Below are 57,671 nucleotides of genomic sequence, written 5' to 3' on the forward strand. Positions count from 1 at the left end.
AAAATTTTCTGCAATTATGCAAGGTTGGATACTCTTTAGAAATGTGTCTAGACGGTAGCGCCTAAAACGTGGTTTTTGTTTTATAACAGTTTTTAACACTCTATAACCACTGGCAAATTATACCCCCCATAATTGCTAAAGTAACAATCCAATAACCAGTATTAATAGCAACATATTTAACAGATTTTTTTTCAAACATTGCAATAATAGAAAGTATTGGCAGTACAAAAAATAATCCAGACATTACTCCATGTAAAACACCGTGCTGAAAAGTTCTAAAACGATCTCCGTATTTTGCTACAAAATCTTGAAAGTAAGTAAAAGTTTCGCCTGTTTGTTCATTAAAACCAGGCTCGTTAATTAACGTTTGAAAAATTCCCATTTGATGAATAACAATAAATTGTAAAAAGAATGCTACTAAAAGACTAAATATGTAACAAAGTATAAATATTTTTGCCATATTTTGTCCTTCTAAAGATTCTTTAGTAAAGTTCATTTCTTTCATCCAAGCATTACCAAAAATTGGTCCATACCAGATAAACCCCATTAATAATGGGATTATTGCTGCAATAAATAAAACGTAGAAATTCATTTCCATGATAAAAAGTTTTTATGGTTGAATTCCAAATATAAGAAATAAGTTTTTGATTATGAATTACATAAAAAAACTGGAAGCAAAAACTTCTAGTCTAAATATCTAAATTTTGAAATTATTTATTTAATTTTCATCGATTTTGCAATGGCTTCTAATTCGAACAAAAAAGCTCTTTTGTTTACAGACGGCGCATAAGTAAAGCCTTCAAAAACAATTAATCTGTTGTTCTTTTTATCAACAACAGTATAGTTTAAAAATGGCCCTGCCATAAAATCGTTTTTAACTTCCCATTTACCACGAGTTTCATAAGCTTTTTTACCATCTATAACTGCATCAAAAGTAAAAGGAGTATAGGCTTTTTCTGTAATCATATACATACCCTCTTTAGAACCAGGAATGTACTTTTTACCTATTCTATTTCTTACAGAAACAATACTATCTGCAACTGTTTCTTCATTTTCTAAAGGAACAGCATATACTAAAATATTATTACTACCGGTTTTTGCAATTCCGCTTGTTAAATGATGACGTAACCATAAAAAATCTCCTGTATCATCTACTGTATTAAATTTATCATGAATGGTTAGTGTTATCCCTAAATTTTGCAATGTTTTAAACTTAGCGTTATCTAATTGTATTTTTTTAAAAAGATTTTGAGTCATCTTAATGTCTGAATCTGTAAAAATATCTATAATTTCTTTTTCGTGTTTTTTAAACATTTTTACAACAGCTTCATCGTCTTTTGCATACACGTAAACAATAGTCTGTGGCTGTGCGTATACATTTTTTTTCACAAAGAATTTTTCTTTATCAGCAACACCAATAATTAAGATATTTCTACCAACTTTCATCATACTTCCAAATCCGTTAGGAGCCACTTGCGAAACCGATAGAATTGGTTCTGGTTGTGGCAAACCTACCATTAACTTGCCAAAAGAATTTCTTATTTCTTTACCAATATCTCCATTCCAATCACTTGCTTTGGTAACTACCATTACCTTATTTACTTTACCAATAGAATTACGCAAAACAAATTTATCGCTACCAGTACAAGAAGCCAATAAAATTACAATTGTTAGTAGAGTGTATATTTTTTTCATAAGATTAGCTTTTATATATTTTAAGTTTAGTTCCAGGTTTTAAACCTTTAGCACCCCAAATATTGTTCCATTTTTTAATTTTTTCGATAGAAACATTCTTAAATTTTTTAGAAATGCTCCAAAGTGAATCTCCTTTTTTAACAATATACACTTGAAAACTTCCTTTTTTAATAGCAGATTTAGAAAGTTCTTTGTTTTTATTTTTTGATGATTTTACTTGTAAAAATGCTATTTTTTTTGGATAAACATATAGTCTTTGTCCTATTCTTAATCTACTTGTTTTTAAACCGTTCCAACGTTTTATTTGGCTTACACGAACTCCAAATTTATTGGCAATTTTTCCTAAATAATCTCCGCTTTTAACTCTGTAACGGATGCGTTTATCCATTTCAAAGTATTTAGGCAAAGGTTTTTCTCTTTTAGCATCATCATCATCCGCTAAAGCATAAATTTCTTTTTCTTTATCTAAAAATTCTACAATTTTATTGCTTGGCAATCTTACAGCATAATTTCTATTTTTTACAAACGGAATAATATCTAATTTATAAGAAGGATTTAAGTCTGCTAAAGTTTCTTCATCTACATTAATTTTTTCTGAAATTTGATCGAAACTAATGGTTCTTTTTACACGAATTGTATCTGTTTGAAAGTTAAAAAACTTAGGGATTTCAGAATAAATTCTGTGTTCATTGGCATATTCAAAAATGTACATTGTAGCATAAAATGCAGGTACATAACCTGCTGTTTCTCTTGGTAAATAGGGTCTAATGTTCCAATAATTTTTATATCCTCCAGAACGTTTTATTGCTTTTCTAACATTTCCTGGTCCAGAATTATAGGCTGCTAAAGCCAAATCCCAATCGCCAAAAATGGTAAATAATTGACTTAAATATTTGCAGGCAGCAATAGTTGCTTTTACAGGATTATACCTTTCATCTACATAAGAACTTACTTTTAAACCAAACTGTTTTCCTGTTCCGTACATAAATTGCCACAAACCAGAAGCACCCACTCTAGATCTGGCTCTTGGTTTTAAAGCAGATTCTACAATGGCTAAATATTTCATTTCTAGCGGAATATCATATTGATCTAGATATTGCTCAAACATTGGAAAATAATATTTTGCCTTTGCCATTAAAGCTGGATAATATTTTTTTCTATATAACAAATAGCTATTAATCACTTTTTCTAAAGATGGATTATAAGCTAAATTAAAAGGAGTTTTATGGTTTAAATTAGACAAACGAACTTTTAATAAATCTGTAGTAACTGCTGTTTTTACATTTCCTGTAATATCTTTATCATTAATAACATACACAAGTGTATCAATTAAAGCTGAATTAAATTTTTCTTCAACCAATAAACTATCCATCATTTTTAAATCTTCATCAGAAAATAACGTTGGTTTTTTAGGTTCTTTTAAAGAATCTTTGGCAATAAAAATAGTGTCTTTTTTAAGTTCTAAAATACTATCTTTTTTCTTTTGAGAAAAAATGGTGCTAGTTAATAGAAGGATTATAAGTAGTTTTTTCATCTTTTCTTTTAGGTTTCGACTGCGCTCAACCTGACATTTTAAATATTATAAATCTAACTCGACAGCAATTGGGCAGTGATCAGAATGTTTTGCTTCTGGCAAAATATAAGCTCTAGAAATTTTTTCTTTTAAAGGCTCTGAAACCATTGCGTAATCTAAACGCCAACCTTTGTTATTGGCTCTGGCATTTGCTCTATAACTCCACCAAGAATATTGTTGTTTATCTGGGTTTAAATAACGAAAACTATCTGTAAATCCGCTATTGATAAATTTACTTAACCACTCTCGTTCTTCAGGTAAAAACCCAGAAACGCCTTTCATTTTTGGGTTGTGAATGTCTATTGCTTCATGACAAATATTGTAATCTCCGCAGATAACTAAATTTGGGATTGTTTTTCTTAATTCTGATGTATATGCTAGAATTTCATCCATATAATTGAATTTAAAATCTAAACGTGCGTCATTAGTACCTGATGGTAAATACATACTCATTATAGAAACCTCATCAAAATCTACGCGTAAATTTCTACCTTCAAAATCCATCGTTTCTATACCTGTTCCGTATTCTATATGATTTGGCTTTTCTTTACAAAAAACAGCCACAGAAGAATATCCTTTTTTTTGAGCAGAAAACCAATAATGATAAGGATAACCTGCGTTTTCGAACTCGGTTACATCTAATTGTTCTTTATGTGCTTTGGTTTCTTGTATGCAAATTACATCTGGATTTGCAGCTTGCAACCAATCTATAAATCCCTTTTTTAATGCAGCTCTAATTCCGTTTACGTTGTATGATATTATTTTCATTTTCTCCTTTTAATTTCCCCAAAGGGGAAAAAACTCATTCTCTAAATTAGTTTCTTAAAAAATGATTTTATTATTTATTTTCATTTGAGTAAGCAAAGTTCTTTCCTTATGAAAGGATTTAGGATAGGCTCATCTCTGGAATTTCTCCATTTACAACTAAAGTACCCTCAGTGGCATTTTGAATTTCTTCTACGGAAACCCCAGGAGCTCTTTCTAACAAATGAAATTGATTGTTTTTTACTTCTAAAACGGCTAAATTAGTAACTACTTTTGTTACACAGCCAACTCCAGTGAGAGGCAAAGAACATTTCTTTAATAGTTTAGATTCGCCACGTTTATTGGTGTGCATCATTGCTACAATAATATTATCTGCAGAGGCAACTAAATCCATTGCACCACCCATTCCTTTTACCATTTTACCTGGAATTTTCCAATTGGCAATATCTCCATTTTCGGCAACTTCCATAGCTCCTAAAATTGTTAAGTGAACGTGTTTACCACGAATCATAGCAAAACTTGTAGCAGAATCAAAAAAACTTGCTCCTGGCATTGTAGTTATGGTTTGTTTACCTGCATTTATAATGTCTGCATCTTCTTCACCTTCAAACGGAAAAGGTCCCATTCCTAAAACACCGTTTTCAGATTGAAATTCAACTTCAATATCATCTCTTACATAATTAGCCACTAAAGTTGGAATACCAATTCCTAAGTTTACATAAAATCCGTCTTGAACTTCTTGTGCGATTCTTTTTGCGATTCCGTTTTTGTCTAACATATTAATGTATCAATTAAATAATTAATAAATGTATTAATTCTGTTTGCGAGATTTAATACTTGTACTTAATATTTTATATAAAATCAGTCCTAATTCATTTACTTTTTTTCTCAAATCAAAATGAGTTGGGTAGGTTTCTGATTTTTCACATAAAATTAACCAATATTTGGTTTCTTCTAATTCTTTAGTAGCAATTTTCATTTTATGAATAAAGTCTGCTTTACTTTCAGAATTTTGAGCTTCATGAATATTTGCGCCTATACTTGTGCCCGATTTTAACAATTGACGAGATATTACATATTTTCTCTCTGCCTGTAAAATTTCACAATAATTAATTACCATTAATGCAACTTCAATTGATTTATCAACAGCAGGATTTTTCATTTTTACATTAAACAATTGTTACATTATTTAACACGAACTGTGCGTTGTTCAATTCTTTTTTCGTAATTTTTTCCTTCAAAAATACGTTGTACAAATATTCCTGGAATGTGAATATTATTAGGGTCTAACTCGCCAACAGGAACCAATTCTTCTACTTCTGCCACTGTAATTGTTGCTGCTCCGCACATATTTGGATTAAAATTTCTTGAAGTTCCTTTAAAAACTAAATTGCCTGCAGCATCACCTTTCCAAGCTTTTACAAAAGCAAAATCGGCTTTAAAAGCGGGTTCTAAAACGTACATTTTACCATCAAATTCTCTGGTTTCTTTTCCTTTTGCAACCTCTGTTCCGTAACCAGCAGGTGTATAAAATGCAGGAAAACCTGCTTGAGCTGCTCTACATTTTTCGGCTAAAGTACCTTGTGGTGTAAGCTCTACTTCTAATTCTCCTGACAACATTTGTCGTTCAAATTCATCATTTTCACCAACGTAAGAAGAAATCATTTTTTTAATTTGCTTACCTTGTAATAATAATCCTAAGCCAAAATCGTCTACACCAGCATTGTTAGAAATACAAGTAACCTCTCTAACATTTAATTTTACCAATTCTAATATTGAATTTTCTGGGATGCCACACAAACCAAAACCCCCAAACATTAGTGTCATTCCGCTTTTTACTCCTTGTAAAGCTTCTTGTACATTGTTTACTTTTTTGTTTATCATATTTAAATGTATTTTAATATTCTGAAATAAGTTCAGGATTAAAAATCTGTATCTTCTTCAGGAATTATTTCTTTCTTTTCATCTCCTTTTTCATCTTTTTTATCAACACAATTAATGTTGATAGTAAGATTTTCTGGTTTTTCAAAATCTTCTTTACTGATGTTTAAGGTTTTATCTGCATAACATTTTTTCATAAATAATGCCCAAGAAGGCAAAGACATTGTGGCTCCCTGACCTTTTGTAATTCCGGCAAAATGAGTTGCTCTATCTTCGCCACCAGTCCAAACTCCTGTTGCTAAATTTGGTACAATTCCCATAAACCAACCATCAGATTGATTTTGTGTGGTACCTGTTTTACCCGCAATAGGATTGTCAAATTTATAAGGATGCCCAGTAACATAAGCTGGTTTTTTCCAGGGCAAACGTAAACGAACACCAGAACCAGACATTGTTACACCTTTTAATAAATCTAAAACTACATAAGCAGATTCTTCACTTAAAACCTCTTTAGTTTCTGGGGTAAATTCTTGTAATACTGTTCCGTTTTTGTCTTCAATTCTTGTTAAAATCATTGGAGAAACTCGTAAACCTTTGTTTGCAAAAGTTGCATAAGCACTTACCATTTCTATTAAAGACAAATCTACTGCACCTAATGCAATAGAAGGATTTGCTTGAATTTCACTTTCTATACCTGCAGACTTTGCTAAACGCGCCACATTTTCTGGTGAAACCATATCTATTAATCTTGCAGACATTGTATTTACAGAACCCGCTAAACCGTCTTTTAAACTTATCATTCCACCATACTTATCATCAGAATTTTTTGGCGTCCATTCTTCTGGAATTCCATATTTTCCTTTTGGAATTGTATAGGGTGTATTTGGATATTCGTCGCAAGGAGATAACTTTAATTGATTAATTGCTGTTGCATACACAAATGGTTTAAACGTAGAACCCACTTGTCTTTTTTGTTGGGCAACTGCATCGTATTTAAAATGTTTGTTGTCTATACCACCCACCCAAGCTTTTATATGACCAGATTGTGGTTCTATGGATAACAACCCAGAACGTAAAAAATATTTGTAATACTTTATAGAATCGTTTGGAGACATAATGGTGTCTATATCTCCTTTCCAAGAAAAGACACTCATTTTTGTTTTTGTATTAAAAATTTTATCGATTTCTTTTTCTGATTTTCCTGCTATTTTTAATCTCTTATATCTATCAGAATTTTTCTTTGCTCTTGTGTATATTCCTTTTATTTGGTCTTTTTCTAAATCGTAAAAAGGTGCCGTTTTATTTCGTTTTTGTTCTTTAAAAAAGTACGATTGTAAGTTAGATATATGCTCTTTTACAGCTTCTTCTGCATATTTTTGCATTCTAGAGTCTAGGGTTACATAAATCTTTAATCCGTCTCTAAAAATATTGTATTGCTCTCCATTTGGTTTTGGATTTTCTTGCACCCACTTTCTTAAAACTTTTTGTAAATGCGATCTAAAATACGTTGCTGTTCCATCTGAATGACCTTCTTTATGAATGTCTAAACCTAAATCTAATTGTTGTAACGAATCTTTTTCTTCTAATGAAATATACTCATTACGATTCATCTGTTTTAAAACAACATTTCTACGTTGTTTTACTAATTTTGGTCTTCTTAAAGGATTAAAATAGGATGAGTTTTTTAACATTCCAACCAGCATTGCTGATTCTTCTAAATCTAACTCTTTTGGCTCTTTTCCGAAATAAATTCTTGCCGCAGAACGAATACCAACTGCCTGATTTAGAAAGTCGTACTTATTTAAATACATTGTTAATATTTCGTGCTTGGTATATTGTCTTTCTAATTTAGTGGCAACTACCCATTCTTTTACTTTTTGTCCTATTCTTAAAAAAATATTTCTTGATACTCTTCCTGTAAACAACATTTTTGCCAACTGTTGTGTAATGGTACTTGCACCTCCGCTTCCTGGTTTTAAAACCGCTCTTGCAGTACCTCTAAAATCGATACCAGAATGTTCGTAAAAACGCTCATCTTCTGTGGCAACTAAAGCTTTAACTATGTTTTGTGGTAAGTCTTTGTATTTTATAGGAGTCCTGTTCTCCATTGCATATTTCCCTAAGGTTTTTCCATCAGAAGAAATAACCTCTGTTGCTAAGTTATTTTCTGGATTCTCTAGTTCTTCAAAAGTGGGTAAAGCTCCCAAAAGCCCCCAAGAAGCAAATAAAAATAATAATATTAAAAGAGAAAATCCGCCAAGGATTATGCCCCAAAACCATTTTATGTATTTTTTAAAATTCGTTGTTTTCTTTTTTGTCATTTTTAAATTTAATTTTCTATGCTAAATCCTACTTCTTGAATTCCTTTTAAAAACTCCATAGGATTTACCTCGCCATTTTTTCTCATTGCGTGACGTACATTAAATGTATATTTTCCAGAAATTGGAAACGTCTTTTTTTCTTTATAAAATAATTTATTTTCTTTGATTTCTGTATAACCAGAGCCTAAAAACTTACCTGTTTTATCAGCCATTTCATATTGTAAAGTATCTACTATTTTGGTTCCGTTTGGAAAATCTAATTCTGTAATTAGATACAGATTACTAAACTCGTAATTGTTATTATTTCTAATATTAATAAACAGGTTTTTCTTAGCAACTGTATCTGTTACATCAAACTCAAAAAATACTTTTTCATTTGCTTTCCAACCATTAAGATTAATAGACTTATATTGATTAAAATCAGTTTTATCATCACAAGAAAACATCAAAAAAAGAAGTATTAAAACAATTGAAAAATTATTTCTTTTCAGCATTGCTACCATTATTTGGTTTGTTATTTTTACGATTTCTATTATTTTTTCTAGGTTTGTTATTCTTTTTTGCTTCAGTTTGTGATGAATTTTGATTCCTTTTTAGCTGTTGTTTTTGTTGCTGATTAGGCTGTTTCTTTGCCTGTGGTTTTCTTTTTTGATTTGGTTTTTGTTGTGTATTGTTTGCTACAGCTGCAACAGGTTTTTTCTTCCTTCTATTTCTATTTCTCCTGCTTTTCTTTGGAGCATCAAAACGCGTTAAACTATCTTGCCCCACTGCATCTTCGAAATCTACTGTTTCAGGAATAACCACATCAGATTCGTATTCTTCTAACGTAGCAGATTTCTCATTATTCTTATTGAGTTCAATTATTTCTAAAACCTGTTCTAAGGTTAATCTAAACCACTTAAAACGCTCTTCTTTGTAAGTATACCAGAGGTGTTTTTTAAAAATATCCATCTTTACAAAAACGGCATCCCCCTTTTCGGTTTTTAAAACCAAATCTTGTTTTGGAAATGGTTTTAAAGCATCTAAATAAGTGTCTAATTCAAAATTTAAACAGCATTTTAGTTTGCCACATTGTCCTGCTAATTTTAACGGATTTAGTGATAATTGCTGATAACGAGCTGCAGAGGTAGTTACTTTTCTGAAATCTGTTAACCAAGTAGAACAACATAATTCCCTACCACAAGAACCAACACCACCCAATCTTGCAGCTTCTTGTCTTGCACCAACTTGTTTCATTTCTACACGAATAGAAAATGCACTGGCTAAATCTCTAATTAATTGTCTAAAATCTACTCTTGCATCTGCTGTATAATAGAAAGTAGCTTTGTTTCCATCTCCTTGATATTCTACATCAGATAATTTCATTTGCAAACCTAAACGCCCTAAAATTTCTCTTCCTCTGCGTTGTGTTTCTTCTTCTTTAGCTCTAGCTGTTTGCCAAATATCTATATCTTTTTGACTAGCTTTTCTGTAGATTTTTTTTACATCTTCATGATCAGCACTAATTTTGCGCTTTTTCATTTGTACTTTTACCAATTCTCCAGATAATGAAACCACACCAACATCATGACCCGGATTTCCTTCTACAGCCACAATATCTCCCATTGTTAGGGGTAAATTATCAGGGTTTTTATAAAAATGTTTTCTTCCGTTTTTAAATCGGATTTCGAAAATATTAAATTTTTCTTCTCCACTTGGTAAAGTCATATTAGAAAGCCAATCAAAAACCGCTAGTTTACTTCCACTACCACAAGAGCTTCCTGTACCACAATTACCATTACTTTTACAACCTTTTGGTACTCCATTTTTGGTTGTACCACAACTTCCACATACCATTTAAGTATATATTATAGAAAAGCCCAAGGCTTTTTTCTGTTCATAATTTGATTATCAGACTGATACATAAACTCAATCTAATCTTCACTGATTCGTAAATATACGCATTCTCAAACAATGAAAAAACAGGTAAATGAAAGTTTCCTATCTGTTTTTTCTTTTATTATTCTCCAAATGTAGTTTTACTGTTTATTTAAAAATTAATCCATTTAGAATTTATAAGAATTGAATTATAATTCGTGAAAAAGTTTTTTTCTAAAGTTAAAAAAGACCTCAATTTTGAGGTCTTTTTTATAGAGTTTCATAAATTATTAAACCTGTTTTACTGCAATAATATTTACTGGACAGGCTTTTTTAGCCTCATTTGAACAGTCTAAAATAGAATCATCAAAAGATTTTAGAGTAAAAAAACCTTTTTTTTCTGTGGAATGTAACAAGACAGATTTACCGTCTTTTTTTGACATCTGAAACTGAGCTGGAGCCAACTCTACACAGTAATTACAGCCAATACATTTATTTCTTTGTAATGTTATTACTACCATTAATTTTTAGCAAATTCTGTTTTTACAATTTTATACAACTTGTCTGACCTTCTAATTTTAAAGTCTAATTTCATTGTAACTTCATCTCCTTTTATTGCTTTTTCTGACGGTTTATCATTTACAAACATTTGTTTGAGTTCCATTTCTTGTGCACCTGTTGTGGGTCCTGTAATTAAAATGGTGTCACCAACATTTACATCATAAGCATCAATTTTAAACTGACCAATTTTAGCTTTGTCAAAATAATGTTCTCCTTTACCTAAATACACTTTCTTTTGAGTTGCGTGAGAACCTGGTTCTTTACTCCATTCTCCTAATTTTTGTCCTAAATAATAACCGTTCCAAAAACCACGATTGTAAACTTTTTCTAACTCTTGCATCCAAGAAATTACTTTTTCTTTATCGTAAGTTTTATCAACTAAACTATCTATAGCTTCTCTGTAACATTTAATTACTTTTGCCACATATTCTGGTGCTCTGCCTCGTCCTTCAATCTTTAGAACTTTAATACCTGCATCTGCAATTTGATCTAAAAAATCGATGGTACACAAGTCTTTTGGAGACATAATATATTCATTATCCAACTCCATTTCGAAACCAGTTTCTTGGTCTATAACTGTATATTTTTTTCTGCAATTTTGTTTGCAAGCACCTCTATTTGCTGATGAATTATGAGAGTGTAAACTCATATAACATTTGCCAGAAACTGCCATACACAAAGCGCCATGACCAAAAATTTCGATTTCTATTAATTTTCCTGAAGGACCTTTAATTTGATCTTTTTCAATTTGTTCTGTAATCTTTTTTACTTGACGTAAACTCAATTCTCTACTCAACACAATTGTGTCTGCAAACAAACTGTAAAACTTAACCGTTTCTATGTTTGTAATATTGATTTGTGTAGAAATATGCACTTCCATTTGTTGCGCTCTAGCCATAGAAATTACGGCTTGATCCATAGCAATTACAGCCGTAATATTGGCATCTTTGGCTTTTTTTATCAATGTTTTTACTATTGATAAATCATGATCGTAAACAATGGTGTTTAATGTGAGATAGGTTCTCACATTTTTTTCTGAACATCTTTTAGATATTTCTTCTAAATCATCTAACGTAAAGTTAATAGAAGCTCTTGCACGCATATTTAATTGCTCTACACCAAAATAAATTGAATCACAACCATTGTCTAAAGCCGCTTGTAAACTTTCGAAGTTCCCTGCAGGTGCCATTAATTCGATTTTCTGCATATTTTTATTTTTTAAATTTTAGAACTTCTGAACGTCCTTTTTTAAATATTTTATTGCTATTGGCTTTTCCTTTTCTTAATTCTTTTTGTTCTTTAAAAGACAATTGAATGATTTCTTGACAATCTGTAGAACACGTATTCTCCATCTTTTCTGCACATTCATCACACTGAATAAATAATAAATGACAGGCTTCGTTTGCACAATTAGTATGCGTATCGCAAGGTTTTCCACATTGATGACAATTAGAAACTACATCATCTGTAATTTTTTCTGCTCTTCTATGATCGAATACAAAATTTTTGCCAATAAATTTATTTTCGATTCCTTCTTGTTTCACTTGACGCGTATATTCTATAATTCCGCCTTCCAACTGAAAAACGTTTTTAAATCCTTTGTGTTTATAATATGCTGATGCTTTTTCGCAACGGATTCCACCTGTACAATACATCAATAAATTCTTATCTTCTTTATGGTCTTTTAAATCTTCTTCTATAATATCTAAAGAATCTCTAAATGTATCTACATCTGGAGTTACAGCACCATCAAAATGACCAATTTCACTTTCGTAATGATTTCGCATATCTACACAAACCGTGTCAGGATTTGCCAACATTTTGTTGAATTCTTTAGCATTTAAATGCACACCTTTGTTGGTAACATCAAAAGTATCATCATTTAAACCGTCTGCAACAATTTTGTTTCTAACCTTTACTTTTAACTTTAAAAAAGATTTATTGTCTTGCTCTACAGCCACATTTAAACGAATGTCTTTTAAAAAAGAAATACGATCTAGTTGATTTTTTAACGCATAAAAATTCTCAGCAGGAACAGAAAGTTGAGCATTTATGCCTTCAAAAGAAACATAAATTCTTCCTAAAACATCTAACTTATTCCATTCTAAGAATAGTTTATCTCTAAATAATTGTGGATTTTCTATCTTATAATATTGATAGAAAGAAATGGTGATGCGGTCTTTACCAGCTTCATCAATTAATGCTGCGCGTTCTTTTGCGCTTAACTTATTGTACAGTTGCATGCTATACTTTTATAGGTTAAACTTAATATTTTTGCAAATGTAATTAATTATTTATACTTATAAGGCTAAAATTAAAACGATAACTAACTGATAAACAACAAACAACAACTACAACGTTTTCTTAAATAATTCGAAAAACCTAACTTTTATCATATTTTTGGGTTTATTTCGAAAGTAAATTTGCATAGTGAAATAAAATACATAAAAAAACTTAAATATTTAATAATGAAATTAGAAGAATTAACATTAGAAAAACCAGCAAAAGAAGAGTTTAAAAAAGGTTTCTGGAACACAGCAATAAACGTTAGAGACTTTGTTTTTAATAACATTACTCCTTATACAGGAGATGATTCATTTTTAGTTGGACCTACTCAAAAAACTCAAAAACTTTGGGATATTTGTAAAGAAGGTATGCAACAAGAAAGACAAAATAATGGTGTACATTCTGTAGATACAGAAACTATTTCTGGTGTTGCTAGCTTTGGTGCAGGTTATATTGATAAAGAAAATGAAGTAATTGTTGGTTTACAAACTGATGGTTTATTAAAAAGAGCTATGAAACCTTTTGGAGGTTATAAAGTAGTTCAAAAAGCTTTAGAAGAACATGGTTTAAAACCTAGTGAAGAAATTAACGAATTATTTTCTAAATATGTAAAAACGCATAATGATGGTGTTTTTGATGCCTATAATGCAGAAATTAGAAAATTCCGTTCTTTAGGATTTTTAACAGGTTTACCAGACAATTATGCACGTGGTAGAATTATTGGTGATTACAGACGTGTAGCTTTATATGGTATTGATAAATTAATCGAAGTTAAAAAAGAAGACCTTAACAATATAGAAGGCCCAATGACAGACGCTGTTATTCGTTTAAGAGAAGAAGTTTCTGAACAAATAAGAGCTTTAAAAGATATGATTACAATGGGTAATCATTATGGTTTAGAATTAAACAGACCAGCAGAAACAGCACAAGAAGCTGTACAATGGACATATATGGCTTACTTAGCTGCTGTAAAAGAGCAAGATGGAGCTGCAATGTCTTTAGGTAATGTTTCTACTTTCTTAGATATTTTTATCGAAAAAGATATTGAAAACGGTGTTATTACAGAAGATGAAGCACAAGAATACATAGACCAGTTTGTAATGAAACTCAGAATGGTGCGTCACTTAAGAATGGCTGCTTATGATGAAATTTTTGCTGGAGACCCAACTTGGGTAACAGAAGCAATTGGAGGTATGTTAAATGACGGTAGAACAAAAGTTACCAAAACCGCATTCCGTTTCTTAAACACTTTATACAACTTAGGCCCATCACCAGAACCAAATATTACTGTTCTTTGGTCTCCTACTTTACCACAAAACTTTAAAAATTTCTGTGCAAAAGTATCTATAGACACTTCATCTATTCAGTTCGAAAATGATGATTTAATGCGTAACCTAAGAGGTTCTGACGATTACGGAATTGCTTGTTGTGTTTCTTATCAAGAAATTGGTAAACAAATTCAATTCTTTGGTGCAAGAACTAACTTAGCTAAAACATTATTGTTAGCAATAAATGGAGGTAAGTGTGAAATTACAGGAACTCAAATGGTTGATGGAATTGAGCCTTGTAATTGTGAGTATTTAGACTTTGATAATGTTATGAAAAACTTTAAGGTTGCTATGACTAAAGTTGCCAAAGTTTATAATGATGCAATGAACATCATTCACTATATGCATGACAAATATTACTACGAAAAAGCACAAATGGCTTTAATAGATACTAACCCAGAAATTAATATTGCTTACGGTATTGCTGGTTTATCTATTGTAGCAGATTCTTTAGCAGCAATTAAATATGCAAAAGTAAAACCAATTAGAAACGAAGAAGGTTTAACGGTTGATTTTAAAATTAAAGGAGAATTCCCTAAGTATGGAAACGACGACAATAGAGTAGATATTTTTGCTCACAATGCTGTAGAAGACTTTAATAACGAATTAAAAAAATTAAAAGTTTATAAAGATGCAGAACCAACAATGTCTGTATTAACAATTACATCTAATGTTGTGTATGGTAAAAAAACCGGAGCTACACCAGATGGTAGAGCTTTAGGTGTGCCTTTTGCTCCTGGTGCTAACCCAATGCATGGGCGAGACACTAATGGTGCAATTGCTTCACTAAACTCTGTAGCAAAAATAGACTATAAAGATTCTCAAGACGGAATCTCTAATACATTCTCTATTGTTCCTAAATCGTTAGGTTCTACTAAAGAAGATAGAATAGACAATTTAGTAGCAGCTTTAAATGGATATTTCGAACACGGAGCGCAACATTTAAATGTAAATGTATTAGACAAAGAAACTTTATTAGATGCAATGGAGCATCCAGAAAATCACCCTCAATTAACAATTAGAGTTTCTGGATATGCTGTTAATTTTATTAGATTAACTAAAGAACAACAAATGGAAGTTATTTCGCGTTCTTTCCACGGTTCTATGTAGTACTTTTTATGTATTTCACAAGGGATTCAAAAAATAAAAAAATTACCTATTTTTTGAGTCCCTTTTTTTTCAACAAAAAACAAACACTATCAAAATAAAAGAAAACATATTAAACGTACATTCTATAGAGTCTTTTGGTACACATGATGGTCCTGGAATTAGAATGGTTATTTTTTTACAAGGATGTAAATTAAAATGCCAATATTGTCACAATCCAGACACCATAGATACGCACGGAGGAGAAGAACATCTTATTGAAGATTTGGTTAAAAAAGCTGTAAATATGAAATCCTATTTTGGCGATAATGGTGGTGTAACCGTTTCTGGTGGCGAGCCTTTGTTACAAGCTCACAACTTAATTCCGTTCTTTAAAAGATTAAAAGAAGAAGGAATTCATACCAACTTAGACACCAATGGAAGATTGCTAAATCATCCTGCAATAGAATTATTAGACAGCCATACAGATTTAGTAATGTTAGACATTAAGCATATGACTGAAGAAGGTTTTCAAAGAATTACTGGAAAACAAAACAAAGAAACTACCTTCAATTTTGCCAAACATAGAGAAGCCTCAGGTAAAAAAATGTGGTTGCGTTATGTGTTAATTCCAGAAATAACAAATACGCCAGAATTACTGCATCAATTAGGAGATTATTTTAAAGATTACAAAACAATAGAACAAATAGAATTACAACCTTATCATAAATTAGGTATCCATAAATGGGATACTTTAGGTTGGGAATATGAGTTAAAAGATGCAAGAGAAAATACGCAAGAAGAATTAGAAGAAGCATCAAAAATTTTAAGCAACTACTTTAAAAAAGTAAAAATTAATTAAAGAAAACAAAATGAGTTTACCAAAACTAAAAAACAGATGGTTAATTGCAGCTTCTGCAGTAGGAATCCATATTTCTATTGGTTCTGTATATGCATATTCTGTAATGACAAACCCTGTTAAAGATATATTTGATGTAGAAGGAAGTGTTATTAAATGGGCTTTTAAAATAGCCATTTTATTACTAGGTTTATCAGCAGCATTCTTAGGACGTTGGGTAGAAAAAGTAGGCCCTAAAATTAGCGGAACCACTGCTGGTATTTTTTACGGAATAGGAATTTTAGGTTCTGGTTTAGCCGTACAAATAGAATCGCTTTGGTTGTTCTATTTATGCTATGGTGTAATTGGTGGTATAGGTTTAGGTTTAGGCTATATTACCCCAGTAAGCACTTTGGTAAAATGGTTTCCAGACAGACGTGGTTTAGCAACAGGAATGGCAATTATGGGATTTGGTTTTGCTGCCCTAATTTTTGGTCCTGTAATGGCAAAATTATTTGAAACTGTTGGAGTAGCAAATGCATTTTATATTCTAGGAATTATTTATATGGTATTAATTCTATCATCTGCAAGTTATATAGAAAGACCTCCTGTGGGTTATGCTCCTGAAGGATATAAAGAAGGAGAAGGTAAAGTTATTAAAGAAGATTTAACCAATATTACTGCTAACGAATCTTTAAAATCTCCTCGTTTTTATTACATCTGGATTATGATGTTTATTAATATTTCATGTGGTATTGCTGTAATTTCTGCAGCCAGCCCAATGATGCAAGAAAAATTAAGTTACACACCAATGCAAGCAGCAGCAATTGTTGGTTTTATTGGCGTTTTTAATGGCTTAGGAAGAATTATATGGTCTACATTATCTGATTATTTAGGACGTGCAAATACATTTATTCTCTTTTTTGCTTTTCAAATTTTAGCCTTTTATTTCTTACCAAAAATTGGTGTAGAAAGCATTTTCTTAATTGTACTATTTACAGTAATTACAATGTATGGTGGTGGTTTTGCAACTTTACCAGCATTCTTAGGCGATTTATTTGGCACAAAACAATTAGGCGCAATTCATGGAATGGTATTAGCAGCTTGGGGATTAGCAGGTGTTATTGGTCCAACCATTTACGATATGGTTAAAGAACAAACAGGTTCTTTAGACACTACTCTTGTAATTTTTGCAGGTTTATTTGTTGTTGCCTTAGTTGTATCAATTTTAATGAAAATTTCAATTATAAAATCTCAAAAAAAGAAAGAACAAGAATTAAGTGTAGCAGCTTAAATCAATTTATAAAAATCAATCTAAAGAACCTTTCTATTTGTAAATAGAAAGGTTTCTTTTTTAAGAACTATAACAAATTGTTAAAATTTAAACATTAGAAATTATATTGGTAAATATTTCTTAAAATGATGGTTAAAATTTATTTTGTTAGCATCTTTGCATCTCAAAGAAAACGTCTTAAACAAATTTTAAGACACATTAAAAATGTCTTTCCTGCGAAAGCAGGAATCTAAATTAATAAAAATGAAAATAGCTGTAGTTGGCGCAACTGGAATGGTTGGCACAGTCATGTTAAAAGTACTAGAAGATCGTAATTTACCCGTAACAGAATTAATACCTGTTGCATCTGCAAGATCTGCTGGTAAAAAACTACAATACAAAGGTAAAGATTATACTGTTGTAACTTTAGATGATGCTGTTAATATGAAACCAGATGTAGCTTTATTTTCTGCTGGTGGAGATACTTCTTTAGAATGGGCTCCAAAATTTGCAGAAGTTGGCACCACTGTAATTGATAACTCTTCTGCTTGGAGAATGGATCCAACAAAAAAATTAGTGGTTCCAGAAATTAATGGTGATGTTTTAACTAAGGATGACAAAATTATTGCCAACCCAAACTGTTCTACAATTCAGTTAGTAATGGCTTTAGCACCTTTGCATTCTAAATATACAATGAAACGTGTCGTAATTTCTACTTATCAATCTGTTTCTGGTACTGGTGTAAAAGCAGTACAGCAATTAGATAACGAAGAAGCTGGTATAAATGGAGAAATGGCGTATCCTCATAAAATAGGAAGAAATGCATTACCTCATTGCGATGTTTTCTTAGAAAACGGATACACAAAAGAAGAAATGAAATTGGTAAAAGAACCCAAGAAAATTTTACGAGATGATTCTTTTTCTGTAACAGCAACAGCAGTTAGAATTCCTACTGCTGGTGGGCATTCTGAAGCTGTAAATGTGCAGTTTGAAAATGATTTTGATTTGGTAGAAGTTCGTAAATTATTAAATGAAACTCCAGGAGTTGTTGTTGAAGATGATTTGGCAAACAATATATACCCAATGCCAGTAAATGCGCACAATAAAGATGAAGTTTTTGTTGGACGAATTAGACGTGATGAATCTCAAGAAAATACCTTAAATTTGTGGATTGTTGCAGATAACCTTAGAAAAGGTGCTGCTACAAACACAGTTCAAATTGCCGAATATTTAATAGAAAATAATTTGGTTTAATTTTAAGAGATTTTTCGACTACACTTTGTTTCGCTCAAAATGACATTAAATTGTCATTTCGACCTTGTGGAGAAATCTTAAAAAGATAACTTTTTACAAAATAAAAATGGCAACATTTCATAAAATAACCATAAAAGAAATTAAACAAGAAACCGCATTTGCGGTTTCTGTTGTATTTAACATCCCTGAAAACTTAAAATCAGCATTTAGTTTTACACCTGGGCAATACATCACTTTACAAAAAGAAATTAATGGCTCAGCAATTAGAAGAGCGTATTCTATTTGTTCTACTCCACAAAGTAAAGAAATTAGAGTCGCTATAAAAGCAGTTGAAAACGGAACCTTTTCTGTGTATGCAACTTCAGACTTAAAAGTTGGAGATGAAATAGAAATTACAGTTCCTGAAGGAAGATTTTTACTATCTCCAGAAGAAAACAAAAACTATATTGCATTTGCAGCTGGTTCTGGAATTACGCCCATTTTATCGATGGTAAAAACGGTTTTAGAAAACCAACCAACAGCAACCTTTACTTTAGTTTATGGTAACAAATCTGTTGCAGATACCATTTTTTATGATCAATTATTGCAATTAAATGCTAAATACAAAAACTTTAATTTAGAATTTGTTTGCAGTAGAGAATGTCAAGAAAATGCTTTATTTGGTAGAATTGATACTGCTTCTACCAATTTTTTCATCAAAAATAAATACAAAAATATTTCTTTTGATGCTGCTTTTTTATGTGGTCCTGAAGAAATGATACAAACCGTTTCAGATGCTTTAAAAGTTACTGGTTTTCCATCAGAAAATATTCATTTTGAACTATTTACAGTATCAGAAAATGAAGCAGCAACCTCAGAAATAAAAGACGGCACTACAGAAGTAACTGTTTTGTTAGATGATGAAGAAACTACGTTTACAATGACGCAGACAGACAATATTTTAGCAGCAGCTTTACGCAACGATTTAGATGCTCCTTATTCTTGCCAAGGTGGCGTTTGTAGTTCTTGTATGGGAAAAATTACCGAAGGAAAAGCTGTAATGGTAAAGAATTCTATTTTAACAGACAGCGAAATTGAAGAAGGTTTGGTGTTAACTTGTCAAGCGCATCCAACAACATCAAAAATTACTTTAGATTTTGATGATGTGTAAAAATAATAGCTAAATTTTTATTTTAAAAAGGATGGTTTTTCCATTAGGGCAAACTCACACTTTGTAAAAAAAGAAATATAATACAAACTTTAGCCACGAATTCACGAATTTATAGATGACTATTCAAAAATAATTTTGCTAATTATAAAAACCAAAGGTTTTTATTAGTGAAATTAATAATTAAAGTAAAAAATTTGTGAATTCGTGGCTAAAAATAAAAGTATGAGTTTGCCCTAGTTTTTCCATCCTTTCTTTTTATCCTTCAGTTAAAAAGCTGTATTTTTAGACAATGGATTTTTACGACTTTAAAAATGCTTTCTTAATAGGTTTTTTCATGGCTTTTATGATTGGACCTGTTTTTTTTATGTTGATACAAACCAGTATTTTAAAAGGAGCAAGAGCTGCTATTGCTTTTGATATTGGTGTTATTTTAGGCGATGTTGCTTTTATTTTAATTGCTTATTATGGTAGTAGATCTTTACTAGAAAAAATTAAAGACGATCCTAGACTTTTTTTTATTGGTGGCTTAGTTCTTATTATTTATGGTTTAATTACTTATTTTGATAGACAAAACAAAAAAGAAGCTTTAGAATCTGCAAAAATTGTGGATGTTCCTGTACAAAACAACTATATAAAACTCTTTTTTAAAGGTTTCTTTTTAAACTTTATAAATGTTGGCGTTTTGGCTGGTTGGTTAGGAATTGTAGTGGTAGTAGGCCCAACTTTAAAAATGAATCCTACCAGTATTTTTTGGTATTTTGCTACCGTAATTTTAGGATATACACTTACAGATTTAGGTAAAATACTCTTAGCAAAACAGTTAAAAAACAGATTAACTCCACTCGTTATTTACAGATTAAAAAGAATTATGGGAATAATTCTATTGGTTTGTGGCGTCTTTTTAATGTTAAAAGGTTTTATACCTAATGAAAAAATTGATGAATTTATTCATTAATAATATCTTTATTTCTAAAATTAGAAAAATACTTTTCCTAACAATAAAAATAATGCAATACCAGATCCTATTGCCGCAAAACCCAATATCCATTTTCTTTGCTGTTTTTTAAAAAAGTGATGTAACAAAAAAGAAAGAAACAAAACTACCGCTGTAAAAGTAAAAACAGTAACTGTTGCTCCAAGTGTTGTTAAAATAATAGGTAAAAATTCACTTTGGTTTACACTGATTGTATTAGATAAATCTATAAAAACTCCTAACCCATTAAAAAACGCAAATAAGAAAATTAAAATTAATAAAGTTTTAAGATTTATTGCTGATGATTTTCTTATGATATGAAAAACGGCTAATAAAAAAATTAATAGTGGAATTATAAATTTTACAACCTCTAAATTAACTTTTATGTTTGTATAAGAAGAAAATAAAAAAGCGAAAAAGAGTCCTAAAGAATATGTTGCTATTAGAAAAAGAATCTTTTTCCATTCTTTAAACTTAAAAACAATGAATAATAAAAAAAGGAACAAAACATAGTTATAAACAGAAAATTTAACAATATGTTTTACTCCAATTTTTAAAAAACTTGAAAGCGAATTAAAAGATAAATCTATTCTTTTTTTTTACCTCCAAAAACATTATTTTTTGGGTTGATATCTGCCATTAAACCACTTTTATCAATAATTACAGATTTTACAGATTTAGAAGTATTAAAAGAATATGTTGGGTATGCCCAACCCCAATCTTTTAAAATTGTTGCAGAAGTAGGTTTGTTGCCTCTCATCATTTCTAAAGGAATATTAAAGCTTTCTACACTTCCATCTACATAAGTTACTGCTACATCTATTGGCATTGGCATTTGCCCAATTCTTTCTAAAGTAATTGTTTTATCATCAACAGATTTTACTCCATAATCTATGGTATGTGTAGTTTGTGTCCATTCGTTTAAATACCAATCTAAATGAATACCAGAAACTTTTTCCATAGTACGCTTAATATCATTTGGTGTTGGATGTTTAAAACTGAAATCTGCAAAATACTTTTTTAATCCGTTTGCTACATTTTTAGTGCCAATTATATATTCTAATTGCGATAAAAAGATGTTTCCTTTACTATAACTTGCAACACCATAAGCAGTATTTAAATCGTATCTATCTGCGTGCGTAGTAAGTGGTTCTTCTATATTATTTTTAACTACATAATAATAGCCTGCATAAGAACCTTTATGCGGATTTTTTAGACCTCTTTTTAAAATTTTATTAGAAGCTTTGTTAGAAATATAGGTGGTAAATCCTTCATCCATCCAAGGATGTAAGCTTTCGTTAGAAGCTAATAAAAACTGAAACCAAGTATGCGCCATTTCATGAGCTGTTACACCAAAAAGACCTCCAAAACTAGATTGACCATTAATTAATGTAGACATTGCATACTCCATACCACCATCTCCACCTTGAATAACTGAATATTGTTTGTATGGATATTGACCAATATTTTGGCTAAAATACGTCATTAATTCAGCAGTTTTTGGTTGTAAATCTTTCCAATTTTTTAAGTATTTGGCTTTCATATTTTTCTTATAGAAAAAATGCAAGTCAATTCCGTTAGCCATTTTTAAAATATCGTGCTTATAATCTGGGTCTGCTGCCCAAGTAAAATCATGCACATTTGGCGCTTTAAAATGCCAAGTTAGTTTATTGCCTTTAGGTAGTTTTAAATCTTTAGAAGTATCTTGATATCCGTGACCAATTTCTTGCGGATTTTGCAAATATCCTGTGCCACCAATCACATAATTTTTATCAATATGAATGGTTACATCAAAATCTCCCCAAACTCCGTGAAATTCTCTTGCAATGTAAGGTGGTGTGTGCCATCCTTCAAAATCATATTCTGCTAATTTAGGGTACCATTGTGCCATAGATAAGGCAACTCCTTCTTTATTGTTTCTACCAGATCTACGAATTTGAACAGGAACTTGCGCATCAAAAATCATATCAAAAGTTACGCTCTCTCCTGATTTTATTGGCGTATTTAAAGTTACTTCTAAAATGGTACCCACCGTTTTATGAGAAACATTTACACCATTTTGTTTTAAAGAATTTACTTTGATATAACCTATTTCATTGGGTTTTAATTGACTAATTCTATTGCCAATTTTAGCACTTGGATCTTTAATATTTAAAGACCTTACATCCATTTGAGAGCCTGGCTGAAAAGCATTAAAATACAGATGATAAAAAACTTTGTTAAGATTATCTGGAGAATTATTAGTGTACACTAATTTTTGTTTTCCTTTATATTGATAGTTATTTACATTCATATCAATATCCATAGTATAATTTACACGTTGTTGCCAATAATCACTTTTTGTGATATTTTTATGGGCAATGTAAGTTACTTCTTTTGTTTGCGCACAAGAAATAAACATAGTTATTAATAATCCAAATAAAAGAAGTTTTCTCATCTGTATTTTATTTATTTTGGTAAAGACTTATTATTTTCCATTTACCATTCTATCAGCCATTTTTAAAGCATTGTAAGCATTTACAACTCTACCAGAAACTGATAGTTCTGAAAACGGAACTAACTCTTCTTTAGAATTATATCTTTTACCTGTACCTGGTTTTATAACATCAAAATTAATTTTTGTTCCAGAATTCATGATAATATGTTTTACCTGACTTGCAGATAATTTTGGATAATAAGAACGTATTAAAGCTGCTACACCTGCAGTAGATGGCGCTGCCATAGAAGTTCCGCTAAACTTTGCATATCCGTTTTCTGGTGTTGTAGAATACACTTGTACACCTGGTGCAAAAATATCTACATTAATTTTTCCGTAATTAGAAAATGTTGCTGGTAAGTTTTTGTTATAATTAGAACTCATAGCTCCTATTGTTAAAACATTATCAGAAATTTCTGTTTTTAAATCTTTAGAATCGTTAGGATATGTTTTTTCTACATCAATATTTTTACCATCATTACCAGCTGCATTTACTATTAATACATCTTTTTTTGCTGCATATTTAATAGCGTCATAAACCCATTCTTTATTTGGTGAAAATGCTTTACCAAAACTTGTATTAATTACTTTTGCTCCATTATCTACGGCATATCTAATTCCTAGTGCAACATCTTTGTCATATTCATCACCATCAGAAACAGAACGAACTGCCATAATTTTTACATGATTAGCAACACCATTCATTCCTTTACCATTATTTCTTGTAGCGCCAATTATACCAGAAACGTGAGAACCGTGTGCTTCATCCTTTACAGAGTGACCTGTGTTTCCGTCTCCATTTCCTGGTTTGTCATGAATATCGTAAGCATTGTCTCCAACCTCAGTTCTATAATCTGTTTTTAAATTTTCTCCGTTTATTAAATCTTTATTTTTCTTTAACTCACTAATAAAATAGTTAACTCCGCTTTCTAATTCTTTTTTAGCAGCAGCTATAGAAGGTAAGCCAAAACTGAACATTCTTTTTGCAACTTCAACATTTTTTAACAAAGCTTCATCTTCTGTTTTTATTGATAAAACATCTGCTTTTGTGTAGTCTTTTTTACCAAAATGTTTAGCAAAAGCTTCATCAGCATTTTTTACACCTTGCAACAATTGTTCGTACCTAGTTTTGGTTTTTAGCAGATTTTCGTTTGATTTTTTAGCTTTTTCAATTTTTTCTTTATAATACTTTTTTACTTCTGCCAAAGTAGCCGCATCTGTAATTGAAGGATTCATTAAAATACGCTCATACTCTAAGTGTTCTTTGTATGAGTTTCCTAAAAAGTTCCATCCTGTAATATCATCAACATAACCATTTTTGTCATCATCTTTATTATTACCAGGAATTTCTTTTTCGTTCATCCAAGATACGTCTACTAAATCTTCATGCGATAAGTCTGTTCCTGAATCTACAACTGCTACAACAACTTCTACTCCTTTTTTACCTTGTAAAAATTCATAGGCTTTATTAACACTCATACCTGGTATAGAGTCTGTTATCAAATCTAAATGTTGCCAATTATTTTTTTCTGTGTCTGTTAATGCTGCTTTTTTTGCAGTTGCATTTACAACAACATCAGAACCTTTTGGTACTGGGATGTTTTTTATTGATTTACACCCAACTAATGCAATTGAAACAATTGCTGTGTACATTACCGTTTTTAAAACTCTCATAATTTCTATTAATTAAATATATCTGTAAATTTATATGTTTCTTTTAATCTGACTCCTTTTTCTGTATGCTTTACTGTACAAAGTTCATTATAAGTATCATGTTCTAAAAAAAGGAAATACTCTTTGTCTGCTGCTAAATTTAAAAAAGCGGCTTTTTCTTTAATGGTTAATAAAGGTCTAGTATCATAACCCATTACATAAGGCAAAGAAATATGCCCTACTGTTGGTAGTAAATCTGCCATAAAAACAATTATTTTTTCTTGATACGTTAGCTTGGGTAACATCTGTTTTTCTGTATGACCATCTACAAACAAAACATCAAAACCAATTTGATCTTTAGCATTTCTATGAATAAAATTTAGTTGTCCGCTTTCTTTTATAGGATTGATATTTTCTTTTAAAAAAGATGCTTTTTCTCTAGCATTTGGTTCTGTTGCCCATTGCCAATGTTTATCATTAGACCAAAATTTGGCATTTTTAAAGGCAGGTTGTAAAAGAGTTCTATCAGCATTCCACTCTATGGCACCTCCACAATGATCAAAATGTAAATGTGTTAAAAAAACATCGGTAATATCATCTCTATGAAAACCGTATTTTGCTAAAGAAGCATCTAAAGAGAAATCTCCAAAGAGATAATAATAACTAAAAAATTTATTGGATTGTTTGTTTCCTAAACCAGTATCAATAAGAATTAATCGATTTTCATCTTCAATGAGCATACAGCGCATACTCATTTCTATCATATTTTTACTGTCTGCAGGATTGGTTTTTTGCCAAATACTTTTAGGAACAACGCCAAACATTGCTCCTCCATCTAGCTTAAAATTACCAGTTTCTATGGGATAAATCTTCATTCTTTAAAACTAAAACCTTTAAAATTATCTATAAAAATAATCAATTAATGGTTTATAATATTTAAAACGTCTTATTTATATAACACGAAAGAACAAATATGCAGAATTTAACTTAATTTTTTGTTAATAAAAAACTAATTCTTAAGAAGTATAACTTGGCTTGCTTGAAGTTTTAGGAAGTTTAAGTTTACTTAAAAGCTTCGTGATTTTTAAAATTGCAAAAACACCTAAAGTTAATCCTAAAATAACAAATACTAATTGATTTTCAAAAATTGATTGTGCTGTTGCTACATTGTCTGGTGGTAATATTTGTAAAAACATAATTCTAGTATTTTAAATTAGTTCTACAAAGATATTACTGAACTAGATTTTTTTATAAAATTTTTCGATAAACGGTCTTATATTTTCGGTGACTTGCATTTCGCCAACTTTAAGTAAACTACTCTTTTACAGTAATTTGTTGATGAATTTCATTCCCAAAACTATCCGTTACAGAAAGAGTATAACTGCCTGTTTTTAAATTTACTGCAAATTCATGCATCGCTTTTGTGGTTCCAAAAAAAGTTTTATTAATATACCAAAACAAAACTGATTCTTTGTTAGAATGTGCTACTTTTAAAACCAATTTGTTTTGCTTTCCATCAAAATCTTTGGGTAAAAAAATAGTACTCTTTTCGGTTGGATAAATAAACTTCATTGCGTTTTTTTCTTCACTCAAACAATCGTTTCTAAATTTTGGTAAAGATTTATAAAACGGATTTTTATCCTTGTAATAATATTCCATTAATGGTGGTAAAACAAACCAAGACTTCTGTTTGATGTTCTCTAAATTCTCACAAGATGTATTAACTTGGTAATTTTCTGAAGCATCCACATTTACTATAATATGAAAAGGACAAGGTTCTGTTTTTAATCCAGCATTTTGCACAAATTCTAATTTTTTATCTTCACATATTTCTGTTGCTCTGTATCCACTTTTAGTACAAATATCAATTTTTGCCATTTCATCAAAAGGTTTTTCAAACCACTCAGAATTGGGTAATTTATCAAACACATCAAACAAAATAGGTGCCGCAGTTTGCACACCCACCAAACCAGGTCTTCCTTCTCCATCTGCATTACCCACCCAAACTCCAACCACATAATCTTTTGTGGCACCAATTGCCCAAGCATCTCTAAAACCAAAACTGGTACCAGTTTTCCAAGCAATTTGTTTTGAAGAATCAAAAAATTGCCAATTTTGTTCTGCGTTAGGTCTGTTTACGTCTCTTAAACTTTCTAACGTAAGATAAATGGAAGCTGCATCAAAAACGATTTTTTCGGATGTTTTTTCTACAAATTCGATTTTTTTATCCACATAAAAAGTAGGTTCTACAAATTCATTTTTAAAATATCTGCTAGAGTTTTCTGTATAATGATTTACTGTAGATGCCAATGATGCGTAGCTTTTGCATAAATCCCACAAATTACTTTCTGCACCTCCTAAAGCCAAAGTTAAGCCATAATAATTGGCACTTTTTTTAATGTTTTTTAAGTGCAGTTTTTGCAGATAATGATAAAATTTTTCCAAGCCAAAACTTTGCAACATTCTAATTGTAGGCACATTTAAAGATTTGGACAAAGCTAATTTTGCTGATATAGCTCCAGCATATTTTTTATTAAAATTTTCTGGTTGATAACTCCCAAAATTTGTAGGAACATCTGCCACTAAAGTATTGGGCAACAACTCGCCTTGATCTAGCATTGCTGCGTATAAAAATGGTTTTAAAATACTTCCTGTACTTCTGGGTTTGTCTATAATATCTACATCTTTTTGGTTTATTTTGGATGTTGGTGCATTACCAACATAACTCAAAACTTGTCTTGTTTTTACGTCTAAAACCAAAACAGCAATATTGTGAATTCCGTTTTTAGACAATTGATTGTAATGATTTTTTACAATCAAATTGGTTTGATTTTGCAAGTTTTTATCAATTGTTGTTTTTACAAATTGTCCTTTTTTTTCTTTGTTAATTTTTTGCAATAAATGAGGAACTATTTGAGGCAAAGGATAAGGTTTTTGTGGAATTTCTTCTAAAATAGCCAAATCATACGTTAAGGAATCAATGACTTTTTTAGTCAATAATTTTTTTAACAATCGATTTCTTTTTGCTAATAATTTTTGTTGATTTTTCCCTGGATAAATCAATTTTGGAGCATTGGGTAAAACTGCTAAAGTTGCAGCTTCTGCCCAAGATAAATCTGATGCTTTTCTATTGAAAAATCGCCAAGAAGCAGCATCTAAACCGACTACATTTCCACCAAAAGGAGCATTAGAACTCCAAAAAGAAAGTATTTCTTCTTTACTAGCTCTAAATTCTAATCTTGAAGCTAGAATGAGTTCTTTGAGCTTTTCAAAATACGTTCTTGGTTTGTCATTTCTACTCAAACGCATTACTTGTTGGGTAATGGTACTTCCTCCTCTTACTACTTTTGCTGCTTGTATATTTTGTTTGATGGCTTTAAAAATAGATACAGGATTAAACCCAAAATGTTTGTAAAAATGTTCGTCTTCAAACTGGATTAAACAAGTTCTAAATTTCTGAGGAACTGAATCGTTGTGAGGAAATCGCCATTGACCATCTTTGGCAATTAATGCCCCTAACAATTCTCCTTTATTACTTGTAATAACTGTTGATGTTGGTTTTGTAAATAGTTCTTTTGGTAAACAAAAAGCATAGAAAATCAATAGAATAACAATGAAAATTGTTTTCTTTTTATGGCGTTTTATGTAGTTAATTATTTTCAAAATTTAATGTTTAGCTACTTATGTTCATTCAGGTCAGTTGAAAAACTCATAAAACCTCTCGACTGCGCTCGAGAAGACATTAATAATAACAACTTACTTCACTACCTTAATCCACTTTCCTTTTGTTCTTACTAAATAATCGTTATCATACATTGCTTCAACTTGCATTCCTGGTAAATAATAAGTTCCTAAATAAGCAGCATTTAGTAATACCGAAAAAGTTTTAGCTTTACTTTTATTTCTTTTCTGATGCAAATCAAAATAGAAATTTACACGATCATCTTTAATGTCTGTGTATCTTGCTTTGCTTTTTATGGTAGTTCCAAAATCGGTAAAACGTGTGTTTATAATTTCCCATCCTGAAGGAAAAATTTGCGTTAAAGCAATATCTTTTACAGTTTCATTTTTAGGGTTACTTACCGTAATTTTTGCCACAAAATCTTGTCCTTGCTTTAAATTATCAATGTTGATGTTTTTCCCTTTTAAATCTATATAATTTACAGAAACACTCAAACCTCTACGTTCTGATATTTCATCACCCAAAGCAAGTTTCCCTGCATTGATAATTCTTGCAAAAACAATATTATTATCGTTGTTATGAAACGTGATTGTATTCGTTCCTTTTTTCACGTTTAAAGTTCTTTGAATCATAGCACTTGAAGATTGTAAACGTTCCGTTTTTCCTCCAATTTGATAATTCATATTGATGGATTTCCCTCCATTTTTCAACACCTTTTTTCCAATTGCTAATAAACTAAAAGCAGTAGTTTGTGTGCTCATCCAACGCTTAGAAGACAATTCTTTGGCAATGGTTTTTGCTAATTTTTTAGCTTCATTATTATTAGTAATTAGCATTGTTTCTAATGCCATTGCTCTGTTTCTAGTTACAGAACCATAATTGTAATAATTGTAACCAGCAAAATTTAAATTTGCTTTTTGCATTATTTCTTTTGCAGCTTCTTTTTGCCCAACCAAAGCATAAGTGGCAGCCAATCGCCATTTGGCTTCATTAGAAATTTGCTTATATTCTCTTAACCTATTCATTGCAGATAAATCTGGACTTCCGGCCAAAGCCAAAGTATACAGTCTGTATGCTTGCGATAAATCTCTAGTATTATTAGGGTTATAATTTGGATGCCAATTTCTAGCAGCTTTCTTTTGATATCTAATAAAATTACTCTTAAAAGTTAACGGCAAAACAAACCCTTTTTTCTCTGCTTCTAACATAAAATGACCTGCATAACTTGTACCCCAATCACTTATATAACCTTCTCCCATCCAATAAGATAAACCTCCATTTGCTTTTTGAAAATTACCTAAACGTGTAATTCCTTTTTCAATATTTCTTTGAATTTTAGTTTTCTTTTCTGAAGATAAATCAAATAAATCTGCTAAAAATAATTGTGGAAAAACACTTGACGTAGTTTGCTCTACACATCCGTGAGGATATTGTATTAAATATTCCAATCTTCCTGAAAAATTAATTGGCGGAATTGTAGATAATTCTAAAATTGCAGTATTAGAACCTTCTACACCAAACGTATTAAAATTGATTGTTTGCGTTTGTTTACCTTCAATATTTTTATCAATTACTTTTGATGTTATTGGATTTGGGTTTACTACATCTATTTCTACTTTATAAGTAGATTTTTCGCCATTTCCTGTTGCAATTACCTCAACAGTATTGATACCATTTGCTTTTAAAACGTCTAACTCAAAATAGACCATTTTTTCATCTGGTTTTTCAAAACTAAGCTGTTGAGTTTTGCTTCCAAGTACATTTACTCCATCAGAAGTTTTTACTTGGATGGTAACATTTTTCACTTTTTTATCCATCGCAAAAACAGAAATTGGTAAGGTTACTTTTTCTTTTGGCGATAATTTTCTTGGTAATGTAGCCAACACCATCAGTGGCTTTTTAACAGGTGTTGCTTTTTCTGCGTTTCCAAAAGCTTCCTTTTTTACATCGCCAGCAATTACCATTGTTCTCACTGAACCAATATAATTTGGTAATATAATTTTATGCGATTTTATAGTTCCTTTTTCCAACTCAAAAGGCCCTAAAAATTTGACTACAGGTTTAAATCTATTGGCTTTTCTGTTTTTTCCTTTTGATAAAGTTCCATCTCCACCAATAGCAAAAACCTGATCTACACTACCAGAATATGCACCAATTACATCATCAAAAATATCCCACGTTTTTACACCTAAAGCTTCTCTAGCATAAAATGTATTGTAGGCATTTGGAGTTTTATAACGTGTTAAATCTAACAAACCTTCTTCTACAACAGCCAAAGTATAAGTCATTGCTTTGTTATTTTTTTCTGATACTTTTACAACAAACTCTTTTTCTGGTTGCAGCTCATTTGGCATTGAAATTTGCGGTTCTAATTTGGTGTTTTTATCTTTAATCAAAATCGGAATTACACCATATAATCTGATTGGTAAATCGTTTTCTGTAACTTGATGTGGTTGCAATAAAGAAATATTTACAAACACATTTGGAGTCATATTTTTCTTAATAGGAATTTCTACAGAAGTTGTTCCTTTTTGGGTTTCTACCCATTTGGTTTCCAAGACTTTTGTACCATTTTCTATACTGATTAATGCACGTCCTTTTGCTCCTGATGGAAATGTAATTTTTGCAGTTTCACCAACATTATATGTTTCTTTATCTGCAGAAAAAACCAGCATTTTTGCAGCATCTTTATCACTAGAACTAGAATTTTGCCACCAGTTTTTATAAAAATAGGCAGTTCTACCAGTTGCGTGACCACTTTTTTTATCAATTACTCTAATTAAAAATCGTCCTCTATCTTCTTCAGGAATGTTCAATTTAAAAGTTCCTTTGCCTTTTGAATTTGTGTTTATTTTTAAAGTTTGATATTTATGATGATAGTTGCTAGATGTATATCTTGATAAATTGTCTTCTGATGAGCTCCACCACCAACGCCATTCTATTTTATAAACTTCCACTTCTAATTCTTCTCTTTTTACAGGGTTTCCTTTTTCATCTACAGAAACCACAGAAAACTCTTGATTTTCATCAGTATAAAAAGAACCATATCTGTTTCCTTTAGGTGATTTTAAACCTACAAAAACATTATAAGGTGCATATTTTTTTGTGAATGCATCCAAAGAAAAATCGCCACCATTTTCAAAAGCTCTTACTAAAAATTGAACATTTAGCATTCCTGGAGCATTTTTACCTACTTTTAAATTACTGTTGATTTCTGCCAATCCATTAGCATCTAATTTTCCGTTGAAAACAGTTGTTTCTTCTGAGTTAAATTTTCTGGAAGGGTCTGAAAAAACGTAATCTTTAAAATTTTTAAAGCTATAATTTGATGATGAAACTTTTGCTTTTATTTCTGCTTTTAAATTTTTTGCTGGCGTTCCGTGCAACCATTTTACATCTAAATTTCCTTTGATAGGTTGCTTACTTGACAAAATTTTAGCATCAAAATCAACTTTAATTTTTAAACGATTTGGTTTTACAGTTTCTACTTTTAAGGTTTTGTAAAATTTTGCCCTACCTACAGAAATTTTTGCTGCATAATTTCCTGTTTTTGATTCTCGGGAAGTTGTAAAAGTAAACTTGTAAAAATTATTTAAATTCTCTGTAGTAACCTTTTTAAAAACTAATTTCCCACTTGGATCTGTAATTTCTAGTTTTATTGGATGATTTTTTGGCAATTTATTATCAGCGTCATTCAATAAAAAAGTTAAATACATTGTGTCTCCAGGTCGCCAAACTCCACGCTCTCCGTAGATATATCCTTTTAATCCTTTTTGAGTTTTACTACCAGAAACATCAAACTTACTTAGAGATAAAGAATTACCATCAAACAATTTGATATAGCTTTTATTATTCGCTTTAGATACTATTGCAAATGCTGCGTTTTTTGGTGTTTCTAAAGTTGCAAATCCTTCTGAATCTGTTTTGGTTTCTAAAATTTGTTGTTGCTGAAAATTGAATAGTTTTAGAATTGCTCCTGCTTCTGGTTTTGTGTTTAAAATGTTTGTTACCGCAAAAAAATAATTGTTATTAGTTCCTTTTTTTGCAATGATTCCTAGGTTTGAAGCTAATAAATTTTTAGCAATCATTCTATTATTAACATAATATGCATCGTGACAAGGGTTTTCTCTTTCGCGCCAATTGTAGTTGTAATTTTTATAGCTGTAGAGCTTGTTGTCCCAATACAATTCTTCTCTTTCTTCTTCATCTTCAATTGCATTTAAATCTTCATATTCTTCTTCAAAATCATTAGAATTTTTAACCGTTTTACTATTTTCAGCACAATTATAAAACACTTGATTTTTATGAAAACTTAACTCTACTCTATATATTGCTCCGGGTTCTGTAGCAATCATTTTAGAAATATCTATACTGTAGGCTTTCCATTTTTGAGTATTGTTTTCTTTAGAATTAATGAGTGTAATTGTTTTCTTAGCAACCCTTCTACCTACTCTTTTTATTGCATATTCATTATTACTATTCAGGTTGTTTTCTTGCAAAAATTGCAACACATTATCTTCGTAAATTTTAATAATTCTTACGTCTATTTCTCTAACATTTTTTGCCTCAAAATTAAATTTTAAATCTTTGGAATTGGGTAAAATTGTTCCGGTAGAAATGGCTCTAATTTGTGGTTTTTTTTGCTCGAAAGTGATGTATTCTTTAAAGGTAGTTTTTAGTTTAAAGTTATCTGTATTTTTAATTCCTTGAAAAACGGAGACCAACAAATTTCCTTGAAACTTTTTTTCAGAAAAAACTTTTAATTCATTTCCATTGATTATAAAACGTGGTTTTTTTACATCTTGGATAGTCACTAAACCATCAAAGTTCTGTTGCTTTTTTAAGGCATCAGAAAAATGAATAGAAACATATTGTTCTGAACTATTATTAACTTTTAAATCTACTACTTTAAAGGTGTTTTTTCCTGGAATTATAACCTGTTTTTCTCCTTTGTTATCAGAATTAATGCTTTTTCCATCCCAAACTAATTGTAATTTACTGTCGTTTTCATAACGTTGAATGCTATCAATTTTAAAATGAAATATTTTACCTGTTGTATAAGATTGGTTCCAATCTATTTTTTTAAAACCGTTTTTTTGTGATGCTTTTAGTAACTGTTTTACATTATTTAGAGAAACTACATCTGCAGATTTTATAACACCTTCTAAAAATTGATATTTTTTAGAATAAGACTGTAATGCCTTTGTTTGAACGCTAAAGTTTGGTGTAATTGTTTTAAATTGAAATGTATATTTTTTATAATCTTTAGAAATATTCTTGTAGATTTTATGCAATTTAACTGTAACTGTATATTCGGTATTTGAGTCTAAATTTTCATCAGGAATAAAAACAAAAGCGTGCTTATTTACCGTTTTAATTTTACCGCTTACAAATGGTTTTATCGATAAAATATCTACAGAAATTTCTTTATTTATACCCCAGTTTTTTACTTCTTTAGAAAGATTTACATTTATTTTTTCTGTTACCGAAACAACCCCAGAAGTGGTGTAACTAATATATTCTTTAAATTTGAAAATATTATCGGTTTTAATTTCTTCTTTTTTACAAGAAAAAATCAATAAAAAAATAACTAAAAACGAAAGTATATATTTTGTTTTCATTGGTTGTGGTATTTATTGTCACAACTCAAATTTAACGATTAAATAATCGCTAAAAACAACTATTTAGAATTCGTCATATAATTCTTAGAATTCGTAAAAAAAGAATAAAATGCTAATTTTTGCCTTTATTTCTAAAGTAAGCCAACACACTAACAACCAACATAAATGCTGCTAAAACATACACAAATGTTGGAATTGGAATAGAGTCTCCGGCAGCATAACTATGTAAACCAGATAAGTAATAATTTACACCAAAAGAGGTCATAATTATCGACCAAAAAGCAAACATACTTGCTACATTTAAAGTAAAGAAATTATTTAATTTCGGAATAAAACGCAGGTGCAGTACAATGGCATATACAATAATACTAATTAACGCCCAAGTTTCTTTAGGATCCCAAGCCCAATAACGTCCCCAACTTTCGTTTGCCCAAACACCACCTAAAAATGTTCCGATGGCTAAAGTGAACAATCCTATAGTCATTGAAAGCTCGTTTATATAGGTAAGTTCTTTAATTTTTACATCTATAATAGCTGCCGTTTTTTCAGTTTTAAAAATCATTAAAAACAATGCCATTAAACCTAAAACTGCCGACAAAGCTAAAGGCGCATAACTACTTACAATTGTTGCTACGTGAATTTTTAACCAATACGATTTTAATACAGGCATTAAATTGGTAATTTCTGGATTTAACCAATCTAGATAACTTACAAACAATAAAGCTCCTGTAAATAAAGTGGCTAAAGGCAATGCAAAATCAGATTTTCTAAAGGCAACCAATCCGCTTAATAACAAAGACCAAGCAACAAAAATTAGCATCTCATAACCATTACTCCAAGGTGCGTGTTGTGCTACATACCAACGCAAAATAATGTTAAACGTAAATAGTAAAAATGATATTAATGTGATTAAAATTAAAGCGTTCCAAGAAAATTCTATCCATTTCTTTTTAGAAAACATTTTTACAATTGCTAAAGCTAACAGTAAAAAACCTAAAACAAAAAACACTTGAAATAACCAAAAGTTAATGTTTGCTTTATTGTACCAAAGTTCTGCATCAATACGTTGTGGAGTTGGAATAATTTCTGCTCCTAAAACTTCTTGATACTTTTTAATGTACAACATTTTTTGATGTGCATCTTCGTATTTACGTTGACTTAAATCTTTAAAATAACTTGGTAAAATGTTTTTTGCAAACCTGCCATCTTCTTTATTAAAGTCATTAAAATCGTGCGTATAACTAAACCAAGTATTATTTTCATCCTCCTTTTTAGGGAAGATTTTTAAATAATTACCTGTAAATAAATTGTATAAAATATTAAAACGTTCATCAATTTTTAAAACCTCATTATCAAACTCATTTCTTTCTGACGGTTTCTTTTTATTAGCATTTTCAACATCAGCAGACAACAAATAATTTCCGTTTTTGTCTAAAAAGCTAACAAAAGCATAAAATCCGTTTTTACCTTTTTCAATAGTATCTAATAAATCGCTCGTTTTTTCGGTATCAGCTTTAATAATAGGAATTCGTTGCCAAACTTGCGGCATCATATGCATACCTAAAAAAACTTGATTTACGTTTAATTTTATCGTTTTTCCATCCGTATTATAAACAAAGTTAGATTTTCTGGAAATTTTACGAATACATTCTGAAGCTAAGGTATTTATAGGCTTTATACGTCCGTCTAAATCTTGTACCAATAAACGCCCAAAAAAGTCAGCTTGTTGTTGGTCTATTTGTTGCGATGCAACAATTTTATCGATATCTAATTTTTGTGGAATACTATCGTTCTGAACAGTTGCAAAAGAGGAGAAACTTGCTAAGAATAGCAGTAAAATTGCAACTGCTTTTTTAGGTTTTAATTTTTTCAATTTTTTGTTGATTAACTGAAAACGAGAAGCTTTACCAAAAAGAGTAAAAAACATTCCAATTCCCATTAATAAATAACCTAAATAAGTAACCCAAGTACCCACAAAATCATGATTTACAGAAAGTACCGTTCCTAATTCATCAGTATCATAACTGGCTTGAAAAAAGCGAAAACCCTTATAATCTAACACGTTATTCATAAAAATTCTGTAATCAAATTTTTCTTTATTATCAATCACAGTAACCTCACTTGCATACGCAGACGGACTTGAAGAACCAGGATAACGTTCTAACTGAAAATCATTTAATTTTACCGAAAAAGGCGTTTGTATTGCACCAGCTCCGTACGATAAAATTACCTCTGTTCCGTCTTTAAAATCTACCTGATGTTTAATCGGCAAAAAACCTTGTCTATATAATAAATTTACTTCTTTGGTTTCTTCGCCAACGGTAACATTTACAATTAAAGCATCGTCTAAAGAAGCATCATTATCTGTTTTCTTTTCTATGGTACTTACCAATTTAAAGGTTCCTTTTGGATGATAAGAAGTAGGCACAAAAGAAAAATCTCCTGCTCTATATAACGTCCTTAAAGTGATGTTTTGTAAGCTGTCTTTTTTTATTTTCCCTGCTTGCTGACTTGCCATGATAAAGAAATCAATAGGGTGAGGTGTAATGATTTTAAACTGACCATTTTCTTCAAAAATATTGATAATTCCTTCTTTATTTGCCTCAAAACCAACTTCGTGTTGATGCTTTCCAATCTTTTCAATTTCACCTTTTTTAAGGTAAATTGTATTTCTACCTTCGCCAACTGTGGTTACCATTTTAAGCAATGGCGTTCCGTTTATACTATCTGTAACAACTTCTGGAGAAGCATCTGCAACATACTCTTTAAAAGAAATAGCAACAGGTTTATTTTTAAAAGTTTCTTTAATTATAAAACTATTATCTTCTAAAGGAGAAAAGCTTAATTTTTTCTGAAGCTGTTTGCTTTCTTTTTCTTGTCTAATAGTAGCAGATAATAGTTTTGTATCAGAAATAATAACGTTTGATGTTGCTCCTTCTCTAATCCTCATTATTCCACTATAGGAAGTATAACGTGTAATTGCAGCTCCTAATAAAATGATGATAAAAGCAATATGAAACATTAATATTGCCCATTTTCTTTTAGCTAATAAATTGTATTTAAAAATGTGTAATAAAAAACTTATGGCTAAACCTAACATTACAATTTCAAACCACCAAGCATCATAAATACTTGCCCAAGCAACTACTGTTCCGTAATCATTTTCTATAAAAGTTGCTACTGCCATCGCAACAGCAAAAACAAGTAAAAACAATAATGCTAATGACGAAGATGAAAAAAATTTGTATAATTTTTGCATAAGTTTTAAATTTAAAAAAGATAATTTTTAAAGTTTTACCTCTAAAAATTATCTTTTAATGTATGGTAATTCAAAATTGAATTATTTGTTCATAGAAACTTTCTTAGTTCCGTAGTTTGCTTCACGATTTTTAGCTTCCTCCATCCATTTAGGAAGTAAATTCTTTTTAAATTCTTCTTTATCGTGCTTCATTTTCTCTGGATTTAAGCCAATGTATACTTGTGCTTTCTCTTTGGTAGAAATATCTGGCATATCAACAGGTTTGTTATGACCTAATTCTGCTAATAAACGAGCAATTTTTACACGCCCTTCCGTAGCTTTATTTAAACCACTAGCAATAACTCTACCTGTTTCTACTGGAGAGTGAAAAGAAGCTCCGTGTGCTGCTGCTGCATAATCCCAACGCCATTGTGCATGACGAATATCTTTTAAGATATCTTTCATTTGTGCTTCTGTTGCACCTAAATCCCAACATTTTTTAGCTTCAATATGCATTCTTACTAAAGCGTCTTCTAATTTTAGTCTACTTTCTGTAGATTTTTGTTGACGCTCATAAACATTTCTTTTTAACTTATCTGCATCTTCACGATGACAAACTTGACAAGAATTGGCAACATTGTTCATAGGAGATTGAATGTGGTGATCTGTAAATTTTTGTCCACCTTCACTCTTATATGGCATATGACAATCTGCACAAGAAACACCTCTATCTGCATGTACGCCTGTTAAATAAGTTTCATATCCTGGATGTTGTGCTTTTAGCATTGGCGCTTTACTTAATTTGTGGGTCCAATCTTTAAAGTTCATATCATCATAATATTTTTCCATTGCTTCAAAAGACATACCGTTTTTCCAAGGGAAAGTTAAATAAGGAACTCCTTCTTTACCTGGTTTTTTCTTATCAAAATAATATTCTACGTGACATTGTGCACATACTAACGAACGCATTTCTTGATGAGTAGCTTTGTTAATGTCTTTACCCATAGATTCAAAAGCCTCTACTAAAGCAGGACGTGTAATGGTTAATTTCATTGTTTTAGCATCATGACAATCAGCACATCCAATAGGGTTTACTACTTCTGCTCCTTTATCTGCCCATTTTCCTTTATAAAACTCAGCAATACCAATTTCGTTCATTAATCTTGGTACATCAGGGCTTTTACAAGTCCAACAAGTAGCTGGCATTGGACCATCTCCTTTTCCTTTAGGCCCACCAGTTCTTAATGAATTTTGAAGATCTGTAACTGCATGCTCATGTCCACGACCCTGATTGTAATCCTTTGCGAAACCATAACCAGCAAAAAGAACCACTAAACGTGTGTCTTCTTCTAATAAGTCTTTCATTTTAGAACCTCCCTGAAAAGATTCAAAATCACTTTTTTCAGTTTGTAAAAACGATTGATATTCTGCTGGAAAATTTTTACCCCATTCAGCATTTCTAGGTTCATTCTCACCAATTTCTACTTGAGGAACATATTTGTATTTTGCTTCACTTTTTCTGTTTACAATGCTAGAAGCAAGTAATCCTAAAAGAAAAACGACTACTACGGTTACTATAAATAATACTTTGTTTTTCATTATATTAATTTTAATTTTTAATTTTTTGATTTAACCACTCAGGTATTACGGTTTCTACATTATCTGTAGGAATAGGTGCAATATTATTTCTAATTGTTGAAATACCGTGAACCGTTCCGTGGGGCAACTCTTGATGACAAGACCAACACTTTCTTTCGGTTCTATTTTCTTTATGGTCATCTAACCAACCATTGTATTTAACTTGCGTAACTTGCTGTACGTGACATCTTATACAGTTATTTTGCACCACATCTTCCGATTCTTCTCGCATAAACATTACTTCTGGTTCTGCTCTTGCAGTAAATACAGATGCGTGTAACAATCCATCTTTAGCCTTAAAGTAATATTTGTTGAATACATTATTATGAGGCACATGGCAATCGTTACAAGAAGCTTGCTCTCTATGTGAACTGTGCATCCAGCTATTATACATAGGAGTCATCACGTGGCAGTTTACACATGCCTGAGGATCATCTGACATATAAGAAACCAAGGAAGCTTCTTTTGCCATAAATAAACCCAAACCAACCATAACAGCAATAAAAAATAAAGCTGTTTTTCTCCACTTAGATTCTTTTGGTAATATTTTTAGTTTAGTTTTCACAATTATTTATTTAAAAAACTTTTCTTTTTTAAACAAAAGCTTTGAATTTATAATTTACATCAAAAATAATAAAACGAGTTAAAATTTTATTAATTATTGTTAATTTTTTTCTTTAAACAATTAATACGTTTGCTAACACTAAACAAAAATAACTGCATAATAAATAAGGGTTTATGACAAATATCATAAATCAATAAAAAATTGAAGCTTTTTTTAAGAGGTGTCGAGCGGACTCCAAAGTTAATTCTTACCAAAAATGGACTTACTATATTTGACTGGACAGCAAGAAGAGAGATTCTAGGTTAAAGTTTTAACTTTGAAAAATGACAAGAAGACACAGAAATTACACAATAGAATTTAAGCAGAAAGCTATAGAATTAAGTTATTCTAGAGGTAGTGTTTCTAGGGTATGTAAAGAATTGGATATACTACTTCCGTTTTACACCGTTGGAGACGAGAATCAAAAACTTATGGAGAGAATAGTTTTCCAGGACATAGTAAGCTAAAACAAACTGATGAACAACGAGAGATTGCAACATTGAAAAGGCAATTAAAAGATATGGAGTTAGAACGAAATATCTTAAAAAAGGCGATCAGTATCTTTTCCTAAAACGATTAAGAATTATCATAGAATGATAAAAAAATCTATGAGTAGAAAAGATTTGAGATTAAGAATAAAAACGTAGTTTTTACTGCGAAAGCGAATGCTGTAGCTGAATCTTTCTTTAAGTCTTTAAAAATAGAATGGATATATAAACATAGAATGAAATCCATTAACGAATTTGAATTAGAAATGTATAATAATAAATTAGCCGTATAGTCTCTTAACTAATTGTCCACTTTTTTGTTGCAAGCCCAATATAGGAAAAAGCAATTATTGAACTAGAGAATTAATATTCACCAATCATTATAAAATTGATTAAATTTGTTTTAAATAATATTAGTTTTAAAAAAGTTAACTGCAGTTATGCTAACAAATTTTAAATGCGCGCTAATTTTTATAGTCATACTTTATGGTGGGTTATATGCTCAACACACACCTTTCTTTCAAAATTATTCATTAACAGAATTTAATGCGGGGAATCAAAACTGGGGGGTCTCTGTCGCAGAAAACGGGAAGTTATACGTTGCAAATGATAAAGGACTAGTAGAGTTCGATGGATTAAAATGGAGTTTTTTTCAACTTCCAAATAGAACCATTATCCGGTCTGTATTAGCACACAAAGATCTTATCTATACTGGGTCTTATGAAGAGTTTGGATACTGGAAAAAGAATAAAAAAGGAGAATTAATTTATACTTCATTGAGAGGGTTTTATGAACAAAAAGAATCTTTAGATGAAGAATTCTGGCAAATACTACACCATAATGGAGCCTTTCTTTTTAGGTCGTTTTCAAATCTTTACATATATAAAGAAGGAAAAATAATAAAAATAAAACCTAAGTCAACTATACTTTCCTGTAATGTGGTAAATAATAAGGTTTACGTGTCAACATTAAAAAACGGTATTTATATTCTACAAAATAACACGTTAGTGCCCTTAATTAATGTTGATAAGTTAAATAATGCTAAAGTTATTTCTATCACAAATCTTAATAGCAAATTACTTATTACTACCTCATTAAAGGGCTGTTTTTTATATGATGGCAAAACATTAGAATCTTGGCAGCCAGAAATCAACGAAGTAATAAAAGAACAACAGCTTAATAGTTTCTTAGAGTTGAATAATGGCAATATGGTTTTTGGTACTATAAAAAACGGCGTTTACTTAACTAATAATTTAGGTGAAATATTATTTCATATTAATAAAGAGAACGGCTTATTAAATAATACAGTTTTAAGTCAAGGTTTGGGAAAAAATAATAAATTATGGATTGGATTAGATAACGGTATTGCCTTAATAGATTTAAATTATAGTCATACATTTTATAATGATAATTCTGGCGAGTTAGGTGCTGTTTACGATATTATTAATTATAAAAACACATTATATATAGGTAGTAATACAGGATTGTTTTATTTAGATAATAACGATAATAAACTAAAATTTATTGAAGATTCTCAAGGTCAAGTTTGGGAATTAAAAGAAATAAATGGCGAGTTATTTTGTGGTCATAATAGCGGTACTTTTTTAGTAAAGAATAAGAAGTTAAATAAAATTTCAAATTTTACGGGAGGATGGGTTATTAAAAAAGTTCCAGAAACAGTGAATACTTTTGTTCAAGGAACTTATGCTGGTTTAGTTAGGTATAAATATAGTAATGGAAATTGGAATCCTAAGCATTTAGGTGAATCGACTAAACCTATTAAATATTTAGTTTTTGAAGATTCTCACACAGCTTGGGTTGCACATGCATATAAAGGATTATTTAGAGTAAAGTTTGATGCCAATTATGAAAATGTAGTATTTAAAGATTATAAAGATAAAGGGCTTAGTTCAGACTTTAATGTAAGAGTGCATAAAATTAAAAATGATATTTGTTTTAAAACGAATGAAGGTTGGCAAAAATATGAAGCCTTAATAGATAGTATTGTTCCCAACGCTTTATTAAATGAAACCTTAGGAACAGATACAAATATAATTTCAAAACCCGATACAGACTTATTAGTTACTAAGAGTAAAAAAGATAAAATAAGTTTTATTTCTTTACTTAATGGAAAAACTAATTTAGATCTACCAAATAAACTTTTTCAAAAAAGCCTTGTTGTTGATGGAGAAAGTGTTTCACAAATAAAAGATTCAATTTATGCTTTAAATCTCTATGATGGCTTTATGTTAATAAACAAAGGAAACCATACTAAAGATAACACACTTCAAGAACCTATTATTGAGCAGATAGAAATTGATAAAAATTTAGTAAACATAAATGATTTTGATATTTATGAGGCTGCTTTTAATAAAAATATTAGTATATCAATATCGTCACCTAATTCCAGTAATCATTTTTTTGAATATGCGCTCTCTAATTCAGATACTTTACTTTGGCATAAAATGGATAATGAAAAATTAGAATTATCTAGTTTAAGTAGTGGTGATTATAAAATACAATTTCGAACAACTAATTTATCAGGAGAATTATCATCAATAAAAACAGTCCAGTTAAAAATATCACCTCCATGGTATAAAAATAGTTTTATATACTTTATAACGCTGTTATTTTTTAGCGTAACCTTTTATTGGCTTCATAAACGAAAAATTGAAAAAGAACAAAAGGTGCTTCATAATAAACTAATAAAAGAGCAAAAAGCAATACTTAAAGCAAAAGCTATCGAAAATGATAAAAAGATAATAGAATTAAAAAATGAATCTTTAAAAAATGAAGTTAAGCTTAAAAGTAAACAATTAGCAAATACCGCAATGGCATTGGTTAAAAAAAATGAATCAATGTTAGAATTAAAAAACGCATTAATTCAAAATAAAAATAGTTTTGAGAACACATATTCCTTTAAAAAATTATTAAGAAAAATTGATAACTCTATTGGGCATGAAGATGAATGGGAAGTATTCGAATATAATTTCAATCAAGTGCATGAGGAGTTCTTCAATCAGCTTAAATCACAATTTCCTATTTTAACACATAGAGATTTAAAAATCTGTGCCTATATTAAAATGAATTTATCAACTAAAGAAATTGCACCATTAATGAATATTTCAATTAGAGGGGTAGAAACTCACAGATATAGACTAAAACGCAAGCTAAAATTAGAAAATGATAAATCTTTAACATCTTATTTGCAAAAGTTTAAATAGAAATCCTAAAGCTGCTTAATTTATCATATAAATACTACGTCAAAACTACGTCATTTAGCTTTTAAACTCTTTATTAATCATTTGTTTTACTCATCAAAATATACGTCAGTAAGCATTTTGTAATATTTTAAGCTGTTTGACGTATTTTATGTGTAAGTTATTTTTTGATACAGATTTAAATAGTCTTTAACTTAGCACAAACTAACATTTTAAAAACAAAACAATATGAAAACAAAATTTACTTTATTGTTGATTTTTCTATTTTCAGTCTATGCTTTTGCACAAAAAAACATTGTTAAAGGTAATGTTGTAAGTGCTGAAGATAATTTACCTGTGCCAGGGGTTAGCGTTATAGTAAAAGGAACAAGTAGAGGTGTAAGTACAGATTTTGATGGAAATTACTCTATTAATGTTAATAAAGGTGAAATATTAGAATTTCGTTCTCTTGGTTTTAAAACTATTTTAATTACCATCCAAAATCAAATTACGGTTAATGTGTCTTTAGAATCAGACATTGCTTCACTTGATGAAATTGTGGTTATTGGTTACGGGTCTCAAAAGAAAGCAGATTTAACAGGTTCTATAGTCTCTATAAAATCTGCCGAAATTGAAAGAACACCAACTGCTAATGCTATGCAATCATTACAAGGTAAAGTAGCAGGTGTACAAGTAGTAAGTAACGGTTCTCCAGGAGATTCACCAACAGTAAGACTTAGAGGTATTGGTTCTTATAATGATAATAATACCAAACCTTTATTTGTAGTAGACGGTATGTTTTATAATAATATAGACTTTTTAAACACTAAAGACATTGAGTCGTTAACTATTCTAAAAGATGCATCTTCATCTGCAATATATGGGGTAAGAGCAGCTAATGGAGTTGTAATCATAAAAACAAAAACAGGTCGTCTAAATAGAAAACCTCAATTTGAATATGATGGTTATACAGGAGTTCAATATGCACAAAATGTTATGAAATTAGCAAATGCCGAACAATTTACAACAATGGCATATGAGTCTGGTTCTAAGCCAGATATAGATTTTATATTAAACGCAATGCAACGTTATGGACGTAGTAGGGTAAACCCAAATGTACCTAATGTTAATACAGATTGGTTTAAAGAAATTTTAAAACCTGGCATTATTAAAAGTCATAGTTTAGGTGCTACTGGTGGAACAGAAAATACTTCTTATTCTTTAGGTGTAAATTACTTCTCTCAAGATGGTATTTTGAAAATGAAAAATGAATATGAACGTTTTAATATTCGCTCTAAATTAAATGTAAAATTAACTGATAGGATAAAAGCAGGAGTTAATATGGTGTTTAGTAATGCTACAAAATATAATGCAGAAAATGCAGCTTGGTTTCAAGCATATTTTGCAGTACCTATTATGCCCGTTATAGATGAGTTAAATACGAAGGCGTCTCCTGTTAGATATGCCAATGCTCAAAATTTAGGATATAGAGGTACTCAAAACCCTTTTCCTGTAATGAATTACAGTAACAATCAATTAAAAATAAGAAAGTTATTATCTAGTGTGTTTTTTGAAGTCAATTTAATCCCAGAAAAATTAACGTTTAAAACAACTTACAATCATGCGTTTTCAGCTTTGGACGAACGCTATGTGAATTTACCTTATAATTTAGGAAATGGTGTAGAAAGAATATCAAGTATTAATAATATTTACAACACAAGTTCTAATCAAATATGGGATAATCTTTTAACATATAATAATAGTTTTGGAGATCATAACTTAACACTTATGGGCGGTACGTCATACAGAGATGAAGCTAGGAATAATTTATCGGTTAGAGGTGAAAATATATCTGGAATTGATTTGGAATCATCATGGTATTTAAAGTTTGCGGAAAAAAACTCTATAACTCTTTCTGGCAATGGAAATTCTGGAAGCAGACTGTACGGACTATCATATTTTGGTAGAGTCGCCTATAACTATAAAGACAAATATTTAGTATACGCAACTATGCGAGCAGATGGGTCTTCTAAATTTACTAAAGATCCATGGGGTTATTTTCCATCAGTTGGAGCAGGTTGGGTCGTTTCTAAAGAAGACTTTATGCAAAATAATGATATTTTCGACTTCCTAAAATTGAGAGCTAGTTGGGGTAAATTAGGAAACGATAATGTAGCAGCTAGTTCTGGAGCAAATACTATTAATGTTATTTCTACAGATATTGGTGATGTGCAAACTGGGGGTATTACTTCTACTAGTACATTCACTAATAACACTTGGGAAGTTATTGAAGAAAATAACTTTGGTGTTAATATCGGTATGTTAGATAACAATTTATCTATTGAAGCAGATTATTATATAAGAGATACTAAAAATGCCATAATGCCGGTATTTATTCCGATTCTTAATAAAACAGTACAAAAAAATTCTGGAGAAATTAGAAATCAAGGTTTTGAAGTTGGTATTAATTGGAATAAAAGAGTTTCCGAGGATTTTAGTTATTCGATTGGAACCAATTTTACTACCCTAAAGAATAAAACATTAAGTATTACAGATCGTAAAGGATATATTGATGCTGGTAGTGCTGAATTTCGACAACGTACCATACCAGGCGAGCCAATAAAAGCATTTTATGGTTATCAGACAATAGGTGTATATCAAACACCAGAACAAGTGGCTGCAGATCCTATAGCAGTAGCAAATAACTTGGTACCTGGAGATTTAATATACAAAGACATAAGTGGTCCCAAAGGAATTCCAGACGGGGTTATAGATGATAATGACAGAACAGTAATAGGCTCTTATCTTCCAAAATTTATGTATGGAGGTAATTTAGGAATCACCTATAAGGACTTCGATTTTTCATTTAGTTTTTATGGTCAAACTGGCAATAAAATTTTAAACAGAAAACGAGGAGAAATAATATTTACCAACGATACAAATATGGATGCTGATTTAGCAATTAATAGATGGCATGGAGAAGGTACTAGTAATACTTACCCATCTTCTGCAGGTCTTCGTAAAGGATGGAATCAAAAATTAAGTAATTTCTGGATAGAAGATGGTGATTTCTTTAGAATTCAAAACATTCAATTGGCATATACTATTAAAGCTGATAAGCTATTTGGTAAAAATATGCCAGAAACCAGATTAACACTAACGGCAGATAGACCATTTACATTCTTTAACTATAATGGTTTTAATCCAGAAGTAGCAAATGGAGTTGATAGACAAACATACCCTGTACCTGGCGTATATACTTTTGGGGTTAATATTAAAATTTAAAAATATAGATTATGAAAAATTTTAAAAACATATATACTTTAAATGTTTTTGCACTTGTTTTGATAATATGCTTTCAATCTTGTAGTGATAAATTAGACTTACAAGAAGGTCAAGTTAATACAGGTGACATTGACTATACAAAAACAAAGGATATGATTCTACCTCTTATTGGTGCGTATAATGAATTTGCAACCCGTGGGTGGTCTGAATATTTGTTGTTGTCTGTTCGTGGTGATGATGTGAATGCTGGAGGTCTTGGTGACCAGCAGCAATTTACTAAAACAGATTTGTACGATTACACTGTAGACTACTGGATGTATAATGAACTTTGGAATAGGCATTATGAAGACATTGTAAATATGAACAATGCAGCTAGTTTAATTAAAAATTATAAAACCTATGCTAATGCAGCTGAATCAAAGAAAGCAGACCAATATATTGCAGAAACAAAGGTGTTAAGAGCATGGTTTCATTTCAATTTATCAAGAGTTTGGGGAAGTGTTTTTATTATAAATACCACTATTCCAGATTCTGAAATTGAAAAAGGAGTAGCAACTAAAAACGAAGTGATGCAGTATATATCAGATTTAATGGATGAAGTTATACCATTTCTTCCATCTGTACGACCAAACGAACGTACAGATGTCAAAGGAGGGGTCACTAAATATACAGCATTAGCTTTAAAGGCACTAGCAAACCTAGAGCTTAAAAACTATCAAGCCGTTGCCGATGCTACAGGAGCAATTATTAACTCAGGAAAATTTTCGTTATATCCAGATTTTTATCAAGCTTTTAAAAAACCAGGGGAGCTAAGTAACGAGAACCTTATGGAAATGCAATATTCAGATTATAATTCAGGAACTGGTGATAAATTTTATTATTTGTATGCACCGTTTGGATCTCAAAACTGGACACCTGCTAGAGCCAATGCTCGTAGCGGTTGGGGCTTTTATGAGCCAAGTATGAAATTTATAAAGTTTATGCTTGATAGAGGTGAAAAGATTCGCTTAGAAACGAGTGTGCTATTTACAAATAGGGGAATAGCAGAAATTAAAAAAGACCCTACTTATGCTACTTTACCAAGTTGGATTTCAAACACAACCAAAGATGGTGATAAAATAAATGATTATTCACGGGCATTATTTGCTAGCGGTAAACATTATTTACCTTCTATTCAACTAACCGATGGAAGAAATGATTACGGAGGAGGTAAAAATTTAATTTGTATACGTTACGCAGAAATTTTACTTATGCATGCAGAAGCTTTAACCCAAGGAGCATCAAATGCTGCAATGACTGCAGATCAAGCAGTGAATGCTGTAAGAAAAAGAGCTGGTTTAGGAACTCTATCAGGTGTAACAAAACAACAGGTAATGCATGAAAAATTTGCAGAAATGGCGATGGAATGGGGCATACGCTATTATGATTTGATTAGGTTGGGTAATTATAGCGAATTGAGTTACGACGGTAGAACATTTAGTGTAGACAAAGCTATGTTGCCTTATCCACAAGCACAAGTAGATGCTTTAGGGCTTAAAAACTAATATAATTTAAACTATTATTATGAAAAACGTATTAAAATATATAATTGCTTTTTTTGTGATGCTGCAAATAGTATCATGTAATGATGGCATAGATCCAATAACAGAAGTAGCTCAAGGAGCTGATAAAACTTCACCAGTAGTTATTGTTAAAGCACCATTAGAAGGCACAAAATTTAAGGTTAACGAAAAAGTGATTTCTGTTGATATAGAATTTGAAGTTACCGATGACATTGAAGTTGCTTCTATATCAGTATTAATTGATGGGTCAGAAATTGCTAATTTTAGTAATTTTATCGACTATCGTCGTGTTTTAGAAAGTTTAAAAGCCAAAAATATTACAACTGGAGTTCACGAATTAAAAGTAATTGCTAAAGATATTGATGGAAAAACAACAACAACAACTGTTAATTTTGAAAAAGAGCCACCATACATTCCTTTATTTGCAAATGAAATGTTATATATGGCTTTTGATGGTGACTATACAGAATTAATTAGTGTTACCAAGTCAACAAAAGTTGGTAAACCAGGTTTTGCAGGTGAGGCTGTAGTGGGTAATAATGCTTATGCTGGAGCTAAAGATTCTTATATTACCATACCAACTTCTAAGTTGCAGTTGGGTACAGAAATATCTGCCTCTTTTTGGTACAAAGTAAATAGTAATCCAGGGCGTGCAGGTATTTTGGTTATTGGACCACCAGATACCGCAAAACCTGACAAACAAAATAACAGAGACGCTGGATTTAGATTTTTTAGAGAAGGTTCAGGATCAACCCAACGTTTAAAGCTACATGTTGGTAATTCGAATACCTCTCCAGGAGATGAATGGAATAATGGAGGTGAAATTGATGTTACAAAAAATGAATGGGTACATGTGGCCTTTACAATTTCCGCAAAACAATCTGTTGTATACCTTAATGGTGAAGCAGTAAACACAGATGCTCTTGCTGCTCCTATCGAATGGACAAACTGCAATTTGTTATCTATAATGTCTGGAGCACCACATTTTACAGGATGGAATCATAAGTATGATAATAGTTTTATGGACGATTTACGTTTATTCAATAAAGCCTTAACACAAGCTGAAATTCAAAACATTATTGGAGTAACCAATCCTTATAAACCTGCTGATGGTGAAACTATCTATATGGACTTTAACGGTAGTTACTCTAATAAAATAGGAGGAGCAGAAGCGACTGTTGTTGGTACTCCAAGTTATGCAGGTAAAGCTAAAAAAGGTTCTGATGCTTATGCAGGTGCAACAGATTCATATTTAACATTTCCAACTAAAGGATTATTAGCAAGTGAATTTAGTGCAACTATGTGGTATAAAGTAAAAGCTGACCCTAATCGTGCCGGCATATTAGTCATTGGACCTGAAGACACAAAAAATGCTAATTACCCTGTAAAACAAAATAAAAGAACTTCAGGATTTAGATTTTTTAGAGAAGGAGGTGCAGATAAACAGAGGTTTAAATTAAATGTAGGAACTGGAGATGGTGAAGTATGGAATAATGGAGGTGAGATTGATGTAGCAGATGAATGGGTACATTTAGCATTTACAATTTCTACTAGCAAATCTAAAGTTTATATTAATGGTGAATTGCAAGAGGAAAAAGATATTAGTGGTGTTGATTGGGCAGGATGTGATATTTTATCAATTATGTCTGGCGCTCCACGCTTTACAGGTTGGAATCACAAATCAGATTCTAGTTTCTTAGATGAGTTGCATATATATAAAAAGGCACTTTCTAAGGCTGAAATTCAGGCTATTATGAATAAATAAAAATATTGAATTAGTTAAATTTGTTTAATTGAACTTTAACTGTATTTTTTAAATACAGTTAAAGTTAATTTAATCGCTTGTATTTTTTATGAAACATAAACTATTTTCTGCATTAGTAATATTGATGATTCTTTTCAATTGTAAAAACAATAAAAAAGAATTAACTACGAATGTAAATTCAAATACTCTTTTAGATGATGAGTCTTTATTAGATACCATTCAAAAACAAACCTTTAATTATTTTTGGGATGGTGCAGAACCTAATTCTGGCTTAGCACCAGAGCGTTTACATATGGATAATATTTATCCAACATCACCAAAACATACAGTAACTACAGGTGGAACAGGTTTTGGAATGATGGCTATTTTAGTTGGAGTAAAAAGAGGATTTATAACCAGAGAACAAGCCCTTAATCGTTTTGTTAAAATGGTAGATTTTCTTGAAAAAGCAGATAGATTTCATGGCGCATGGCCACATTGGTTAAATGGACAAACAGGTAAGATGATGCCTTTCAGTAAAAAAGATAATGGAGGTGATTTGGTGGAAACCGCATTTCTAATTCAAGGTATGTTAACTGTTGCTGAGTATTTTAAAAATGGAAATGAAACAGAACAAAAACTAGTAACTAAAATCAATAAGCTTTGGAAAGAAGTTGAATGGGATTGGTATACCAAAGGCGAAGATGTATTGTATTGGCATTGGTCGCCAGAATATAATTGGGAAATGAATTTCCCGGTAGGAGGCTATAATGAATGTTTAATTATGTATGTTTTGGCAGTTTCGTCACCTACGCACCCTGTAAAACCATCGGTTTATCACAAAGGTTGGGCAAGAGAAGGAAAAATAGTGTCTAACGAAAAATATTATGGTGAAGATTTAGTTCTAGATTATTACGAACATGATAAATCCCCTGTTGGTCCTATGTTTTGGGCACATTATTCTTATACGGGTTTAAATCCAAATGGTTTATCAGATAAATATGCAGATTATTGGAAACTGGTTAAAAATCAAGCTAAAATTCATCACAAGCATTCAATAGCTAACCCACATAATTATAAAGGTTATGGCGATAGTATTTGGGGCTTAACATCAAGTTATTCTGTAAAAGGTTATAAAGGGCACAGACCAGATAAAGATTTGGGGGTAGTTTCGCCAACAGCGGCATTATCGTCTTTTCCTTATACACCAAAAGAAAGTATGAAAATGCTAAAAAAATTATATAAAAATCATGATAGTTTAATTGGTGAATACGGACCTTATGATGCCTTTAGTTTCGAGCATAATTGGTATACACCAAGATACTTAGCAATAGATCAAGGTCCTATACCTGTAATGATAGAAAATTATCGATCTGGTATGATATGGGATTTATTTATGTCGAATACAGATGTTCAAAAAGGTTTAGAAAAACTTGAATTCACGTATAAAAAAAGCAAATAATTTCTATGATTCGATATTCACTCATATTACTATGTCTCGTTATTTTTTCCTGTGGAAATGATAATGGTCCTGGTTATCAAGAACCTTATGACCCTGATGACGACCCAGTTGTAATAGCCCCATTAAGTGATGATGAAATGATGGATTTAACCCAAAAGGAAACCTTTAAGTATTTTTGGGATTTTGCACATAGTAATTCTGGATTAGCAAAAGAACGTTACCATCCTAATGAGCCAACCTTAAATCAAAATGTAGTTACAACAGGAGGAACAGGTTTTGGGCTTATGAGTATGTTGGTTGGTATAGAACGTAATTTTATTACCAGAGAGCAAGGAGTTTCAAGATTAAATAAAATCTTAACGTTTTTAGGAAATGCTGACCGGTTTTATGGCGCATGGTCACATTGGATAGATGGCAATTCTGGAAATGTATTGCCTTTTAGTGCAAAAGATAATGGAGGTGATTTAGTAGAAACTGCTTTTTTAGTTCAAGGATTAATTTGTGTTAAAGAATATTTTAAAAACGGTTCAGATACTGAAAAAGCTTTGGCTTTAAAAGCTGATGATCTATGGAAAGGTGTAGAATGGAATTGGTACACTCAAAATAAAGAAGCTTTGTACTGGCATTGGAGTCCAAATTTTGGTTTTGAAAAAAACTTAAAACTCACAGGTTATAACGAAGTTTTAATCGCCTATGTTTTAGCCGCAGCTTCACCAGATTATTCTATTAACAAATCAGTTTACGAAAAAGGTTGGGCAAAATCTGGGAGGATTACCTCATCAGCTTCACAATACGGTTTTCCTCTAGTGTTAAAGCATGCGGGTGGTTCTAATTTCGGAGGCCCTCTGTTTTTTAGTCATTATTCATTCTTAGGATTGAATCCAAAAAATTTAACCGATCAATATGGGAATTACTGGAATCTTGCTGTAAATCATACCAAAATCAACCGTCAATATTGCATTACCAATCCAAAAAAGTATGTTGGTTATGGAGAAAATTGTTGGGGATTAACCGCTAGTTATTCTAGAAATTCAGATGGTACAAGAGGTTATTCTGCTCATAGTCCTAAAAATGATAAGGGTGTAGTATCTCCTACAGCTGCTATAAGTTCTATACCTTACACGCCCAATGAATCTTTAAAAGTGATGCATTATCTGTATCAAAATAAAAATAAATTGTTGGGTCCCGCAGGATTTTATGATGCATTTAGTCCACACTATAATTTTTGGGTAACTGAAGCTTATTTGGCTATAGACCAAGGGCCGCAAATTATTATGATTGAAAACCACAGAACAGGTTTACTGTGGAATTTATTTATGCAAAATGAAGATGTTAAAAAAGGATTGGATAAATTAGGATTCAATTATTAAAATTCAAAAGATGATTCAAAGACCAGTAAAATATTTTCTAATAGTATTAATGATAGGTATATCAAATATTCTGTTGGCTCAAGACCAAGAGTTATACTTAAAAGAATATTTTATAAATCAATCTGATACATTGCAATATCGTATAATGATGCCGAAAGATTTTGATGAATCCAAACAATATCCAATCGTATTATTTCTTCATGGTGCTGGAGAACGTGGAGATGATAATAAAAAACAATTAGTACACGGCAGTAAATTATTTGCAAACGAAAAAAACAGACAAACATTTCCTTCGATTGTTGTTTTTCCACAATGCCCAAAAAATGATTATTGGTCTAATGTAAAAGTTGATCGTTCTAAAAAAGGATTAGCAAAATTTAAATATAAAAAAGCTGGCAAACCAACACCATCAATGAAGTTAGTAGTGGCTCTAATGGATACGCTATTAAATAAAACCTATGTGAAAAAAAATCAGGTTTATGTTGGCGGACTTTCAATGGGCGGTATGGGAACATTTGATATTTTAAAAAGAAGACCCAATATGTTTGCTGCTGCTTTCCCCATTTGTGGTGGTGGAAATCCAAAATCAACAGCGAAATATGCAAATAGTGTTTCGTTTTGGATTTTTCATGGAGGAAAAGATGATGTTGTACATCCTTATTTTTCTTTAAGAATGGTTACTTCCTTACAAGAAAAACAAGCAGATGTTAAATTAACTTATTTTGAAAATGCAAATCATAACAGTTGGGATGCTGCATTTGCAGAACCAAATTTATTACCGTGGTTATTTTCAAAAATAAAACCCTAAAAAAATGAATAAAATACTAACCAAAACTTACATTTTTTTATTAATAATAATTGTTTTTAGTTGTAAAACAGATACTAAGAATAGTACTAACAATGAATCACCATTTGACGCTAAAGTAGATTCTATAATAAACTTAATGACCTTGCAGGAGAAAATAGGTCAAACAGTTATGTATAGTGGAGGATGGTCGGTTACAGGACCTGTTGTAAGTTCTAATAATAAGAAATATATAAAAGAAGGAAATGTTGGAGCTATGTTAAATGTGTATTCCGCTAAAGGCACTCGAGATTTACAAAAGCTAGCGGTAGAAGAAAGCCGTTTGGGTATTCCTTTGTTGTTCGGTTATGATGTTATTCATGGGTTTAAAACTATTTTTCCTATCAATTTAGGATTAGCCGCAAGTTGGGATTTAGCAGATATAGAAAAAAGTTCTCGTATTGCTGCAGAAGAAGCATCAGCGGAGGGCATCCATTGGACGTTCGCACCAATGGTAGATATTGGAAGAGATCCACGCTGGGGGCGAATCTCTGAAGGTGCTGGTGAAGATGTGTATTTAGGAAGCGAAATTGCAAAAGCCTATGTTCGAGGTTTTCAAGGGGATGATTTATCAAAACACAACACTATTTTGGCTTGTGCAAAGCATTTTGTTGGTTATGGAGCTGCACAGGCAGGTCGTGATTATCACACTGTAAATATGGGAGAAGACGAATTGCGAAACGTGTATTTACCACCTTTTCAAGCTACAGTTGAAGCTGGTGTTGAAACATTTATGACAGCGTTTAATGAGCTTAATGGCGTTCCTGCTACTGGTAATAAATTCATTTTCAGAGATATTTTAAGAGATGAATGGGGTTTTAAGGGTTTTGTAGTAACAGATTACACTGCTATAAATGAATTAGTAGAACATGGTTTTGCTAAAGACGAAAAGCATGCTACCAAATTAGCTATTGAAGCAGGTATAGACCAAGATATGATGAGTAGCGCTAATCGACTCTATCTTGAAGAATTAGTAAATGAAGGAGAAGTTGATGTAAAATTGATAAATGATGCTTGCCGAAGAATTCTTCTAACAAAATATAAACTAGGGTTATTTGACGACCCGTACAGATATTGTGATGAGCAACGAGAAAAAGAAGTGATTTATAAACCTGAGTTTCTAGAAGCCGCACGTCAATCGGCAGCAATGTCTTTAGTCTTATTGAAAAATGACGATAAATCTCTTCCGCTAGATAAAAACCAAACCATTGCGCTTATTGGACCATTGGTAAAAGACAAAGAAAATATTATTGGTAATTGGGCAGCAGCAGGCGATAGAAAAGGAAAAGCGGTTAGTGTGTATCAAGGTATTCAGGAATATTTAAGTGATTCTAAAATTATTTATGCTAAAGGATGTGAAATTGAAGGCAATGATAAAAGCGGATTTCAAAACGCCATTAATGCTGCAAAAAGAGCAGATAAAGTCGTGATGGTAATAGGTGAAGATTACGATATGAGTGGAGAAGCTGCTAGTAGAACTAATATTAAATTAACAGGACGTCAAACGGACTTAATAAAAGCTATTCGTAAAGCTGTTCCTAATAAAAAAATTGTTCTGATTTTAATGAATGGTCGCCCGTTAGATTTATCTGAAGAAGATAAGCTAGCTGATGCTATTTTAGAAATTTGGTTTCCTGGTACTAGCGGAGGTTACGGGGTTGCAGATGTGTTATTCGGAGCATACAATCCATCAGGAAAATTACCTGTTACATTCCCAAGAACTATAGGGCAAGTACCTATTTACTATAATATGAAAAATACAGGACGACCAATTCCTGCAAGCAACCCACATGAAGATTATAAATCTCATTATCTAGATGCTCCAAATACACCTTTATATGTGTTTGGTCATGGATTGAGTTATACAACTTTTGAATATTCTAGTGTTAAATTATCAGCAACGACCATCGGGTTTTCAGATACTTTAACCGCTTCAACTACTATTACAAATACAGGCGATTACGATGGGTACGAAGTGGTTCAATTGTATGTTCACGATAAAGTGGGAAGCCTTACCAGACCAGTAAAAGAACTAAAAGGATTCCAAAAAATATTCCTTAAAAAAGGCGAAAGTAGAACCGTGAGTTTTGATTTAACTGTTGAAAATTTAAAATATTATAACGCCGAAAATAAATTCGATGTAGAACCAGGTGAATTTGAAATTGCCATTAAAGGCACTTCAGATTTTAATTTTGAGCACACGTTTACATTAGAATAGTTAATAGCACTAACCTGCGAGGTTTTAAAAACCTTGTAGGTTTATTGTAAATCATAAAGTAATTAAGACCTGACAGGTCTATAACACATAAAACGTTGAATTTGTATAGCTCATTCAAAACAAGTTACATTATTTGCTTTTTAATATGTAATGTGTTTTTATTTGAAATAAAAGCTCAAACCGTTACCATAAATTCAGGGTGGCAGTTTGTTTTGGGCGATAAAACTTCTGAAAATTGGCAAACCATAAACATTCCACATACTTGGAATACCGATGATGCTTTTGATGATGAAAAAGGCTATCATAGAGGTGTTGGTTGGTATAAAAAACAACTTTTTTTTTCTTCTAAAAGTGAAAATTTAGAGCATTACATCCATTTTAAAGGTGTAAATCAAGAAACAGATGTATATGTAAACGGAAATCATATAGGCAATCACAAAGGAGGTTATACCGCTTTCAATTTCAACATTTCAAAATATATAAATTACGATGCTTATAATTTAATTGAGGTTAAAGTTGACAATAGTCATAACTTAGATATTCCACCATTAGATGCCGATTTTACGTTTTACGGAGGCATATATCGCGATGTACAACTCATTTCAAAACCAAAACAACATATATCATTGTCCGATTTTGCTTCAGACGGATTTTATGTGAATTATTATTCTGTTTCAGAAGAAAAAGCAGGTGTTTCTGTGAAAATATTGTTAGATAATTTTCAAAAACATAAAACTTCAAACCTGATAAAAGTATCACTTTTTGATGCTGACAATAACATGCTTCAATCCGATGAAATAAAATTGATATTAAATGCTAATGTTTCAGAAACCATAGACATTAAACTTCCCGAAATTAATAATCCAAAATTATGGTCGCCAAAATCACCCTATTTGTATAAGTTATGTATTCAGTTATTAGATAATAAAGGGACGATTTTAGATGAAAAGTGGCAAAACCTTGGATTTCGTTGGGTAAGTGTTGATGCTAATAAAGGCTTTTTTTTAAACGGAGAACCTATAAAATTGATTGGTGTAAATCGTCATCAAGATTATAAGGGCTATGGAAATGCGGTTCCAATAGAACTTCAAAAAAAGGATATTCAACTTATAAAAGATATGGGGGCAAATGTGTTAAGAAATGCACATTATCCACAATCTCGAGAATTGTATGATATGTGTGATAAGCTCGGGATTTTGATTTGGACCGAAATTCCTGTAATAAATAAAGTCACCAATTCCAAAACCTTTTTTGATGTTTGTATAAATATGCAAAAAGAACAGATAAAACAGTATTACAATCACCCGTCTGTAGTGATGTTAGGTTATATGAATGAAATATTTTTAAGATTGGCGTTTGATAATAAATTAACTAAAGCAGTTAAAGAAAATCAGAAGAAGGCATCTGTAGATTTAGCTAAACAATTAGAACAATTAACACGAGAGCTAGCACCAAACCATATAACTGTTATGGCGGGGCATTTAAACGAACTATACAATGAAACAGGAATAGCCGATTTACCAATGTTGTTTGGTTGGAATTTATACTTTGGTTGGTACGATAAAGATATTCCAGATTTAGGTGTCTTTTTAGATAACCAACACAAAAGGTATCCTAATCGGTCTTTATTACTTTCAGAATATGGTCCTGGAGCAGATATAAGGATTTTTACAAAAACACCTAAAAAGTTTGATTTCTCTACTGAATATCAAGCTAAATTACATCAATCGTATTATCAACAAATT

The 57,671-nt window shown here is 31.0% G+C and carries 38 protein-coding genes and 1 pseudogene (1 of these 39 running past the window's edge); 16 read left to right on the forward strand and 23 right to left on the reverse strand.

The genetic code is table 11. The features are described from left to right. Window positions 1-100 precede the first annotated feature (100 nt). From ACY2RX_RS13150 to trhO, 13 genes are all read right to left on the reverse strand, one after another. On the reverse strand, window positions 101-592 hold the full coding sequence (locus ACY2RX_RS13150) for a DUF1761 domain-containing protein (protein ID WP_490104440.1): 492 nt from the start codon (window positions 590-592) through the stop codon (window positions 101-103). Window positions 593-714: 122 nt separating this feature from the next. Beyond that, window positions 715-1,695 (reverse strand): DUF4837 family protein, encoded by a 981-nt coding sequence (locus ACY2RX_RS13155; RefSeq protein ID WP_490104441.1) that lies wholly within the window; start codon window positions 1,693-1,695, stop codon window positions 715-717. 4 nt (window positions 1,696-1,699) lie between these two features. After that, window positions 1,700-3,229 carry a lytic transglycosylase domain-containing protein gene (locus ACY2RX_RS13160; RefSeq protein WP_490104442.1) on the reverse strand — a complete coding sequence of 510 codons (1,530 nt, stop codon included), beginning with the start codon at window positions 3,227-3,229 and terminating at the stop codon, window positions 1,700-1,702. A 45-nt stretch (window positions 3,230-3,274) separates the two neighbouring features. After that, on the reverse strand, window positions 3,275-4,036 hold the full coding sequence (locus ACY2RX_RS13165; RefSeq protein ID WP_490104443.1) for an exodeoxyribonuclease III: 762 nt from the start codon (window positions 4,034-4,036) through the stop codon (window positions 3,275-3,277). Between the two features lie 118 nt (window positions 4,037-4,154). After that, a complete protein-coding gene (locus ACY2RX_RS13170; protein WP_490104444.1) occupies window positions 4,155-4,811 on the reverse strand; it encodes a 3-oxoacid CoA-transferase subunit B in 657 nt (218 codons plus the stop codon). Between the two features lie 33 nt (window positions 4,812-4,844). Continuing rightward, window positions 4,845-5,195 (reverse strand): four helix bundle protein, encoded by a 351-nt coding sequence (locus tag ACY2RX_RS13175; protein ID WP_490104445.1) that lies wholly within the window; start codon window positions 5,193-5,195, stop codon window positions 4,845-4,847. 23 nt (window positions 5,196-5,218) lie between these two features. Then, the gene (locus ACY2RX_RS13180) at window positions 5,219-5,917 is read right to left on the reverse strand and encodes a CoA transferase subunit A (RefSeq protein WP_490104446.1); all 699 of its coding nucleotides are present in this window, start codon (window positions 5,915-5,917) and stop codon (window positions 5,219-5,221) included. Between the two features lie 38 nt (window positions 5,918-5,955). Continuing rightward, a complete protein-coding gene (locus ACY2RX_RS13185; RefSeq protein WP_490104447.1) occupies window positions 5,956-8,235 on the reverse strand; it encodes a transglycosylase domain-containing protein in 2,280 nt (759 codons plus the stop codon). 8 nt (window positions 8,236-8,243) lie between these two features. Then, on the reverse strand, window positions 8,244-8,729 hold the full coding sequence (locus ACY2RX_RS13190; RefSeq protein ID WP_490104448.1) for a gliding motility lipoprotein GldH: 486 nt from the start codon (window positions 8,727-8,729) through the stop codon (window positions 8,244-8,246). Then, window positions 8,713-10,071 (reverse strand): PSP1 domain-containing protein, encoded by a 1,359-nt coding sequence (locus ACY2RX_RS13195; protein WP_490104449.1) that lies wholly within the window; start codon window positions 10,069-10,071, stop codon window positions 8,713-8,715. The genes ACY2RX_RS13190 and ACY2RX_RS13195 overlap by 17 nt, the downstream gene beginning before the upstream one ends. A gap of 311 nt (window positions 10,072-10,382) precedes the next feature. Continuing rightward, a complete protein-coding gene (locus ACY2RX_RS13200; RefSeq protein ID WP_490104450.1) occupies window positions 10,383-10,613 on the reverse strand; it encodes a ferredoxin in 231 nt (76 codons plus the stop codon). Next, window positions 10,613-11,860 carry a U32 family peptidase gene (locus ACY2RX_RS13205; protein WP_490104451.1) on the reverse strand — a complete coding sequence of 416 codons (1,248 nt, stop codon included), beginning with the start codon at window positions 11,858-11,860 and terminating at the stop codon, window positions 10,613-10,615. The genes ACY2RX_RS13200 and ACY2RX_RS13205 overlap by 1 nt, the downstream gene beginning before the upstream one ends. Window positions 11,861-11,864: 4 nt before the next feature. Beyond that, window positions 11,865-12,896, reverse strand: a complete 1,032-nt coding sequence (trhO, locus tag ACY2RX_RS13210) for an oxygen-dependent tRNA uridine(34) hydroxylase TrhO (RefSeq protein ID WP_490104452.1) — start codon at window positions 12,894-12,896, stop codon at window positions 11,865-11,867. 225 nt (window positions 12,897-13,121) lie between these two features. Here trhO and pflB point away from each other — a divergent pair, with 225 nt between their 5' ends. The 6 genes from pflB to ACY2RX_RS13240 all read left to right on the forward strand — a co-directional run bounded on the left by pflB (window position 13,122) and on the right by ACY2RX_RS13240 (window position 20,823). Further along, complete coding sequence (pflB, locus tag ACY2RX_RS13215; RefSeq protein ID WP_490104453.1) at window positions 13,122-15,377, forward strand: formate C-acetyltransferase; 2,256 nt, start codon at window positions 13,122-13,124, stop codon at window positions 15,375-15,377. Window positions 15,378-15,501: 124 nt separating this feature from the next. Further along, window positions 15,502-16,215, forward strand: coding sequence for a pyruvate formate-lyase-activating protein (gene pflA, locus ACY2RX_RS13220; protein WP_490104479.1), 714 nt, complete (start codon window positions 15,502-15,504; stop codon window positions 16,213-16,215). Window positions 16,216-16,225: 10 nt separating this feature from the next. Continuing rightward, the gene (locus ACY2RX_RS13225; RefSeq protein WP_490104454.1) at window positions 16,226-17,485 is read left to right on the forward strand and encodes an L-lactate MFS transporter; all 1,260 of its coding nucleotides are present in this window, start codon (window positions 16,226-16,228) and stop codon (window positions 17,483-17,485) included. Window positions 17,486-17,728: 243 nt separating this feature from the next. Further along, window positions 17,729-18,718: an aspartate-semialdehyde dehydrogenase gene (locus ACY2RX_RS13230; RefSeq protein ID WP_490104455.1), complete on the forward strand. Its 990-nt coding sequence runs from the start codon at window positions 17,729-17,731 to the stop codon at window positions 18,716-18,718. A gap of 106 nt (window positions 18,719-18,824) precedes the next feature. Then, on the forward strand, window positions 18,825-19,868 hold the full coding sequence (locus ACY2RX_RS13235; protein WP_490104456.1) for a 2Fe-2S iron-sulfur cluster-binding protein: 1,044 nt from the start codon (window positions 18,825-18,827) through the stop codon (window positions 19,866-19,868). A gap of 289 nt (window positions 19,869-20,157) precedes the next feature. Next, on the forward strand, window positions 20,158-20,823 hold the full coding sequence (locus tag ACY2RX_RS13240) for a LysE family translocator (protein WP_490104457.1): 666 nt from the start codon (window positions 20,158-20,160) through the stop codon (window positions 20,821-20,823). A gap of 20 nt (window positions 20,824-20,843) precedes the next feature. On the opposite strand, the gene ACY2RX_RS13245 is transcribed toward ACY2RX_RS13240, so the two are convergent. From ACY2RX_RS13245 to nrfH, 10 genes are all read right to left on the reverse strand, one after another. After that, window positions 20,844-21,431 (reverse strand): HupE/UreJ family protein, encoded by a 588-nt coding sequence (locus tag ACY2RX_RS13245; RefSeq protein WP_490104480.1) that lies wholly within the window; start codon window positions 21,429-21,431, stop codon window positions 20,844-20,846. Beyond that, window positions 21,428-23,278: a M1 family metallopeptidase gene (locus ACY2RX_RS13250; protein WP_490104458.1), complete on the reverse strand. Its 1,851-nt coding sequence runs from the start codon at window positions 23,276-23,278 to the stop codon at window positions 21,428-21,430. The genes ACY2RX_RS13245 and ACY2RX_RS13250 overlap by 4 nt, the downstream gene beginning before the upstream one ends. Before the next feature lie 30 nt (window positions 23,279-23,308). Then, window positions 23,309-24,991 (reverse strand): S8 family serine peptidase, encoded by a 1,683-nt coding sequence (locus ACY2RX_RS13255; protein ID WP_490104459.1) that lies wholly within the window; start codon window positions 24,989-24,991, stop codon window positions 23,309-23,311. 8 nt (window positions 24,992-24,999) lie between these two features. Next, window positions 25,000-25,845, reverse strand: a complete 846-nt coding sequence (locus ACY2RX_RS13260; RefSeq protein ID WP_490104460.1) for an MBL fold metallo-hydrolase — start codon at window positions 25,843-25,845, stop codon at window positions 25,000-25,002. A gap of 141 nt (window positions 25,846-25,986) precedes the next feature. Then, on the reverse strand, window positions 25,987-26,166 hold the full coding sequence (locus ACY2RX_RS13265) for a hypothetical protein (protein WP_490104461.1): 180 nt from the start codon (window positions 26,164-26,166) through the stop codon (window positions 25,987-25,989). Window positions 26,167-26,284: 118 nt separating this feature from the next. Then, the gene (gene pbpC, locus ACY2RX_RS13270; protein WP_490104481.1) at window positions 26,285-28,636 is read right to left on the reverse strand and encodes a penicillin-binding protein 1C; all 2,352 of its coding nucleotides are present in this window, start codon (window positions 28,634-28,636) and stop codon (window positions 26,285-26,287) included. Between the two features lie 90 nt (window positions 28,637-28,726). Then, entirely contained in the window at window positions 28,727-34,273 is a 5,547-nt protein-coding gene (locus ACY2RX_RS13275; protein ID WP_490104462.1) for an MG2 domain-containing protein, read from the reverse strand. Window positions 34,274-34,385: 112 nt separating this feature from the next. Beyond that, window positions 34,386-37,532, reverse strand: a complete 3,147-nt coding sequence (locus ACY2RX_RS13280) for a cytochrome c biogenesis protein (RefSeq protein ID WP_490104463.1) — start codon at window positions 37,530-37,532, stop codon at window positions 34,386-34,388. Between the two features lie 81 nt (window positions 37,533-37,613). Next, window positions 37,614-39,110, reverse strand: coding sequence for an ammonia-forming cytochrome c nitrite reductase (gene nrfA, locus ACY2RX_RS13285; RefSeq protein ID WP_490104464.1), 1,497 nt, complete (start codon window positions 39,108-39,110; stop codon window positions 37,614-37,616). A gap of 10 nt (window positions 39,111-39,120) precedes the next feature. Further along, window positions 39,121-39,714: a cytochrome c nitrite reductase small subunit gene (gene nrfH / locus ACY2RX_RS13290; RefSeq protein WP_490104465.1), complete on the reverse strand. Its 594-nt coding sequence runs from the start codon at window positions 39,712-39,714 to the stop codon at window positions 39,121-39,123. Between the two features lie 323 nt (window positions 39,715-40,037). On the opposite strand from nrfH, the pseudogene ACY2RX_RS13295 reads away from it, so the two are divergent. The 10 genes and pseudogenes from ACY2RX_RS13295 to ACY2RX_RS13340 form a co-directional block, all read left to right on the forward strand. Continuing rightward, window positions 40,038-40,303 (forward strand): annotated as a pseudogene (locus ACY2RX_RS13295) (transposase); the annotation flags it as partial. A gap of 378 nt (window positions 40,304-40,681) precedes the next feature. Next, window positions 40,682-43,465: a helix-turn-helix and ligand-binding sensor domain-containing protein gene (locus tag ACY2RX_RS13300; protein WP_490104466.1), complete on the forward strand. Its 2,784-nt coding sequence runs from the start codon at window positions 40,682-40,684 to the stop codon at window positions 43,463-43,465. Window positions 43,466-43,690: 225 nt separating this feature from the next. Beyond that, window positions 43,691-46,726: a SusC/RagA family TonB-linked outer membrane protein gene (locus ACY2RX_RS13305; protein WP_490104467.1), complete on the forward strand. Its 3,036-nt coding sequence runs from the start codon at window positions 43,691-43,693 to the stop codon at window positions 46,724-46,726. A 152-nt stretch (window positions 46,727-46,878) separates the two neighbouring features. Next, entirely contained in the window at window positions 46,879-48,270 is a 1,392-nt protein-coding gene (locus tag ACY2RX_RS13310; protein WP_490104468.1) for a RagB/SusD family nutrient uptake outer membrane protein, read from the forward strand. A 19-nt stretch (window positions 48,271-48,289) separates the two neighbouring features. Continuing rightward, window positions 48,290-50,053 carry a LamG domain-containing protein gene (locus ACY2RX_RS13315; RefSeq protein ID WP_490104469.1) on the forward strand — a complete coding sequence of 588 codons (1,764 nt, stop codon included), beginning with the start codon at window positions 48,290-48,292 and terminating at the stop codon, window positions 50,051-50,053. 88 nt (window positions 50,054-50,141) lie between these two features. Then, window positions 50,142-51,494 (forward strand): glucoamylase family protein, encoded by a 1,353-nt coding sequence (locus ACY2RX_RS13320; protein ID WP_490104470.1) that lies wholly within the window; start codon window positions 50,142-50,144, stop codon window positions 51,492-51,494. 5 nt (window positions 51,495-51,499) lie between these two features. Continuing rightward, window positions 51,500-52,864, forward strand: coding sequence for a glucoamylase family protein (locus tag ACY2RX_RS13325; protein ID WP_490104471.1), 1,365 nt, complete (start codon window positions 51,500-51,502; stop codon window positions 52,862-52,864). Between the two features lie 10 nt (window positions 52,865-52,874). Then, a complete protein-coding gene (locus ACY2RX_RS13330; RefSeq protein ID WP_490104472.1) occupies window positions 52,875-53,672 on the forward strand; it encodes a carboxylesterase family protein in 798 nt (265 codons plus the stop codon). A 4-nt stretch (window positions 53,673-53,676) separates the two neighbouring features. Continuing rightward, window positions 53,677-55,926 carry a glycoside hydrolase family 3 N-terminal domain-containing protein gene (locus ACY2RX_RS13335; RefSeq protein ID WP_490104473.1) on the forward strand — a complete coding sequence of 750 codons (2,250 nt, stop codon included), beginning with the start codon at window positions 53,677-53,679 and terminating at the stop codon, window positions 55,924-55,926. 152 nt (window positions 55,927-56,078) lie between these two features. Beyond that, window positions 56,079-57,671: the 5' portion of a glycoside hydrolase family 2 TIM barrel-domain containing protein gene (locus tag ACY2RX_RS13340; protein ID WP_490104474.1), read on the forward strand. 987 nt of this gene lie beyond the right edge of the window; only the first 1,593 of its 2,580 coding nucleotides appear in the window; its start codon is at window positions 56,079-56,081; the stop codon falls past the right edge of the window.

This window comes from Polaribacter sp. 2405UD43-2, assembly GCF_058147125.1.

Bases quoted from the DNA above. Each gene is read 5' to 3' on its own strand.
- ACY2RX_RS13150 (WP_490104440.1), bottom strand. From the start codon at position 592: ATGAATTTCTACGTTTTATTTATTGCAGCAATAATCCCATTATTAATG.
- ACY2RX_RS13155 (WP_490104441.1), bottom strand. From the start codon at position 1,695: ATGAAAAAAATATACACTCTACTAACAATTGTAATTTTATTGGCTTCT.
- ACY2RX_RS13160 (WP_490104442.1), bottom strand. From the start codon at position 3,229: ATGAAAAAACTACTTATAATCCTTCTATTAACTAGCACCATTTTTTCT.
- ACY2RX_RS13165 (WP_490104443.1), bottom strand. From the start codon at position 4,036: ATGAAAATAATATCATACAACGTAAACGGAATTAGAGCTGCATTAAAA.
- ACY2RX_RS13170 (WP_490104444.1), bottom strand. From the start codon at position 4,811: ATGTTAGACAAAAACGGAATCGCAAAAAGAATCGCACAAGAAGTTCAA.
- ACY2RX_RS13175 (WP_490104445.1), bottom strand. From the start codon at position 5,195: ATGAAAAATCCTGCTGTTGATAAATCAATTGAAGTTGCATTAATGGTA.
- ACY2RX_RS13180 (WP_490104446.1), bottom strand. From the start codon at position 5,917: ATGATAAACAAAAAAGTAAACAATGTACAAGAAGCTTTACAAGGAGTA.
- ACY2RX_RS13185 (WP_490104447.1), bottom strand. From the start codon at position 8,235: ATGACAAAAAAGAAAACAACGAATTTTAAAAAATACATAAAATGGTTT.
- ACY2RX_RS13190 (WP_490104448.1), bottom strand. From the start codon at position 8,729: ATGCTGAAAAGAAATAATTTTTCAATTGTTTTAATACTTCTTTTTTTG.
- ACY2RX_RS13195 (WP_490104449.1), bottom strand. From the start codon at position 10,071: ATGGTATGTGGAAGTTGTGGTACAACCAAAAATGGAGTACCAAAAGGT.
- ACY2RX_RS13200 (WP_490104450.1), bottom strand. From the start codon at position 10,613: ATGGTAGTAATAACATTACAAAGAAATAAATGTATTGGCTGTAATTAC.
- ACY2RX_RS13205 (WP_490104451.1), bottom strand. From the start codon at position 11,860: ATGCAGAAAATCGAATTAATGGCACCTGCAGGGAACTTCGAAAGTTTA.
- trhO (WP_490104452.1), bottom strand. From the start codon at position 12,896: ATGCAACTGTACAATAAGTTAAGCGCAAAAGAACGCGCAGCATTAATT.
- pflB (WP_490104453.1), top strand. From the start codon at position 13,122: ATGAAATTAGAAGAATTAACATTAGAAAAACCAGCAAAAGAAGAGTTT.
- ACY2RX_RS13225 (WP_490104454.1), top strand. From the start codon at position 16,226: ATGAGTTTACCAAAACTAAAAAACAGATGGTTAATTGCAGCTTCTGCA.
- ACY2RX_RS13230 (WP_490104455.1), top strand. From the start codon at position 17,729: ATGAAAATAGCTGTAGTTGGCGCAACTGGAATGGTTGGCACAGTCATG.
- ACY2RX_RS13235 (WP_490104456.1), top strand. From the start codon at position 18,825: ATGGCAACATTTCATAAAATAACCATAAAAGAAATTAAACAAGAAACC.
- ACY2RX_RS13240 (WP_490104457.1), top strand. From the start codon at position 20,158: ATGGATTTTTACGACTTTAAAAATGCTTTCTTAATAGGTTTTTTCATG.
- ACY2RX_RS13250 (WP_490104458.1), bottom strand. From the start codon at position 23,278: ATGAGAAAACTTCTTTTATTTGGATTATTAATAACTATGTTTATTTCT.
- ACY2RX_RS13255 (WP_490104459.1), bottom strand. From the start codon at position 24,991: ATGAGAGTTTTAAAAACGGTAATGTACACAGCAATTGTTTCAATTGCA.
- ACY2RX_RS13260 (WP_490104460.1), bottom strand. From the start codon at position 25,845: ATGAAGATTTATCCCATAGAAACTGGTAATTTTAAGCTAGATGGAGGA.
- ACY2RX_RS13265 (WP_490104461.1), bottom strand. From the start codon at position 26,166: ATGTTTTTACAAATATTACCACCAGACAATGTAGCAACAGCACAATCA.
- ACY2RX_RS13275 (WP_490104462.1), bottom strand. From the start codon at position 34,273: ATGAAAACAAAATATATACTTTCGTTTTTAGTTATTTTTTTATTGATT.
- ACY2RX_RS13280 (WP_490104463.1), bottom strand. From the start codon at position 37,532: ATGCAAAAATTATACAAATTTTTTTCATCTTCGTCATTAGCATTATTG.
- nrfA (WP_490104464.1), bottom strand. From the start codon at position 39,110: ATGAAAAACAAAGTATTATTTATAGTAACCGTAGTAGTCGTTTTTCTT.
- ACY2RX_RS13300 (WP_490104466.1), top strand. From the start codon at position 40,682: ATGCTAACAAATTTTAAATGCGCGCTAATTTTTATAGTCATACTTTAT.
- ACY2RX_RS13305 (WP_490104467.1), top strand. From the start codon at position 43,691: ATGAAAACAAAATTTACTTTATTGTTGATTTTTCTATTTTCAGTCTAT.
- ACY2RX_RS13310 (WP_490104468.1), top strand. From the start codon at position 46,879: ATGATTCTACCTCTTATTGGTGCGTATAATGAATTTGCAACCCGTGGG.
- ACY2RX_RS13315 (WP_490104469.1), top strand. From the start codon at position 48,290: ATGAAAAACGTATTAAAATATATAATTGCTTTTTTTGTGATGCTGCAA.
- ACY2RX_RS13320 (WP_490104470.1), top strand. From the start codon at position 50,142: ATGAAACATAAACTATTTTCTGCATTAGTAATATTGATGATTCTTTTC.
- ACY2RX_RS13325 (WP_490104471.1), top strand. From the start codon at position 51,500: ATGATTCGATATTCACTCATATTACTATGTCTCGTTATTTTTTCCTGT.
- ACY2RX_RS13330 (WP_490104472.1), top strand. From the start codon at position 52,875: ATGATTCAAAGACCAGTAAAATATTTTCTAATAGTATTAATGATAGGT.
- ACY2RX_RS13335 (WP_490104473.1), top strand. From the start codon at position 53,677: ATGAATAAAATACTAACCAAAACTTACATTTTTTTATTAATAATAATT.